This is a genomic window from Acinetobacter gyllenbergii (genome assembly GCF_001682515.1).
Taxonomy (GTDB): domain Bacteria; phylum Pseudomonadota; class Gammaproteobacteria; order Pseudomonadales; family Moraxellaceae; genus Acinetobacter; species Acinetobacter gyllenbergii.
Map to the genome: position 1 here is coordinate 57672 of NZ_KV575268.1, position 57671 is coordinate 115342.

Annotated in this window: 57 protein-coding genes and 1 riboswitch (2 of these 58 cut by a window edge); of the genes, 37 read left to right on the forward strand and 20 right to left on the reverse strand. The window is 40.8% G+C overall.

The features are described from left to right. A protein-coding gene (locus NG55_RS16430) for an aminotransferase-like domain-containing protein (protein ID WP_065343837.1) crosses the window boundary here: on the reverse strand, positions 1-99 show its 5' portion. The gene continues 1299 nt to the left of window position 1, outside the view; 99 of the gene's 1398 nt are visible here — the first part of the coding sequence; it begins with the start codon at positions 97-99; its stop codon lies off the left edge, out of view. Positions 100-223: 124 nt separating this feature from the next. Between NG55_RS16430 and NG55_RS16435 the strand changes: the two genes are divergently transcribed. Next, on the forward strand, positions 224-1087 hold the full coding sequence (locus NG55_RS16435; RefSeq protein ID WP_065343838.1) for a DMT family transporter: 864 nt from the start codon (positions 224-226) through the stop codon (positions 1085-1087). A 10-nt stretch (positions 1088-1097) separates the two neighbouring features. On the opposite strand, the gene NG55_RS16440 is transcribed toward NG55_RS16435, so the two are convergent. From NG55_RS16440 to tusD, 4 genes are read right to left on the reverse strand one after another with little or no spacing between them, the layout of a single operon-like run. Continuing rightward, entirely contained in the window at positions 1098-1409 is a 312-nt protein-coding gene (locus NG55_RS16440; RefSeq protein WP_016540289.1) for a TusE/DsrC/DsvC family sulfur relay protein, read from the reverse strand. Between the two features lie 38 nt (positions 1410-1447). Then, positions 1448-1723, reverse strand: a complete 276-nt coding sequence (locus NG55_RS16445; RefSeq protein ID WP_016540288.1) for a hypothetical protein — start codon at positions 1721-1723, stop codon at positions 1448-1450. An 11-nt stretch (positions 1724-1734) separates the two neighbouring features. Next, entirely contained in the window at positions 1735-2085 is a 351-nt protein-coding gene (locus NG55_RS16450; RefSeq protein ID WP_016660231.1) for a hypothetical protein, read from the reverse strand. 43 nt (positions 2086-2128) lie between these two features. Next, a complete protein-coding gene (gene tusD, locus NG55_RS16455) occupies positions 2129-2497 on the reverse strand; it encodes a sulfurtransferase complex subunit TusD (RefSeq protein ID WP_016660232.1) in 369 nt (122 codons plus the stop codon). A gap of 67 nt (positions 2498-2564) precedes the next feature. Here tusD and NG55_RS16460 point away from each other — a divergent pair, with 67 nt between their 5' ends. From NG55_RS16460 to NG55_RS16480, 5 genes are all read left to right on the forward strand, one after another. Beyond that, positions 2565-3572: an SDR family NAD(P)-dependent oxidoreductase gene (locus NG55_RS16460; RefSeq protein ID WP_065343839.1), complete on the forward strand. Its 1008-nt coding sequence runs from the start codon at positions 2565-2567 to the stop codon at positions 3570-3572. A gap of 115 nt (positions 3573-3687) precedes the next feature. Continuing rightward, entirely contained in the window at positions 3688-5082 is a 1395-nt protein-coding gene (gene fumC, locus NG55_RS16465) for a class II fumarate hydratase (RefSeq protein WP_016540284.1), read from the forward strand. A gap of 159 nt (positions 5083-5241) precedes the next feature. Continuing rightward, a complete protein-coding gene (locus tag NG55_RS16470; protein ID WP_065343840.1) occupies positions 5242-5652 on the forward strand; it encodes a hypothetical protein in 411 nt (136 codons plus the stop codon). A gap of 976 nt (positions 5653-6628) precedes the next feature. Beyond that, positions 6629-7120: a hypothetical protein gene (locus NG55_RS16475; RefSeq protein WP_065343841.1), complete on the forward strand. Its 492-nt coding sequence runs from the start codon at positions 6629-6631 to the stop codon at positions 7118-7120. 137 nt (positions 7121-7257) lie between these two features. Then, positions 7258-7347, forward strand: a riboswitch (glycine riboswitch). 182 nt (positions 7348-7529) lie between these two features. Beyond that, entirely contained in the window at positions 7530-8774 is a 1245-nt protein-coding gene (locus NG55_RS16480) for a D-amino acid dehydrogenase (RefSeq protein ID WP_065343842.1), read from the forward strand. 44 nt (positions 8775-8818) lie between these two features. Here the strand turns inward: NG55_RS16480 and NG55_RS16485 are convergent, their stop codons facing one another. Further along, positions 8819-9466: an A1S_1983 family putative colistin resistance protein gene (locus tag NG55_RS16485; protein WP_065343843.1), complete on the reverse strand. Its 648-nt coding sequence runs from the start codon at positions 9464-9466 to the stop codon at positions 8819-8821. Positions 9467-9564: 98 nt separating this feature from the next. On the opposite strand from NG55_RS16485, the gene ispF reads away from it, so the two are divergent. After that, positions 9565-10056: a 2-C-methyl-D-erythritol 2,4-cyclodiphosphate synthase gene (gene ispF, locus NG55_RS16490; protein WP_016540280.1), complete on the forward strand. Its 492-nt coding sequence runs from the start codon at positions 9565-9567 to the stop codon at positions 10054-10056. Here the strand turns inward: ispF and NG55_RS16495 are convergent. The 5 genes from NG55_RS16495 to glnL form a co-directional block, all read right to left on the reverse strand. After that, on the reverse strand, positions 10044-10568 hold the full coding sequence (locus tag NG55_RS16495; RefSeq protein ID WP_016540279.1) for a protein tyrosine phosphatase family protein: 525 nt from the start codon (positions 10566-10568) through the stop codon (positions 10044-10046). The two genes, ispF and NG55_RS16495, sit on opposite strands and share 13 nt — an antisense overlap. A gap of 145 nt (positions 10569-10713) precedes the next feature. Continuing rightward, positions 10714-11634, reverse strand: a complete 921-nt coding sequence (gene argF / locus NG55_RS16500) for an ornithine carbamoyltransferase (protein ID WP_065343844.1) — start codon at positions 11632-11634, stop codon at positions 10714-10716. A gap of 112 nt (positions 11635-11746) precedes the next feature. Continuing rightward, positions 11747-12388 (reverse strand): TetR/AcrR family transcriptional regulator, encoded by a 642-nt coding sequence (locus NG55_RS16505; protein ID WP_016540277.1) that lies wholly within the window; start codon positions 12386-12388, stop codon positions 11747-11749. A gap of 142 nt (positions 12389-12530) precedes the next feature. Next, positions 12531-14024 carry a nitrogen regulation protein NR(I) gene (glnG, locus tag NG55_RS16510; RefSeq protein WP_016540276.1) on the reverse strand — a complete coding sequence of 498 codons (1494 nt, stop codon included), beginning with the start codon at positions 14022-14024 and terminating at the stop codon, positions 12531-12533. Further along, positions 14011-15120, reverse strand: coding sequence for a nitrogen regulation protein NR(II) (gene glnL / locus NG55_RS16515; protein WP_016540275.1), 1110 nt, complete (start codon positions 15118-15120; stop codon positions 14011-14013). Before glnL ends, glnG begins: the two co-directional genes overlap by 14 nt. A gap of 328 nt (positions 15121-15448) precedes the next feature. Here glnL and rimO point away from each other — a divergent pair, with 328 nt between their 5' ends. The 12 genes from rimO (at position 15449) to lpxA (ending at position 27792) form a co-directional block, all read left to right on the forward strand. Beyond that, positions 15449-16792: a 30S ribosomal protein S12 methylthiotransferase RimO gene (gene rimO, locus NG55_RS16520; protein WP_005270747.1), complete on the forward strand. Its 1344-nt coding sequence runs from the start codon at positions 15449-15451 to the stop codon at positions 16790-16792. Between the two features lie 50 nt (positions 16793-16842). Then, entirely contained in the window at positions 16843-17571 is a 729-nt protein-coding gene (gene pyrH, locus NG55_RS16525) for a UMP kinase (protein WP_004772000.1), read from the forward strand. Between the two features lie 77 nt (positions 17572-17648). Then, entirely contained in the window at positions 17649-18203 is a 555-nt protein-coding gene (gene frr, locus NG55_RS16530) for a ribosome recycling factor (RefSeq protein WP_004653307.1), read from the forward strand. A gap of 7 nt (positions 18204-18210) precedes the next feature. Next, complete coding sequence (gene uppS, locus NG55_RS16535) at positions 18211-18960, forward strand: polyprenyl diphosphate synthase (protein ID WP_016540273.1); 750 nt, start codon at positions 18211-18213, stop codon at positions 18958-18960. Positions 18961-18962: 2 nt separating this feature from the next. Continuing rightward, positions 18963-19787 carry a phosphatidate cytidylyltransferase gene (locus NG55_RS16540; protein WP_004653309.1) on the forward strand — a complete coding sequence of 275 codons (825 nt, stop codon included), beginning with the start codon at positions 18963-18965 and terminating at the stop codon, positions 19785-19787. Next, positions 19788-20984: a 1-deoxy-D-xylulose-5-phosphate reductoisomerase gene (gene ispC / locus NG55_RS16545; protein WP_065343845.1), complete on the forward strand. Its 1197-nt coding sequence runs from the start codon at positions 19788-19790 to the stop codon at positions 20982-20984. It begins immediately after the preceding gene. 5 nt (positions 20985-20989) lie between these two features. Next, positions 20990-22345: an RIP metalloprotease RseP gene (gene rseP, locus NG55_RS16550; protein ID WP_065343846.1), complete on the forward strand. Its 1356-nt coding sequence runs from the start codon at positions 20990-20992 to the stop codon at positions 22343-22345. A gap of 36 nt (positions 22346-22381) precedes the next feature. Next, a complete protein-coding gene (bamA, locus tag NG55_RS16555) occupies positions 22382-24898 on the forward strand; it encodes an outer membrane protein assembly factor BamA (RefSeq protein ID WP_065343847.1) in 2517 nt (838 codons plus the stop codon). A 42-nt stretch (positions 24899-24940) separates the two neighbouring features. After that, complete coding sequence (locus NG55_RS16560) at positions 24941-25441, forward strand: OmpH/Skp family outer membrane protein (protein ID WP_016540269.1); 501 nt, start codon at positions 24941-24943, stop codon at positions 25439-25441. A 3-nt stretch (positions 25442-25444) separates the two neighbouring features. Continuing rightward, positions 25445-26515 (forward strand): UDP-3-O-(3-hydroxymyristoyl)glucosamine N-acyltransferase, encoded by a 1071-nt coding sequence (gene lpxD / locus NG55_RS16565; protein ID WP_065343848.1) that lies wholly within the window; start codon positions 25445-25447, stop codon positions 26513-26515. A gap of 6 nt (positions 26516-26521) precedes the next feature. Further along, complete coding sequence (gene fabZ, locus NG55_RS16570) at positions 26522-27007, forward strand: 3-hydroxyacyl-ACP dehydratase FabZ (RefSeq protein ID WP_004653316.1); 486 nt, start codon at positions 26522-26524, stop codon at positions 27005-27007. Then, entirely contained in the window at positions 27004-27792 is a 789-nt protein-coding gene (lpxA, locus tag NG55_RS16575) for an acyl-ACP--UDP-N-acetylglucosamine O-acyltransferase (RefSeq protein ID WP_016540266.1), read from the forward strand. Before fabZ ends, lpxA begins: the two co-directional genes overlap by 4 nt. A 49-nt stretch (positions 27793-27841) precedes the next feature. On the opposite strand, the gene NG55_RS16580 is transcribed toward lpxA, so the two are convergent. Further along, complete coding sequence (locus NG55_RS16580) at positions 27842-28774, reverse strand: AraC family transcriptional regulator (RefSeq protein ID WP_032860438.1); 933 nt, start codon at positions 28772-28774, stop codon at positions 27842-27844. Between the two features lie 189 nt (positions 28775-28963). On the opposite strand from NG55_RS16580, the gene NG55_RS16585 reads away from it, so the two are divergent. Both NG55_RS16585 and gorA read left to right on the forward strand, forming a co-directional pair. Continuing rightward, complete coding sequence (locus tag NG55_RS16585) at positions 28964-30208, forward strand: alkane 1-monooxygenase (protein ID WP_065343849.1); 1245 nt, start codon at positions 28964-28966, stop codon at positions 30206-30208. Between the two features lie 159 nt (positions 30209-30367). Beyond that, positions 30368-31720: a glutathione-disulfide reductase gene (gorA, locus tag NG55_RS16590; RefSeq protein ID WP_065343850.1), complete on the forward strand. Its 1353-nt coding sequence runs from the start codon at positions 30368-30370 to the stop codon at positions 31718-31720. Positions 31721-31749: 29 nt separating this feature from the next. Here gorA and NG55_RS16595 read toward each other — a convergent pair whose 3' ends face one another. After that, positions 31750-33099: an ATP-binding protein gene (locus tag NG55_RS16595; protein WP_065343851.1), complete on the reverse strand. Its 1350-nt coding sequence runs from the start codon at positions 33097-33099 to the stop codon at positions 31750-31752. Further along, positions 33096-33767 carry a response regulator gene (locus NG55_RS16600; RefSeq protein WP_065343852.1) on the reverse strand — a complete coding sequence of 224 codons (672 nt, stop codon included), beginning with the start codon at positions 33765-33767 and terminating at the stop codon, positions 33096-33098. Before NG55_RS16600 ends, NG55_RS16595 begins: the two co-directional genes overlap by 4 nt. Before the next feature lie 109 nt (positions 33768-33876). On the opposite strand from NG55_RS16600, the gene dsbD reads away from it, so the two are divergent. Genes dsbD through dsbG form a run of 3 tightly spaced genes read left to right on the forward strand, consistent with a single transcriptional unit; the run spans position 33877 to position 37414 of the window. Beyond that, entirely contained in the window at positions 33877-35826 is a 1950-nt protein-coding gene (gene dsbD, locus NG55_RS16605) for a protein-disulfide reductase DsbD (protein ID WP_065343853.1), read from the forward strand. Further along, on the forward strand, positions 35823-36671 hold the full coding sequence (locus NG55_RS16610) for a TlpA disulfide reductase family protein (protein ID WP_065343854.1): 849 nt from the start codon (positions 35823-35825) through the stop codon (positions 36669-36671). The genes dsbD and NG55_RS16610 overlap by 4 nt, the downstream gene beginning before the upstream one ends. Further along, entirely contained in the window at positions 36668-37414 is a 747-nt protein-coding gene (dsbG, locus tag NG55_RS16615) for a thiol:disulfide interchange protein DsbG (protein WP_065343855.1), read from the forward strand. The genes NG55_RS16610 and dsbG overlap by 4 nt, the downstream gene beginning before the upstream one ends. Before the next feature lie 93 nt (positions 37415-37507). Here the strand turns inward: dsbG and NG55_RS16620 are convergent, their stop codons facing one another. The 6 genes from NG55_RS16620 to paaZ form a co-directional block, all read right to left on the reverse strand. After that, complete coding sequence (locus tag NG55_RS16620) at positions 37508-38707, reverse strand: acyl-CoA dehydrogenase family protein (RefSeq protein ID WP_016540256.1); 1200 nt, start codon at positions 38705-38707, stop codon at positions 37508-37510. Positions 38708-38722: 15 nt separating this feature from the next. Beyond that, complete coding sequence (locus NG55_RS16625) at positions 38723-40009, reverse strand: acyl-CoA dehydrogenase family protein (protein ID WP_171258000.1); 1287 nt, start codon at positions 40007-40009, stop codon at positions 38723-38725. A 276-nt stretch (positions 40010-40285) separates the two neighbouring features. Further along, the gene (locus NG55_RS16630; protein WP_065343857.1) at positions 40286-41554 is read right to left on the reverse strand and encodes an OprD family outer membrane porin; all 1269 of its coding nucleotides are present in this window, start codon (positions 41552-41554) and stop codon (positions 40286-40288) included. 103 nt (positions 41555-41657) lie between these two features. Next, positions 41658-43070 (reverse strand): spinster family MFS transporter, encoded by a 1413-nt coding sequence (locus tag NG55_RS16635; protein ID WP_065343858.1) that lies wholly within the window; start codon positions 43068-43070, stop codon positions 41658-41660. 405 nt (positions 43071-43475) lie between these two features. Continuing rightward, positions 43476-43766 (reverse strand): DUF1330 domain-containing protein, encoded by a 291-nt coding sequence (locus tag NG55_RS16640; protein WP_065343859.1) that lies wholly within the window; start codon positions 43764-43766, stop codon positions 43476-43478. A gap of 75 nt (positions 43767-43841) precedes the next feature. Further along, on the reverse strand, positions 43842-45944 hold the full coding sequence (gene paaZ, locus NG55_RS16645) for a phenylacetic acid degradation bifunctional protein PaaZ (RefSeq protein ID WP_065343860.1): 2103 nt from the start codon (positions 45942-45944) through the stop codon (positions 43842-43844). 266 nt (positions 45945-46210) lie between these two features. Here paaZ and paaA point away from each other — a divergent pair, with 266 nt between their 5' ends. The 13 genes from paaA to NG55_RS16710 all read left to right on the forward strand — a co-directional run. Continuing rightward, positions 46211-47149 carry a 1,2-phenylacetyl-CoA epoxidase subunit PaaA gene (gene paaA, locus NG55_RS16650; protein WP_016540251.1) on the forward strand — a complete coding sequence of 313 codons (939 nt, stop codon included), beginning with the start codon at positions 46211-46213 and terminating at the stop codon, positions 47147-47149. A gap of 33 nt (positions 47150-47182) precedes the next feature. Further along, positions 47183-47473, forward strand: coding sequence for a 1,2-phenylacetyl-CoA epoxidase subunit PaaB (gene paaB, locus NG55_RS16655; protein ID WP_004807366.1), 291 nt, complete (start codon positions 47183-47185; stop codon positions 47471-47473). A gap of 12 nt (positions 47474-47485) precedes the next feature. Then, positions 47486-48241: a 1,2-phenylacetyl-CoA epoxidase subunit PaaC gene (gene paaC / locus NG55_RS16660; RefSeq protein ID WP_065343861.1), complete on the forward strand. Its 756-nt coding sequence runs from the start codon at positions 47486-47488 to the stop codon at positions 48239-48241. A gap of 16 nt (positions 48242-48257) precedes the next feature. Further along, a complete protein-coding gene (paaD, locus tag NG55_RS16665; protein WP_065343862.1) occupies positions 48258-48758 on the forward strand; it encodes a 1,2-phenylacetyl-CoA epoxidase subunit PaaD in 501 nt (166 codons plus the stop codon). A gap of 23 nt (positions 48759-48781) precedes the next feature. Next, positions 48782-49843, forward strand: coding sequence for a 2Fe-2S iron-sulfur cluster-binding protein (locus tag NG55_RS16670; RefSeq protein WP_023269883.1), 1062 nt, complete (start codon positions 48782-48784; stop codon positions 49841-49843). A 10-nt stretch (positions 49844-49853) separates the two neighbouring features. Beyond that, a complete protein-coding gene (locus NG55_RS16675) occupies positions 49854-50627 on the forward strand; it encodes an enoyl-CoA hydratase-related protein (RefSeq protein ID WP_065343918.1) in 774 nt (257 codons plus the stop codon). Next, on the forward strand, positions 50627-51418 hold the full coding sequence (gene paaG / locus NG55_RS16680) for a 2-(1,2-epoxy-1,2-dihydrophenyl)acetyl-CoA isomerase PaaG (RefSeq protein ID WP_065343863.1): 792 nt from the start codon (positions 50627-50629) through the stop codon (positions 51416-51418). The genes NG55_RS16675 and paaG overlap by 1 nt, the downstream gene beginning before the upstream one ends. Positions 51419-51420: 2 nt before the next feature. Beyond that, the gene (locus NG55_RS16685) at positions 51421-52959 is read left to right on the forward strand and encodes a 3-hydroxyacyl-CoA dehydrogenase (protein WP_065343864.1); all 1539 of its coding nucleotides are present in this window, start codon (positions 51421-51423) and stop codon (positions 52957-52959) included. A 12-nt stretch (positions 52960-52971) separates the two neighbouring features. After that, on the forward strand, positions 52972-54183 hold the full coding sequence (pcaF, locus tag NG55_RS16690) for a 3-oxoadipyl-CoA thiolase (RefSeq protein WP_065343865.1): 1212 nt from the start codon (positions 52972-52974) through the stop codon (positions 54181-54183). 47 nt (positions 54184-54230) lie between these two features. After that, positions 54231-55520 (forward strand): phenylacetate--CoA ligase PaaK, encoded by a 1290-nt coding sequence (paaK, locus tag NG55_RS16695; RefSeq protein WP_065343866.1) that lies wholly within the window; start codon positions 54231-54233, stop codon positions 55518-55520. A gap of 62 nt (positions 55521-55582) precedes the next feature. After that, positions 55583-56542, forward strand: a complete 960-nt coding sequence (paaX, locus tag NG55_RS16700; RefSeq protein WP_065343867.1) for a phenylacetic acid degradation operon negative regulatory protein PaaX — start codon at positions 55583-55585, stop codon at positions 56540-56542. Continuing rightward, positions 56529-57131 (forward strand): gamma carbonic anhydrase family protein, encoded by a 603-nt coding sequence (locus NG55_RS16705; protein WP_065343868.1) that lies wholly within the window; start codon positions 56529-56531, stop codon positions 57129-57131. The genes paaX and NG55_RS16705 overlap by 14 nt, the downstream gene beginning before the upstream one ends. A gap of 215 nt (positions 57132-57346) precedes the next feature. Beyond that, positions 57347-57671: the start of a benzaldehyde dehydrogenase gene (locus tag NG55_RS16710; RefSeq protein ID WP_065343919.1), read on the forward strand. 1130 nt of this gene lie beyond the right edge of the window; the window shows 325 of its 1455 coding nt (coding positions 1-325); it begins with the start codon at positions 57347-57349; its stop codon lies off the right edge, out of view.

Sequence of the window (57671 nt, forward strand, 5' to 3'; positions counted from 1 at the left end):
AGCACGGACTGAGGGTAGGCGCGAGCCAGGAAGTAAAGAGCGGGCTTTTATTTGTTCATGAATATGCTGGATCACGAATTCAATTTTAGTACTTTTCATAACGATACATCCATAACTGTATGGGTAAATAAACCAATACAGTTATTTAGAATTGTACTGTACTGTGTATGGTGCTTAAACCATATCACAGTTTAAATTCTCCATATAGCTTTGGAGAAAATAAATGAAAACTTTAAGTCGTGGTTGGATGAACGGTCTGATCGGGGTGATTATTTTCGCAGGTTCATTACCTGCAACACGTGTTGCAGTTATGGATTTCAGTCCTACCTTCTTAACGGCTGCACGTGCGGCTATTGCAGGGCTGCTTGGTTTGGCTTTGATTTTACTATCACGCCAGCAATTACCAGAGCGCAAAGATTGGCTGCCACTATTTTATGTTGCGATAGGGGTCGTGATTGGCTTTCCATTATTTACTGCTTTAGCGCTTCAATATGTTAGTGCTGCACATACTATTGTTTTCGTTGGTTTATTACCTTTGGCAACCGCCATTTTTGGTGTGTTAAGAGGTGGAGAAAGACCGAATCTAGTATTTTGGTTGTTTGCCGTTTTAGGTGCTGCGCTAGTTTTTGGTTATATGCTGATTCAAACAGGAAGTTGGGCATTTAACTATGGTGATCTTTTTATGCTGTTGGCAATCATACTCTGTGGCTTTGGTTATGCAGAGGGGGGAAAGCTCTCGAAGCATTTGGGTGGTTGGCAGGTGATCTGCTGGGCATTGATTATTACCTTACCTATCATGCTGCTCATTTCATTTTTGTATATGCCAGCAAGTTTTGCACAAATCTCGATGTCGGCAAAACTGGGTCTAGCCTATGTGTCATTGTTTAGTATGTTGATTGGTTTTTTCTTTTGGTATAAGGGTTTGGCACAAGGCGGGATAGCAACAGTGGGACAGTTACAGTTGTTGCAACCCATTTTTGGTTTGGTCATTGCTGCGGTTTTATTGCATGAACAAGTCAGTGCAGCCATGTTCGCGGTCACGGTTGCGGTAATCGCCTGTGTTGCTTGTGCCAAAAAATTTGCTTAACTGGAAAAAATTATAAGCAATTTGCAGGTTTTGGTATGCCCGCTAACCGACTTAAATGACGGGCAACTAAACCTGTATTAAATCTTTGCTGTAGCACAGCATTATCAATCTCAGGACTAATCGTTTTCATTAAAAATTTTATCAATGGACGTGTTGCTGGTGAATGGCCAAATTGCTGATAAAACTGCCTAACTGCATAAAGAACTTCAAAGTGCCAATCAGTTAATTGTAAATCTAAGGATTTTGCCAACTCCTGAGCAACCTGTTGATTCCAGATACTGTAATCTACTAAATGGCCGTCTTGGTCTAATTCTAACTGCATAAAATAGCCTAAAAAAAATAAAAGGAATTGAAGAGAACTTATTTCAAAGAAATACAGCGCTTGAATTTTAAACTAAGGTCAGCAAATTGAGCATAGTCAATCGCCAGAATTTGCGCGCTTAATTCTTCAATAATCAGGTTGTGTTCATTACTTAAACAATAAATGTTTGGATAGGCAGTTATTATTGAGCTGTTCACTTTAATGGCTGCTTCACCCATTAGTACGATAAAGTCATCAGATTGTGCCATTTTTACTAAGTCAGACCACACCTGATCTGCCGCAGATTGGACTAAAAAGAGCGTTGTTTGTTCCATAATGAGACACCTTACCAGTACAATATATGATCAAAAGACTGGGTAAATTCAGGAGTAAGATCAATAAATTCGATCTCCTGATCCGTATTTTTAACGATGTTAAGTTCTTGATTTTTAGATTCAATCAGAATTGGGGTTAAATCATAAAACTCAAAACTTTCGACCATGTTGGCTGCAATTTTGAACTCATGTTTAAGTTGATCGAATTCTAATTTATTGTCTAATAAGCTAATTGCTGCACACTTTAATAATACTTTGACAGAAATACCAAAGGTTGCTAAAACCATAGTAGCGGACAAGCTTTCATTGACTTGCAAACTTGTTAAGTTAGGTTGCGTTAGGATGACGAGTACAGATTTCACACAATTTACCTTTTCAAAGCAACACTCTAGTAAAGAACTTTAATTAAAATTGAATTAAACGAGAACAGCTTTGTACTGCGTCAGCAAGCTCTCCGAGCCCAACCAGTTCAAAGCCTTTGGCTAAGTTGTGATGTTGGAGTGAATGACGTTTTGCATTGTCCGCATCAGTGATTCCCCGAGCAAGGGCGGCGCTGACACAGACAGGGAGTCGAATGCCAAGCTTTTGCCATTCATGTTTTAGATTGCGTTGATCATCAGGAAACCACTGTAAGTCATTCGCAACCTGAACACCATCTTGGTAAAAGAAGACAAGCAATTCTTCATGCTTATTTTGAAGCGCTTGAGCTAAGCCAAAAGCATGCCAAGCCATAATTGATGTAGGCGCAGAAGTGATTAGCAGTAGTGTACTCATTGAATATTCACTATGGTCGTAGTTGGCAAAATGATGATGGACAGATTTAAAGGAAGGTAAGTATACAATGATTTTGGTGACAGGTGGTTTAGGCTTTATCGGTTCTCATATTGCTTTGAGTCTGTTGGCGCATGGGCAAGAGATCGTTATTGTTGATAACTTAGCCAATTCAACCTTGCAAACCTTAGAACGTCTCGAATATATTTCAGGCATGTATATTCCATTTGCAAAGTTGGATGTACGAAATACCCCAGCACTAAATAAAGTTTTTGAACAATATTCAATTGATACGGTGATTCATACTGCCAGCTTTAAGTCCTTAGAAGAATCCACTTTAAAACCGCTTGAATATTATAATGATAATGTCAGTAGTATTATGAGTCTCTTAAGAGCCATGCAGCGGATGGGGGTGAGACAATTAATCAATCTCTCGAGTTTGGCGGTATATGGTCAATCAGATGAAAAATTATCTGAACTGACTGAATTTAACTACAGCTATCCTAATCCTTATGTTCGATCACAACAAATTGTTGAGGATATTATTGCTGATACCTATAAAGTTGATCCTGAATGGCGCATTGTGAACTTGCGATTATCGAATATCGTAGGGGCATTTGAGCATGGTGTGTTGGGTGAGTTTGTTACGCAATTACCTAAGAATATTGTGCCTTTAGCCTTGCAAGTTGCTGCAATGCAACGAGAGTACATCGAGTTGCAAAATCAGGCAGCTACAGCAGATGGTACGGTTGAACGGAGTTTTCTACATGTATTAGATGCATGTGATGCAATTTTAATGACATTGAATTGGTTGAAGTCGCAGAACAATTGTTTAGAGTCATTCAATATTGCGCATACGCAACTGACCTCGATTCAAAGCTTATTAGATGAAATTGCAAAAGTGACGCAAACTCAAGTCAATGTTCAGCCTGCGGTATTTCAGCATCAAGAGCTCGCTAAATTAGGAGCAACAATAGAAAAAGCAGCAACGAACTTAAACTGGTCACCAAAACGTACTCTAGTCCAGATGATTGAAGATGAATGGCGATTTTATTTAAATACCTTAAAGGGTAATTAAGATAATGATTATTATTTACAATTATAACTGCTTTGATTAGGATAACGGCAACTAGCCAAAGCATCACTTTGCTTCAGCCCGTGAGAACTTTAACCAAATAGAGCAGAGGTTGTTTATGCAAATGCGAATTGAACACGATACCATGGGCGAAATCGAAGTGCCGAATGAGGCCTTATGGGGTGCGCAAACGCAACGAAGTTTACAGAACTTTAAGATTGGCCAGGAACGCTTACCGCGTGCCATGATTCGCGCAATGGGGCTTGTGAAGAAAGCTGCTGCAATCACTAATGCTGAGTTAAAACAACTGCCTGAGGATTTGAGTCAGTATATTGTTGGCGCTGCTGAAGAAGTGATTGCAGGGCAATGGGATTCTCAATTTCCATTGGTGGTTTGGCAAACGGGTTCGGGCACACAAAGTAACATGAACTGTAATGAAGTGATTGCCAATATTGCTAATCAGAAATTAGGTCAAGTTTTGGGTGCGCAGAAACCAGTCCATCCGAATGACCATGTTAACCGTGCGCAATCGACCAATGACTCGTTTCCAACAGCAATTCATGTAGCAGCCAGTATTCAAATTAACGAGTTGTTGATTCCTGCGGTAGAGCAGCTAAAAGCAACTCTACAGCGTAAGTCAGAAGAATTTGATGATATCGTTAAAATTGGTCGTACACATTTGCAGGATGCAACGCCTTTGACTTTAGGTCAAGAGTTTAGTGGTTATGTGTCTCAACTAGAACATGGCTTGAAACGTTTGCAGCAAGCACTTGCAGGCTTATATGAACTACCTTTGGGTGGAACAGCGGTAGGGACAGGTCTGAATGCCCATCCAGATTATGCCGTAAAAGCAGCTGAACAATTGGCCGAACTTACTGGCTTACCATTCGTTACTGCACCAAATAAATTTGAAGCTTTGGCAGGACGTGATGCAGCTGTCTTTGCATCAGGTGCATTAAAAACACTAGCGGCAAGCTTAAATAAAATTGCTAATGATATTCGTTGGTTAGCAAGTGGCCCTCGCTGTGGTTTCGGTGAAATTCGTATTCCAGAGAATGAACCTGGTTCAAGCATCATGCCGGGTAAAGTGAATCCAACGCAAAGCGAAGCGATGACGATGGTCGTCGCTCAAGTCTTAGGTAATGACACCACTATTAATGTGGCAGGTGCTTCAGGTAACTTTGAGCTCAATGTCTTTATGCCCGTGATTGCTTATAACTTGCTGCAATCGATTCAGTTGTTGGGTGATGCATGCAATAGTTTTAATGATCATTGCGCGGTAGGTATAGAACCGAATCGTGAGAAAATTGATTATTTCTTACATAATTCATTGATGTTGGTTACTGCGCTTAACCCCGTGATTGGTTATGAGAACTCTGCCAAAGTTGCTAAAACTGCCTATAAGGAAAATAAAACCTTAAAACAGGTTGCGGTTGAACTTGGTCTGGTGACTGAAGCGCAATTTGATGAAGTGGTGAAGCCCGAAAATATGGTTTCTCCAAATAGCAAATAAGCCAGATAGCTGAATAAAAAAAATCCTTCTTTAATAGAGGGATTTTTTTATGTCTGGTTCTATGGGGGCATCTGATGATTGCTGTAAATGACTAAATTTGAAACTTATTCAGTTCAAGCGTTACAATGATGTGCTTCATAATAGGGTTAGTCGTACACCATGTCTAAGATGTTTATATTTTGTTGCTTGATGGGTTGTCTCGTTGCTTGTAGTACGAGTAATCAGCAAAGTCTAAATCAAAGTAAACTAAAAAATGTTATAGAAAAACAGGTGAGTGAAACGATCAGGGTATCGGTCAAAGACGGGCAAAATAGAGAGAGAAAAATTGATGTAAAAATTAAACCTGAGCGCGATGCAGTTAAAGTACTCAAAGAAGAAGATGTCGTCGCATTAATCAATAAAACAGCTGATCATATTGGAACATTCTTAATTGATAAAACAGCTTATATTCCTGCTTCTTCGGAGATTGAATTATATGACGACTTTTTAGTGGTTTTCATTTCTTATTCAACAGTTGATTATGAGAAGAACAGAGTAACTAGTTCATATAGAATGTCATTTCCATATTAAAAGCCTAATTATTTCGATTAGCGTCTGTTATCTTTATTTAAATAACCTTGTGAAAATTTTCCGTACATTATCAAGCAGTATCTCGTCGGTACTGCTAAGTAAATTGCTACAACCGTTACCAAACTCAAACTAGAGTATATTTCACTTGAATAATTTATGACTTGAAGTTCTATAAAGCTATAAAATAGAACAAGCGGTCAGCAAAAAATGATATTTTATCGACAAGTAGTTCTCATTGCCCTTATTTTTTGTGATAATTGCTGCGTAATTTGGGGGTGGTATGAATATTGTTAAATTTGTAAAGAGCTTCAATACAGTGGGGTTTTATCTAACTTTAGCCAGCGTTCTGCTAGCGACACTTATTTTGTATTTTTACGTTATTAATCCTAATTAAACTGTGGGGGTAAAATTTTCCCTGCGCTTTATTTAAATGATGTTTTAACTGAAGCTTGTGGTAAACATAGATTGATATCACTTATTCTTAATATTGTAAGGGAAATTGGCTCTATGTCTGATACTGGCCCAGTATTAAAATGTTAATCAAAAAAGACCATAACTGAAATGTTATGGTTTTTTTGATGGATTGCACGAAGGTGTAGATGGTTGATAGAACTCTAATCAGTTTTAACCATCATCAGTGGGAGAACTGAACTGTTTTCTTATTTTGATGGGGCTGAGTTTGTCGTTGATGAGGCTTGATTTTTAATGATCTGCTTAACGTCAAGCCTACTATGTTGATTAAGCTTAGGATGTGTCAAAAGTAAAACGTTTGATTTATGAATAGGCCAACGAGGGTCATGAAGGTTTTCAATCTCTTTGTCTGCTTGTGAATAAACCTATTGCAGTAACCGACATTGAATAAATCGTGATAATTGTTAAAATGATCATTCCATTCTGTTTTAATTTTATTTGTGTTTCGTGTTTTGCGAAATTTGAATTAAATATACAAAACAGTGTCTTATTTCAGGATTTTTTAATGCTCAATATCTATTTAACAGATACCAAAACCAACATCCAATTTTCTGATCTTCCAAACGAAAATCCTGTTAAGTTTCTGTTGAATTTAAAGAAAATTTTTCCAAGTACTGCCGATCTATTATTGCCCGTTTTGCCCGAAGACAATAACTTGGAAAATGTGACTTGGGAAGCAACGTCCAAAGACTTTGAAATTTTCAAAAAATTATTAGAAGGTTGGGGTATCATTGAGCTGCGTTTAAGTGCGATAACGACTTATAAAGACAAAAATTTTGCCAATGAGTTGGTGAAAAAGGCGCAACTAAAACGGAAACAGATTGCACAAGCACAGCCACAGTTGTCCATGATTGCATTGGATTATGTATTGATGCATGAGATTCATGCGCTGATTGATGCAGAACTGGTGATGATCGGAGAAAAATTCTATTTGCCAACATTGCGTGAGCTTTGGAAAGGACATTTTTCAGATCAAATTTTGCAATGCAAGTTTTAAGCATTAAAGCAGGCTTTTAGCCTGCTTTTTTATGATATTAACCCTGAGTCAAATAGAACAAATCTTCGTCTACAAACAATTACAAGAATTTAGTGTCTGTATTTTTATGCGGCATATATATTGCTTATAAGGATATAAATATTATTGCGGGAGAGAAGTTCTTCAATGAACTCGCCGAAGGAGCAACGACCCCGGAAACTCTCAGGCAGAAGGACTGTAATAATAGAAATACAATCTGGAGAGCAGTGCTCAACTTGTAGAAATATACAACAACTTTTTTCTTCTACGATTAACACTCACCGAAGGGGAAGGCTTAATGATTAATTGGTAATCATCTGCCGAAACTCTCAGGTACCATGACAGATGGGGCTATGCATTAAGAAATGTTATGCATTTCTAGGAGTTTGCTATGCCACATGTAGTTGTAATTGGTGCGGGGATTACAGGTGTAACGTCTGCGTATGAATTGATTAAACTCGGCTATGAGGTGACCGTAATTGACCGTCATCTTTTTCCGGCGATGGAAACATCTTTTGCCAATGGTGGGCAATTGTCTGCCTGTAATGCTGAGGTTTGGAACCAAAAAGCAACGGTGCTGAAAGGCATCAAATGGATGAGTAAAAAAGATGCACCATTATTGCTCAACCCTTCATTTAGCCTACATAAGTATCGTTGGTTGGTTGAGTTTTTGACCCATATTAAAAACTATAAAGCCAATACGATTGAAACAGTACGTTTAGCACTATTGGCAAGACAACGTTTGTTTGAGGTGGCGGAAAAAGAAAGTATTGCTTTTGATCTGGAAAAACGTGGCATTTTACATATGTACCACACCAAAGAAGACTATCAAATTGCTAAGCAAGTGAATGATGTTTTGGTTGAGGGTAAGTTAGAGCGAAATGCAATTACACCCGCAGAAATGAAAGCAATTGAGCCGACATTAACAGGTGACTACTATGGTGGTTATTACACTGCGGGCGATGCGACAGGTGATATCCATAAATTTTCTGTTGGATTGGCTGAAAGAACACAGCAATACGGGGTGAAATACTGTTTTGGTCTGGATGTAGTGGATATTAAATTTACCCATGATAAAGCGGTTGTTCACTGTAAAAACAGCTCAGAAAATGTCAATCCAAGTGCGGATGGAATCACTGAAATTATTGCTGATCTGGTTTTGGTTTGTGGTGGTGTAGGAAGCTATCAACTCGCTGATATGTTGGGGGATAATGTGAATGTGTATCCTGTAAAAGGCTATTCCATTACTGTGCAGCTTAAAGATGAACGTAGTGTAAACAATGCACCATGGGTAAGTTTATTGGATGAAAGCGCAAAAATTGTGACTTCTCGCTTGGGTGCAGATCGTTTACGTATTGCGGGAACAGCCGAATTTAATGGATATAATCGTGATATTCGTGCTGATCGTATCCAGCCTTTAATTAATTGGGTCAACCAAAACTTTGATATCTCCACCGAGCATGTTGTACCTTGGGCAGGCCTACGACCAATGATGCCGAATATGTTACCTGTCGTTAGACAAGGCAAACAACCACGGGTGTTTTACAATACAGGACATGGGCATTTAGGTTGGACTTTGTCAGCAGCAACAGCAGTATTGATTAGCCAAGAAATTGCACAAAAATACCCAAACTAAATCAAAAAGCCGATGTTAGAACATCGGCTTTTTTCTTATCTTGATTAATCGTATAAACGATAAACCCCTGTAAATCTGTCACAGTCTTTCTGCTTGGATTTAATAATTAATAATGCTTTCTGGAAGTCAAATTGATATTGGCATTTTTTTTCATTATCAATGATTTGATTTCTTTGCTCTGGCGTACTGTAGGCCAGTAACGAAAGTGTTTGGGTTTCTAAGCGGTTATTCGGATTGCGATAAGCAGTCCCTTCAATTTTAAGTTTGTCTTTATCCAGTTGGTGAATTTGTAGATGAACGGGTTGTGAGGCTAACTTACCTTGTTCATATTTTAGATAATGCTGTGTCAATGTTTGGTTCATCGAGGTGTAAAAATTCAAATCGTCCAAACGCGCATCAAATTGCTGCTGATAGCAATTTTTACTTTTGCACTGTTGCACCTGGTTCAGCCACACGTTTTGGGTGTCATGTAATAACTGTAGTGGGGCATCTGTTACTAAATAAGCAGTTAGAAACTTGGCATTCAGCTTTAAACGCTGCTCTTGATATTGTTTAGAGCAGATTTTTTTAGCGTTTAAATCATTGCTGCTGCAGTCAATTGCTTCTGCATAGGCAAATGTTGAGCAAAAACAACTCAATGTGATGATGTAACCAGCTTTCTTTAATTGATTTCTTACAGTGTTAAACAGCATAATCACTTATACTTTCAGTCTAATTTGCTCAACGTACTATAGCGAAATAGAAAGCCTGAATACAAGATTTGTTCAGTATATTGTAAAAGGAAAATCATATGGTTGCTCAAATTCGTATTGGACAAGGGATTGATGTACATGCATTTGAAGAAGGTGAGTTTGTTACCTTAGCTGGTATTCGAATCCCACATACACACGGCTTAAAGGCACATTCAGATGGTGATGTGGTGTTACATGCCTTAAGTGATGCTTTATTGGGCGCTTTGGCACTGGGTGATATTGGACAGCATTTTCCAGATACAGATCCAGAGTACAAAGGCGCTGACAGCCGCCTGTTACTTAAACATGTCTATCAATTGATTTTAGATCGTGGTTATCAACTCAATAATGCTGATATTACCGTCGCTTGTGAGCGCCCTAAGTTGGCAAAACATAACTTAGAGATGCGTCAAAGTATTGCCGATGTATTGGATGTTGATGTAACTCAAATTAGTATTAAAGCCACAACCACTGAAAAGCTTGGTTTTACTGGTCGCCAAGAAGGGATTTTGGCGACCGCAACTGTGTTGGTCTCACATCAAGCGAAATGATTGCTGTTGATCAATGATTGTTCGAGTTCTTGCGTTGCTTTACGACCTTGCAGTTGTAAAGTAATACTATGAATTAAGCCGGTCCATGTTTCATTGGGTTCCCAAATTTGGTGCAATAGCTCTTGGGCTGTTGGTAGATCAATATTCATATAGAATTGACGATAGAGGTACATTAAGCTGCTGACACGCATATTGTCATCGCAGTGTAGCCAAATGATCTCGTTTTGGACTAGATGATCGATCAGATCTAAAACAAACAGGCATTGCTCAGAACAAGGCACATCCCAACCAATTGGAATATGGATATAGTTTAGCCCCAAATCTAAACAGATCTGGTCTTGCTTGGCCAAATGATGATCAGATTGGCTGGTTGCAAGATTAATCACTGTGCTGCAACCATATTCTTTAATGTGTTGTAATTGCTCAGCAGTCGGTTGAGCAGAGCTAAACAGATGCTCATGCACCAAAGCAAAATTTGGTATTTGAGATAAGGCTTGTTCAAGTGAAGTCATAACATCCGCTGTGTATTGAGTGAAGTTCTCACATCGTGAGAAACTTATTCTAAAGGGCTTGTCTTACTATAAGTGTTTTTATTTCAGTGTTCAATTTAAAGCGCACAAATAAAAACAGCATCAAATGATGCTGTTTTTATTCAACTCAATCTTTTTTAAGATTCTCGTTGAGTAAGAATTCCATCAATGCTTTCTGAGCATGCAAGCGGTTTTCTGCTTCATCCCACACGACCGCATTTTTATGATCCAACATATGTTCTGAAATCTCTTCACCACGATGAGCAGGTAAGCAGTGCATAAATAAGCAATCAGGGTGAGCCAAGTCCATGAGTCTTTCATTGACTTGGAAATCGGAAAAAGCTTTTTCGCGGAGTTTCTGTTCTTCTTCTTGCCCCATACTTGCCCAGACATCGGTCACAATCAGATCAGCATTCACAGCTGCATCTTCAGCTTTATTAAAAACTTCTACGCAGTCGGCAAATTCAGCTAAGAATCTTGCTTGAGGTTCATAGCCTTCAGGTGATGCGATTTTCAGTTTAAAACCCATCATGTGTGCGGCTTCAATATATGAATTACACATATTATTGCCATCACCAATCCAAGCTACTGTTTTACCTTCGATGCTGCCACGATGCTCTTGGAAGGTTTGCAAGTCTGCAAGCAATTGGCAGGGATGGTGATCATCAGTCAAACCATTAATCACTGGAACGGTAGAGTAAGATGCAAAACGCTCTACAATATCATGACCGAAAGTACGGATCATGACGATATCTAGCATGCTCGAAATCACACGTGCAGAATCTTCAATCGGTTCACCACGACCTAGCTGCGTATCGCGTGGTGAAAGAAAAATTGCACTACCACCAAACTGGCAAATACCTGCTTCAAAAGAAATACGTGTACGTGTACTCGACTTCTCAAAAATCATTCCCAAAACTTTACCCGCAAAAGGTTGGTATAGCGTATTGCTATGTTGCATGCGTTTAAGTTCTTGTGCACGATCTAAAATGCGTTGCAGTTCTAATGAGGATAGGTCACGTAAAGTTAGGAAATGCCGAAGCGCCATAGCTACTCCCACAATAATTATTGAATAAAAACAATAATTAATTGCTGTTTGATGAGTGGTGAATAAAAAAGAATTGACTACTATACTATACGCTCGGGAAAATGCAAAAGAATTAGACCTTTTGATGAGCTTTTAAAAACAAATCTACGGAATAGTTAATATAATCAATGATTTCTGCATCATTTTCAGAGAGGTCTAAACCCATTAGATTGCGCCACTCAACATCTCTCAAAGTTCCGAAATACATCATGGCGGAGAACTTAGGTTGGGCGCAAAAAATTTCTCCCTTGGTGTGAGCATGCTCTAATGCAAAGGCAATGGTATTTTGAATGTTAAGGGCACATTGATCATAAAAGTAATGTGCAAGCTGGACATCTTTCTGCGTTTGTTCGGTAAACATGCGCATAAAAGCAATGTTTTCTGGCTGGATGATATGTTGATAAAAGCGGTGTAGAGTTTGTGTGAGGTAGTCTCTTAAATTACTTTTTTCTGGAATATACGGGAAACAGACACCTTTGAAAAACACTTCCCTGCGATAATCACAAATGGCGGTAAAAAGTCCTTCTTTATTACCAAAGTATTTATAGATGGATGTTTTTGAACCACCTGCATGATTGACGATGTCATCCAAAGACACGGCTTCATAACCTTTCTCTAAAAACAAATCGGTTGCGCACAGTAATAGGGCAAAACGACGTTCTTCTCCACGACGAGTTTGAGGTTTGGCACAGCTTGGATAGCAAATATCAGTCATTATCTACTTTGGAGTAATGGGATCCTCCTTAGTATAACAAAAACCATATCTCTTGTATGGTAATCACATTGATGTGTGTTTCAAAACATCTCAATTTTAGTAAAAAGCGAATCACTTGGATTCGCTTTTTTATGACTGCTCATTAAGCAGAGCGAACTTCTTCGTCTTCCTCGTCATCGGTCGAGTCCATACCGAGTTCTTTGAGCTTGCGGGTGAGCGTGTTGCGTCCCCAACCTAAAAGTTCGGCAGCATGGCGTTTACGACCGCGGGTTTGTTGTAAAGCAGCATTAATCAAAGTGCGTTCAAACATGGGTGTAGCAATATCCAATATCTTCATTTCGCCATTTTTCAACTTTTGAATTGCCCATTGACCCAATAATTCATCCCAATGGTGTACAGCAATACGTTCAACCAAAGCAGGACTGGTATTTGATGCAGCTTGTGCGTCATTAGTTTTATGTACAGACGCTTGCTTAAGTTCAGCCGGTAAGTCTTCTGGATAAACTTCACGCCCCGTGATCATGACTGTTAACCAGCGGCAGGTATTTTCTAGTTGACGAACATTACCAGGCCAAGGCAGTTGTTGCATATAGTCTGTGGTTTCGGTACGCAAGATTTTAGGGCTGACACCCAATTCCTTGCCTGCACGAGCCAAGAAATGCTGCGCCAGCATTGGAATATCTTCGCTACGATGTGACAGCTTTGGAATGTGAATACGAATCACGTTCAGACGATGATACAAGTCTTCACGGAAACGTCCTTCATTGACCAGCTTTTCCAAATCTTGGTGGGTTGCAGCGACGATACGTACATCGACCTTGACTGGGATATGTCCGCCGACGCGGTAGAATTCACCATCTGCTAAAACACGAAGTAAGCGTGTTTGTGTTTCAAATGGCATGTCACCAATTTCGTCAAGAAACAAAGTACCGCCATTGGCTTGTTCAAAACGGCCTTGATGTTGAGTGTTTGCTCCTGTAAATGCACCTTTTTCATGTCCAAATAACTCAGTTTCGATTAAGTCTTTTGGAATGGCTGCCATATTCAATGCAATAAATGGCTTGGCACGACGTGGTGAGTGTTTGTGTAAGGCGTGAGCAACCAACTCTTTACCTGTACCTGATTCACCATTAATCAACACCGTAATATGGGATTGTGATAAACGACCGATTGCTCGGAAAACTTCCTGCATTGCAGGGGATTCGCCGATAATTTCGGTTGATTGTAGTGGTGAGGCTGTTTTGGTTGCTTCTTGTTGTTGCAATTTATTGATATGCAAGATGGCACGATTGACTAGTGCCAAGGCTTCATCAATATCAAAGGGTTTAGGTAAATATTCAAAAGCACCTGTTTGATAGCTTGATACAGCAGACTCTAAATCGGAGTGCGCGGTCATGATAATCACAGGCAGGTCAGGATGTGTGTTCTTCACCTTAGATAAGAAGGTTAGACCATCAATCCCTGGCATGCGGATGTCGGTTAAAATCACATCGGGTGCATCGTCATGTAGGCGTTCCAATGCAGTTTGTGCTTCTTCAAAGTTGGTGACATCAAAACCTTCTTCTTTGAAGGTTTTTTCAAGTACCCAACGCATGGCACGATCGTCATCAATTACCCAAATTTTATTTCGTGACATGGTTTAACTCCCAAGGTAGATATAGGCTAAATACGGTTTTTCCTGGAACTGATTGACACTCAATCATTCCGTTATGTTGATGCATAATATTTTGAGCAATACTGAGACCCAGTCCTGTGCCTTTGGCACGACCTGTAACAAGGGGGTAAAAAACTGACTCGAGAATGCTTTCTGGAACGCCAGGACCATTGTCTTCGATATCGATACGGACAGCTGAACGATTTAATACACCATTAATCGTAACAAGGCGTTGTATTCGGGTTCTTAAAACCAGTTCAGGCTCTGAATCTGTAAAGAATTCTTTATTTTCGGTCATGGCTTGTACTGCATTGACACTAATGTTGAGCATGACCTGAATCAGTTGGTCACGATCAGCCATGACATCGGGTAAAGACAAGTCATAATCACGGGTAATCTTGATTTTCTTCTTGGTTTGGTTTGCGATGAGTGAGCGAACACGTTCTAAGGGTTCATGCACATTGCTGAGTTCATAACTTGGCAATTGACGAGAACCAAGCATGGTATCTGCCAAATTAGTCAGTCGATCAACTTCGCTAATAATGATGTCAGTAAACTCACGATAGCTATCATCACCTAAACTGCGTGCCAGTAATTGAGTTGCACCACGAATACCCGCCAAAGGATTTTTAATTTCATGTGCCACGCCACGGACCAATTGTCTGGCTACTTGGTGTTGCTGAACGAGGTTTTCTTCCTTAGAGATTTTCAACATCCGATCAATTGGATTAAGTTCGATTAAGAGTAAAGGGTGATAACTTTTACCAGCATTGAGCTGTGAAGCGGTGTAGTCGACATGAATGGGTTTAAAATTCACATTGATCACTGCTTCACGACGCGTATAGTGTTGACCACTTTCTAAGGTATTTAATAAAGCTTCTTGCGTATTGAAGGTATCATCATGTGCATGCAGCAAATTTAATACCGGCTGACCTGATGCGCGTAACAAGCTGATATCAAATAATGCTTCACAAGCAGAATTTAAATAAAAAATATTAAGCTTACTATCGACCAATAAAATGGCAGTTGTCAGATTATCTACTAAGAGTCGATAGTCGATAGTGTTCTGTTGATCCATTTGTGAATCGTCCTGTTTTAAAATGGCGCAATAAATATAAATTTTAATGAAGAGCCATTAACTTCTAAAATGTACTTTATGCAAAATACAAGCCAACTTTGTATTAACTAAATTTCAATCACTTAAATCTGAAAGAATCGATTTATACGGTATTTTTCACATACATCTGCTTATTTCAATATTTTATTATGCTTCAAATTGGTGCGTTGTTAGATTTTGTTTAAAATTTTGGTCGTATTTTGGTGCATTACACAAAGAGATGGCTTTGCTGCTATGCGTAGACAAAGAAAAGTCATACAATACGCCGATTCAAGTGGAGCGCAGATTCATGAAGACCCCCAAAGTCGGTTTTGTATCTTTAGGTTGTCCTAAGGCATTGGTAGATTCTGAACGAATTTTAACTCAGTTAAAGACTGAAGGTTATCAGGTTGCATCAGATTATGACGGTGCAGATTTGGTTGTTGTTAACACCTGTGGTTTTATTGAATCTGCAGTGCAAGAGTCTTTAGATGCCATTGGCGAAGCCATGAGCGAAAATGGACGAGTGATCGTTACCGGTTGCTTAGGTAAAGATGAAGACAAAATTCGCCAAATGCACCCCAATGTACTTAAGGTAACAGGTGCGGCAGCCTATCAAGATGTGATGGAAGCAGTACATGAATATGTGCCTGCACCACCAAAACACAACCCATTTATTGATTTAGTTCCAGAGCAAGGTGTTCGTTTAACGCCGAAGCATTATGCCTATTTAAAAATTTCAGAAGGCTGTAATCACCGCTGTACATTCTGCATTATCCCAAGTATGCGCGGAGATCTCGTGTCTCGCCCTGTAGGTAAGGTGTTGGATGAAGCAGCTGCGCTTAAACGTGCGGGTGTAAAAGAGGTCTTGGTGATTTCTCAGGATACCTCAGCATATGGTGTGGATACCAAGTACAAGTTAGATTTCTGGAACGGTCAGCCAGTTAAAACCAAATTCTATGACATGTGTGAAGCGCTTGGTCAGCTTGGGATTTGGGTGCGTTTGCATTATGTTTATCCATACCCGCATGTAGATGCTGCCATTGATTTGATGGCTCAAGGTAAAATCCTGCCTTATTTAGATATTCCTTTTCAGCACGCCAGTCCGCGCATCTTAAAATTGATGAAGCGACCAGCTCATAGCGAAAACACATTAGAGCGCCTTAAATTGTGGCGTGAAAAATGCCCTGAATTGGTGATTCGTTCAACATTTGTTGTTGGTTTCCCTGGTGAAACAGAAGAAGACTTCCAGATTTTATTGGAATGGCTGAAAGAAGCTCAGCTTGATCGAGTGGGTTGCTTTACGTATTCGCCTGTAGAAGGTGCAACTGCGAATGATTTACCTGATCATGTGCCAGAAGAAATTAAGCAAGATCGTTATGAGCGTTTCATGGAAGTTCAGCAAGCGATTTCTGCGGCAAAATTACAAAAGCGTATCGGTCAGAAAATGACAGTGCTTGTGGATGGCTTGGAAGATGAATTCCCTGTTGCAGTTGCACGTTCATATGCAGATGCGCCAGAAATTGATGGCAATGTTTTTGTTGAAGATATTGATAAGAGTGTGATTAAAGCAGGTGATCTGCTTGAAGTCGAAATTACCGATGCAGATGAATACGATTTATTTGCAAAGTTAATTCAGATTAAATCTGCTTGATGTTGAATTAAATTTAAGAAATTTGAGATTGGTCGGTTTGGAGTAAAAGTATGTCAGCTTCTAAAAATCCACGTTATGCACGAATTTTGCTAAAGCTTTCGGGTGAAGCTTTAGCAGGCAATAAAGATATGGGTATTGATGCCCAAGTTTTAGATCAAATGTCACTTTCAATTGCGCACTTGGTTGGTTTGGGTGTGCAGGTGGGTATTGTTGTTGGTGGTGGTAACTTATACCGCGGCAGCCAGTTACAGAAAGATGGCCTAGTTGGTCGTGTAACAGGCGACCAAATGGGTATGTTGGCAACGGTAATGAATGGCTTAGCAATGCGTGACGCGTTGGTGCGCCGTAATATCAAAACTCGTTTAATGTCAGCATTGTCAATTGGTACAGTGGTTGAGCCATATTCAAGCCGTGATGCGATCCGTCACTTGAGCCAAGGTGAAGTGTGTGTATTTGTTGCGGGTACAGGGAATCCATTCTTTACCACAGATACAGCAGCATGTTTACGTGGTATTGAGATTGAGGCGAACCTGATCTTGAAAGCGACCAAAGTAGATGGTGTTTATAATAAAGATCCAAGCAAATATGATGATGCGGTTAAATATGACAATTTAACTTTTGACCAAGTGCTTGATGAAAAGCTTGGTGTGATGGATCTGACCGCGATTTGTTTATGTCGTGATCACAATGTGCCACTACAAGTTTTTGATATGAACAAATCTGGTGCATTACTTTCTGTTGTAATGGGCGAAAAAGAAGGTACTCACGTCACGAATTAATGTACGTGAGTCATAAAGCTCTTTATACTAATGTCTAAATATTTTGTAATACCTAATGAATAAGTAAGGAAGATCATATGATTAACGATCTCAAACAAGATAGCGAACAGCGTATGCAGAAATCGCTTGACTCTTTAGAGTTGGGCTTTGCCAAAGTTCGTACAGGTCGTGCGCACCCATCTATTTTAAATGGTGTGATGGTTTCTTACTACGGCTCTGATGTTCCATTGAATCAAGTCGCAAATATCGGGCTTGAAGATTCGCGTACCTTGTTGGTTCAACCATTTGAGCGTTCGATGGTTGCTGCGATTGATAAAGCGATTCGTGAAGCAGGTTTGGGATTAAATCCTATCACTGCTGATGCAATCCGTGTACCAATGGCTGCGTTAACAGAAGAAACCCGCCGTGATATGCAAAAAGTTGCGCGTGCTGAAGCTGAAAATGCCAAAGTTGCAATTCGTAATATTCGTCGTGATGTATTGGGTGATCTCAAAGCATTATTGAAAGAAAAAGAAATTTCTGAAGATGATGATCGCCGTGCATCAGATGATATTCAAAAAATTACGGATAAATATGTTGCAGAAGTTGATAAACGTCTTGCAGCGAAAGAAGCAGAATTGATGAAGGTCTGATTTTATTATGACCTTGCAAGAAGAAGCGCTTCTTCCTCAACATGTTGCCATCATTATGGATGGCAACAATCGTTTTGCCAAAAAAAAGCAAATGCAAAAAGGCGATGGACATCGGGAAGGCAAGAATGTCTTGGATCCGATTGTTGAACATTGCAAAAAAGAAGGTGTTCGTGCGTTAACCGTTTTCGCATTTTCAAGTGAAAATTGGAATCGTCCACAATACGAAGTTGATTTGCTAATGAAATTGTTGGAAGAAACAATTCATGAGCAATTGCCTCGTATGGAGCAATTTAATATCGCGCTGCGCTTTATTGGTGATCGTTCTCGGTTGTCAAATGAATTGCGTGATTTAATGCAACTCGCTGAGCAAAAAACGGCCGCTTTTGATTCCATGACCCTAACAATTGCGATTAGTTACGGTGGTATGTGGGATATGGCGCAGGCTGCAAAAAACATTGCTCAAGATGTACTTGCAGGAAAACTTCAAGCAGATCAGATAAATGTTGATTTATTTGATAAATATGTCAGTCTAAATGATCTTCCAGCTGTTGATTTGTTAATTCGTACAGGTGGAGATTACCGTTTGTCTAACTTCCTGTTATGGCAAGCTGCGTATGCCGAATTGTATTTTACCGATACTTTGTGGCCAGAATTTACTGTAAAAGAGTTGGATTACGCATTTCGTGTTTTTTCAGGACGTGAAAGACGCTTTGGTAAAACGTCGGAACAGATTCAACAAGCGAAAATAGAGAATTAATAATGTTAGAGCGGATTATTACCGCATTGGTGTTAGTTGCTGTTGTTTTAAGTTGCATGTTTGCAACGCAATCACATTATCCAATGTTTATGCTTATGATTTTAGCCGCGGGGGTTGCAGGTTATGAGTGGTTTAAGCTTATGCCTCGTGCAACATCACCGGTATCAAAACCTAAAGCTTGGATTTATGGTGGCGCGGTTGCAGCAGTAGCGACACTGGCATTATTTTTTGATGATGTAGCACTTTTACTCTGGGCTGCCTCTATTCTCACTTGGTTGGGCAGTATCTATTGGGTAAAGAATTTTCCCGAATCTGATAGTTGGTATAATGCATCCTTACATATCGTAGGGTTTATTCTGATTTCTGCTGCAGTCACCGCGCTTTATGCTGTTTGGCATAGTTCACCATGGTGGCTGATGTATTTGTTCCTCCTGGTTTGGGGCGCGGATAGTGGTGCATATTTTGTAGGGCGTAAATTCGGTAAGAAAAAACTTGCACCTTTTGTGAGCCCCAATAAATCTGTTGAAGGTTTATATGGTGGTATCGCGACAACCGTGATTATCATGTTGGTTGTGCAGTATACCTATTTAAATTTAACTGCAATACAGCTTATTCTGTTCTTAATTCTTTCAATTATTACTGTGTTTGCTTCGGTATTGGGCGACTTGTTTGAGTCAATGATTAAACGCCGAGCAGGAATCAAGGATTCTGGCCGTGTTCTGCCTGGACATGGTGGTGTGTTAGATCGTATTGACTCCTTACTTGCCGCTGCACCGATTTTTGCAACAGGTATGTATATATTAAAACTTATTGGTGTAGATCTTTAAATGACTCAAGCTGTTTGTATATTGGGTGTTACGGGTTCAATTGGACAAAGTACTTTAAAAGTATTGGAACAACACCCAGACCAATACACTGTATCTGCAGTCTCTGCATATAGTCGTTTAGATGAACTTTTAGAAATTTGTAAAAAATATCATCCAAAAATTGTTGTTGTGCCAAATGATAAAGCACTTGAGTTACAACAACGCTTCGATCAAGAAAATTTAAAACAGATTGAAATCTTAACCGATGAAACCGGCTTAATCTCAATCGCTGCACATGCTGATGTTGATATCGTTATGGCGGCAATTGTTGGGGCTGCTGGCTTACTTCCTACATTGGCAGCAGTAAAAGCGGGTAAGCGGGTTTTGCTTGCCAATAAAGAAGCACTGGTGATGTCGGGTGACATCATGATGCAGGCAGCTAAAGAGCATCAGGCACTGTTGTTACCTGTAGACTCTGAACACAATGCTATTTTTCAGTCTTTACCGCATGATTATTTAAATGCAGAAAGAACGGGACAGCCTCAATTGGGCGTGTCACAGATTCTACTGACTGCATCTGGTGGTCCTTTTCTAAATCATTCCTTGGAACAGTTGCATGATGTAACGCCACAACAGGCATGTAAACATCCAAACTGGTCAATGGGGCAAAAGATCTCAGTCGACTCTGCAACTTTAATGAATAAAGGCTTAGAATTGATCGAAGCTTGTCATTTGTTTTCAATATCAGAACATTTTGTTACAGTTGTTGTTCACCCACAAAGTATTATTCACTCCATGGTGCAATATGTGGATGGATCAACTTTGGCACAAATGGGTAACCCTGATATGTGTACGCCGATTGCACATGCATTGGCATGGCCAAAACGTTTAGCGACGCATGTTCCTGCATTGAATTTGTTTGAGACAGCTCAATTGAATTTCCAATCGCCTGATCTTGTTAAGTTTCCAGCTTTGGATTTAGCGCGTCAGGCCATGCGTGCAGGTGGTTTAGCACCAACGATTTTAAACGCGGCAAATGAAATTGCAGTTGCCGCTTTTTTGCAGCAAAGAATTCGATTTACTCAGATCACTCAAGTGGTCGAAAATACCTTGCAAACTGTACAAAATGCTAAAGCAGAAAACATAGACATCATTTTACAGACTGATATGATCGCAAGACGAATTGCAGAAAAGTATATTGTGGATATAGGAGGCTAAATCGTATGAATGCACTATTTATGATTGTTGCAGCGATTTTGTTGCTTGGTCCTCTGATCGCAATTCACGAATTTGGTCATTATTGGGTTGCACGTAAACTTGGTGTTAAAGTGCTGGTTTATTCCATCGGCTTTGGTCCAACACTACTGAAATGGCAATCTAAAAAGTCTGGTATCCAATATCAACTTTCGGCTTTACCTCTTGGTGGTTATGTCAAGATGTTGGATGAACGTGAGGGCAATGTTGCTGAGCAAGATTTACCTTATGCGTTTAACCGTCAATCTCCATGGAAACGTATTGCGATTGTTGCTGCGGGCCCATTGATTAACCTGATTTTTGCTGTGTTCTTGTTTTGGATTCTGTTTCTGCCAGCGCAAGATCAACTCAATACCCGTATTGGCAAAGTCATGCCAAATACACCAGCAGCGCAGGTTGATTTACATGTTGGCGATAAGGTGTTGATGGTGGATGGGCAAACAACATCAACATGGGAAAAACTAAATTATGCTTTAGTTAATCGTGTGGGCGAAACTGGACAGGTCTCTATTGTTGTTGATCGTGCAGGGACTGAGAAACAGTTTAGTTTACCGATCAAAGAATTTTTAAAAGATCAGAGTCAATCACCTTTAGATGTATTGGGCTTTTTACCTTATCGTCCAGTCATTCCTGCAACGGTGAAAGAGCTGAGTGCAGATGGTGCTGCAATACGCCAAGGCATGAAAGTGGGAGACCAAATTGTTGCAATTGATAATGTTGCAATGAAAGATTGGTTTGATGTGGTGGATGTGGTGCAAAAATCACCAGAGAAACTTTTAAATATTGATGTGATGCGTCAAGGTCAATTGGTTCATTTACAAGTGATGCCTCAAGGGCAACGCGATAATATGGGCAATACGACGGGAATGCTTGGTGTGAAAAGTGATGCTGGTAAAATCACGATCCCGAATGATTATAAACAAACCATACAGTATTCACCTATCGAAGCGCTGGGTGTTGCATTTGAAAAAACCACACAGCTTTCAGGCATGATTTTTAACTCCATCATTAAAATGGTGCGTGGTTTAATCGGTTTGGATAATTTGTCGGGTCCGATCACAATTGCTAAAGTTGCTGGTCAAAGCGCAGAAATGGGATGGCAAACATTTATCTCATTCATGGCTTTGATGAGTGTGAGTTTGGGGATTCTAAATTTACTGCCGATTCCAATGTTGGATGGTGGACATTTAGTTTATTACTTTATCGAAGCAATTCGTGGTAAACCTGTTTCTGAACAAATACAGATGTTTGGTCTAAAAGTTGGTATGGTACTGCTCGGTAGCATGATGCTTTTGGCTTTATTTAACGACTTCATGCGTTTATAAAAAAACGCAAATGGAATTTAACTTACTGGAAAATATATGGGCATGCGTCACACACATTTATTAATGCCTTTGGCACTGGTTAGTGCGATGGCAGTGGTACAACAAGCATACGCAGCAGATGAGTTTCTTGCACGAGATATACGAATTGATGGCTTAGTGCGTTTAACACCTGCAAGTATCTATTCTATGTTACCAATAAATAGTGGCGATAGAGTCAGTGATCCAATGATTGCTGAGGCAATCCGTACGCTATATGCTTCTGGTTTATTCGATGACATTAAAACATATAAAGAAAATGATGTTTTAGTGTTTAGAGTTGTTGAACGTCCAGTGATTTCAAAGTTGGAATTCAAAGGCAATAAGCTCATTCCGAAAGAAGCCTTGGAACAAGGTTTGAAGAAGATGGGCATTGCTGAAGGTGAGGTATTTAAGAAGTCTGCATTACAGACCATTGAAACTGAGCTAGAACAACAATATACCCAGCAAGGCCGTTATGATGCGGATGTGACGGTTGAAACGGTTGCTCGTCCCAATAACCGTGTTGAGTTAAAGCTGAACTTTAATGAAGGTACAGCGGCTAAAGTATTTGATATCAATATTATTGGTAACACTGTTTTCAGTGATAGCGATATCAAACAAGCCTTTGCGGTGAAAGAAAGTGGTTGGGCTTCCGTTGTAACTCGTAATGACCGCTATGCCCGTGAAAAGATGGCTGCAAGTTTAGAAGCATTACGTGCCCTCTATTTAAATAAAGGTTATATCAACTTTAATATCATCAACTCTCAATTGAACATCAGTGAAGATAAAAAGCATATCTTTATTGAGGTTTCAGTCGATGAAGGTAGTCAATTTAAGTTTGGCGAAACAAAATTCTTAGGTGATGCACTATATAAGCCTGAAGAATTACAAATGCTTAAGCTCTATAAAGATGGCGAAACCTATTCTCAAGAAAGAGTCAACGCAGTTAAACAGCTTTTGCTTCGCAAATATGGTAATGCTGGTTATTATTATGCTGAAGTAAATGTGGTACCTGAAATTAATAACCAAACGGGTATCGTTAACCTAAACTATTATATTAATCCAGGCCAACAAGTCACCGTACGTCGTATTAATTTCACGGGTAATAGCAAAACTGCAGATGAAGTGTTACGTCGTGAAATGCGTCAAATGGAAGGTGCGCTGGCAAGCAATGAGAAGATTGACCTTTCTAAAGTTCGTTTAGAGCGTACGGGTTTCTTCAAGACGGTTGATGTTAAGCCAGTTCGTGTGCCGAACTCGCCTGATGAAGTTGACTTAAATGTCAATGTTGAAGAGCAACACTCTGGTACAACCACATTGGCTGTCGGTTACTCGCAAAATGGTGGTGTAACCTTCCAAGCAGGTTTAAGTCAAACCAACTTTATGGGTACAGGTAATCGTGTTGCGATCGACTTGTCGCGTTCTGAAACACAAGATTATTATAACTTAAGTGTTACTGATCCATACTTTACCATTGATGGTGTAAGCCGTGGTTATAACGTTTACTATCGTAAAACCAAGTTAAATGAAAACTATAACGTTAACAACTATGTAACGGATAGTATTGGTGGTAGCTTGAGTTTTGGTTATCCAATCGATGAAAATCAAAGCTTGAGTGCATCTTTAGGGATTGACCAAACTAAAGTCAGAACGGGACCAAGTGTTTCAACTTATATTCGTGATTATTTGTTAGCAAATGGCGGTAAAGCGACTGGAAGCAGTAGCTATTGTCCAACTGAGTTCTTAGAAACTGATCAAACTACAGGTCAATTAACAGGTAAGTGCCAAGAAGGAAAGCTGATCAATTATGATAATGCTTTCGAAGGTACATTCTTGACTTATAATTTAAACTTGGGTTGGTCATATAACACATTAAACCGTCCGATTTTCCCAACTTCAGGTATGTCACACCGAGTTGGTTTGGAAATTGGTTTACCAGGTAGTGATGTCGACTATCAAAAAATGACCTATGACGCGCAAGCCTTTAAATCACTTTGGGGCGGCTTTGTACTTCGTGGCTACGGTAAGTTAGGTTATGGTAATGATTTACCATTCTATAAGAACTTCTACGCGGGTGGTTATGGTTCAGTACGTGGTTACGATAACAGCTCTTTAGGTCCAAGATATCCAAGTGTGATTTTCCAAGAAACTAAGCAAAATGACCTTGATCCCGAAGAAGTGGGCGGTAATGCTTTAGTTCAATTTGGTACAGAATTAGCACTTCCTTTACCATTTAAAGGGGATTGGACTCGTCAGGTACGCCCAGTACTCTTTGCTGAAGGTGCTCAAGTGTTTGATACTCAGTGTGATGTGCCAAAAGGTAATGTCACAATTGATGGTAAAGAAGTTGATATTAAGCAATATTGTAAAGATAACAACAAGTTAGATTTTGGCAATATGCGTTATAGTGTTGGTGTTGGCTTCACATGGATTACCATGATTGGTCCATTATCACTAAGTTATGCATTCCCGCTGAATGATAAAAAAGGCGATGATACTAAATCTATCCAATTCGAAATCGGTCGTACCTTCTAAGGGCGACCTCGTTTAGCGCTGTAAAATATAAAGGATGTAATAATGAAAAAATTAGCAATGTTGATGTTAGGTTTAGGCTTCACGGTTTCTGCTTCAGTAAATGCAGCTGGCCTTGCTGTGGTCGATTTGGCTAAAGTTGTTGAGAGCAGTACTTATCTGAAACAGCAAAATGCAAGCCTCACTCAGTCAGTCAAACCAACTTCAACTCGTCTTGAGCAATTGGGTAAAGAAATCGAGTCTTTACAGCAAAAAGCACAGACTGAAGGCCAAAAAATGAATCAAGCGGATATTCAGAAGCTGACTGCCCAGTATCAATCAAAGCTTAGTGAATTTAATTCGACTCAACAAGGTTTACAGACTAAAGTTCAGTCAAGTTTACAGGCAATGAATACGACTTTTGAGTCTCGTGTGAAGCAAGCTGCTGAACAATTGCGTAAAGAGAACAACTTAGACTTTATTTTGAATAAAAATTCTACGATTGCCTCTGACGCTCAGTATGATTTAACTGATAAAATGATTCAAAAGGTTAATGCTATTAAATAATCAATGAATAGACGTACTTATCGTTTAGAAGAAATTGCTCACCTTGTTCAAGGTGAGCATTTCGGTGAAAAAGACTTTCAAATTTCTAATTTGGCAAGTTTGGAACATGCGCAAAAACAACATATCTGTTTTGTGAATGGTGAGAAATACTTGGCGCAAGCCGAAGCAAGCCATGCTGGTGTGTACATTGTCACCGCGGCTCTCAAACAACAACTTACAAGTAAACAAAATTTTATTGTTGTTGATAATCCTTATCTGGCTTTTGCCACCTTAACCCATGTATTTGAAAAAAAGATAACTCAACGCGGTATTGAACGTACAGCCCAGATTCATCCTTCAGCAATCATTGCTGATGATGCTTATGTCGGGCACTATGTGGTGATCGGTGAAAATTGTGTGGTGGGGAACAATACCATTATTCAAGCGCATGCATTTCTCGATGATCATGTTGAGATTGGTAAAGATTGCTTTATTGATGCACATGTCACCATTACAGGGGCGGCTAAACTAAAAGATCGTGTTCGTATTCATGCGAATACTGTGATTGGGTCAGAAGGTTTTGGTTTTGCGCCTTATCAGGGCAAGTGGCATCGTATTGCTCAATTGGGTTCAGTTCGTATTGGAAATGATGTTCGAATTGGTTCAAATTGTAGTATTGACCGTGGCGCATTGGACGATACGATTTTGGCTGATGGTGTCATTATTGATAACCTTGTGCAAATTGCTCACAATGTCCAAATTGGAGAGAACACTGCGATTGCTGCAAATTGCGGAATTGCAGGAAGTGCGAAAATTGGCAAAAACTGTATCATGGGTGGCGCATCAGGCGTGGTTGGACACCTTGAAATTACTGATAATGTCACACTTACAGCAATGTCAATGGTCACAAAAAATATTTCTGAGCCAGGAACGTATTCTTCTGGGATGGGTTTGTTTGAAAATAGTCATTGGAAAAAGACAATTGTCCGTCTGAGACAATTAGCAGATGTGCCATTGACCCAAATCACTAAAAGGCTTGATCATATGCAAGCTCAATTAGAGTCCCTTGAATCAACCTTTAAGTTACGTAAATAATTTATTATGACTGAGTCTACATCTCCAGCATTTACAATGCCTGAATTACCCATGGATATTCTTACGATTCGTGAATATTTACCGCATCGTTATCCATTTTTATTAGTCGATCGTGTTACAGAAGTAACTGAGAATAGTATTGTCGGTTATAAAAACGTCTCGATTAATGAAGAGTTTTTACAAGGGCATTTTCCAACTTATCCAATTATGCCGGGTGTGCTGATCATTGAAGCCCTAGCACAAGTTTCTGGTATATTGGGTTTTGTACTTACCAATCAAAAGCCAAAAGCAGGTTCTTTGTTCCTTTTTGCGGGTGCTGAGAAAATCAGATTTAAAAAACAAGTTGTTGCGGGTGACCAGCTTATCTTAAAATCTGAACTTGTGATGCAAAAACGTGGCATTTACAAGTACAATTGTACCGCTAGTGTTGATGGCAAGGTTGCCGCGACAGCAGAGATTATTATTTCCCACCAGAAAATAGAGCAGACATGAGTAGTCAAAATTTAATACATCCTACAGCAATTATTGACCCGTCTGCAGAAATCGCTTCTGATGTACAAATTGGTCCTTATTGTATTGTAGGTCCAAATGTAAGTATTGACTCTGGTACAAAATTACATTCACATGTTGTTATTGGTGGTTTTACGCGAATTGGTAAAAATAATGATATTTTCCAATTCTCGAGTATTGGTGAAATTTGCCAAGATTTAAAATATCAAGGCGAAGAAACTTGGCTAGAAATTGGCGATCATAATTCGATTCGTGAGCATTGTACCTTGCATCGCGGTACCGTTCAGGATCATAGTTTGACCAAGATTGGTAGCCATAACTTATTAATGGTGAATACACATATTGCACATGACTGTGTTATTGGGAACCATAATATTTTTGCAAATAATGTCGGTGTGGCTGGGCATGTTCATGTTGGCGACCACGTGATTGTTGGTGGAAATGCTGGTATTCATCAATTCTGTAAGATTGACTCTTATAGCATGATCGGCGGAGCTGCTTTAATTCTTAAAGATGTACCTGCTTATATTATGGCTTCTGGTAATCCTGCACGTGCCTTTGGTATGAATATCGAAGGAATGCGTCGTAAGGGCTGGTCTAGAGATACCATTCAAGGTTTAAGAGAAGCGTATAAGCTGATCTATAAATCTGGTCTAACGACAGAACAGGCAATTGAACAAATTCGTAATGAAATTCTAGTAAAAACACCTGAAGCGCAACTGTTTATTGATTCTTTAGAACAATCAACACGCGGTATTGTGCGTTAATAACTGAACAGAAAAGAAAAAAGACACCGCGGTGTCTTTTTTTATAACTTTAACTTTCTTGTTCAATAAACTGCTGACGATATTGCTTCGGAGAGTGTTCAAAGGTTCGCTTGAATGCCTGACTAAACGCTGTTTCTGAAGAATAGCCAACTTTATTGGCAATTTGCTGTACAGAATAATTACTTTTACGTAGATACTGGCTGGCTAAACGCATACGATGCTGTTGTAAGTAGGCGAGAGGAGACTCACCAATTACTTCATGGAAGAGGCTGGCAAACTTTGAGCGTGACATACAGCATTGTTCTGCCAATGATTCAACTGTCCAAGCATCTTCAGGATGATTATGGATTGCAGCAAGGCTATTACTCAGTTCAGGATGGTTGAGTGCACTGAGCCAACCATGTTGAGTCGAGATCTGTTGGATATGATCTCGAATACATTTGATCAATAAGATATTCACCAGATGATCAATAATAATATCGCGACCTGCTTGGATATTTTGGGTTTCTAGAGCTAAAAAATGCAAGCCGATTTGTAACCATTCAGGTGCATTGGTATCTCCATGTTGAAGATGGATAATAGATGGTAAAGCCTGAATAAAAGGCTTGGCCATAATGGTGTCAATTTGGCAACGTATTGTTAGAATCAGATTTTTTTCGGATGAGTGTGTACCGAACTCAATAGCATCTTCTTTATGACCATTGAAAAACTTTGAAATATCAACAGCATCAACCAGTTTGGTAATCGCATTATCTGCACCTGTATGTGCTTTGCCAGATGGAATAACCACAATTTCACCAGCATGTGCAGTTAAACTATTGTGCGCGTCAATTTGAATAAAAACAGAACCAACTAAAACAATATGAACAATTAAGGCGGTTTGATCTTGGCAGATAAAACTCCATTCTCCTTGAGTTTTCAAGTAGAGATATTCAGTGTGATTTAAATGAATATCAGCAAATATTTTACTTAAAGCATCCATATGATTTTTTAACGATGTATTCATTTAAATTATAGAGAGCTGTGCTAATAACTCAATATGTGTTTTTAGGACAAAAACAGGGTGGATGATGCCAAAGACTTTGACATAGCTTTTTTGGACGCTTGCAACTGTCATGAAAGCCATAATTCTTGAAAATATGTATATATATACAAAGACATGGATATGATGATGAATGCGCCAGTAAATGTTGAACAAGAACTTACGCCAGTAAGCATTCCAAAGTCAAAAACGGAGTTGGATCGTAAACGTTATTTATGGGCCATTAGCCCAGCTTTACCTGTAATCGGAATTGGGATTTTAGCAGGTTATCAATTTGCGCCGCGCCCATTGAAAAAAATCTTCGCTTTAGGTGGCCCAATCGTTTTACACATCGTCATTCCGACGATTGATACCATTATTGGTAAAGATGCCAATAACCCAACCGATGAAGATATTCGACTTCTTGAGAAAGATCCTTACTATTCGCGTTTGGTGAAAAGCTTTATTCCATTGCAATATGCAGCTAATGTGTATGCATGTTATTTAACCAGTCGTAAAGAGACATCGTTTCTTGATAAGATTTTTCTTGGTATCTCAATGGGTGCCATCAACGGAATTGCGATCAACACTGCACATGAGTTGAGTCATAAACATGATCGTATTGACCATATTTTGTCGCATTTAGCCCTCGTGCCAACAGGTTATAATCATTTCCGAATTGAACATCCTTATGGCCACCATAAACGTGCTGCGACACCTGAAGATCCAGCATCTTCACAAATGGGTGAAACATTCTACGAGTTCTGGCCACGTACCGTGATTGGTTCTTTTAAATCAGCCATTGAGATTGAAACCAATCGTTTAAAACGTAAAGGTAAAGAATTTTGGTCAACTGAAAATGAACTCTTGCAAGGTTGGGGCATGAGTGCAGCTTTTCATGCATCGATGGTCGGTTTATTTGGTAAAGGCGTTATTCCTTATTTAGCGACTCAAGCATTCTATGGCATTAGCTTGTTTGAGATTATTAACTATATCGAACACTATGGTTTAAAACGTCAGAAAGATAAGAATGGTAAGTATGAGCGGACCATGCCAGAACATAGCTGGAACAATAATAATATTGTGACTAACTTATTCTTGTATCAATTACAGCGTCACTCTGATCATCACGCTTATCCGACACGTCCGTTCCAAGCATTACGTCATTTTGATGAAGCGCCTGAATTGCCAAGTGGTTATGCCAGTATGTTACTACCTGCTTTGATTCCACCACTATGGTCAAAAATGATGGATAAGCGTGTCTTTGATCACTACAAAGGTGATTTGAATAAAGCCAATATTTTCCCAAAACGTCGTGCAAAACTGTTTAAGAAATTTGGTGTAGTCGATCAATCTTTGCAGCAGGCTCAGATTGAAGCCGTGACTGCCGAATAATTCAAGAAGCCTCCCAAAAGTAAGGCACTGATGAGTCATCATCAGTGCCTTTTTATTTTCTTGTATTAAAACTTTAACCAAGTAAGGATTTTAAATTTTCTTGCTGTATACCTATGTATAACTTAAAAATAATCTTGTAATCAATTTTATGAGGCGATGATGACAAAACATTATGATTATATTGCAATAGGTGGTGGTAGCGGCGGAATTGCATCGGTTAATCGTGCGGCAATGTATGGCAAAAAATGCGCATTGATCGAAAAAGCAGAGATTGGTGGAACATGTGTCAATGTAGGCTGTGTTCCTAAAAAAGTCATGTGGTATGCAGCTCATGTAGCTGAGTCAATTCAAAAGTATGGGCCTGATTATGGCTTTAACAGTAAAGTTGAGTCATTTGATTGGCAGGTTTTGATCAAGAATCGGCAGGCCTATATTGATCGAATTCATCAATCTTATCAAAATAGCCTAAGCAAGAATAATGTTGATCTTATTCAGGGATCTGCTTATTTTATTGATAAAAATACCATTGAAGTCAACGGTGAGCGATTCACAGCGGATCATATCTTAATTGCAACAGGGACACAGCCTTCATTACCTGATATAGAAGGTGTTAAATATGGGATTGACTCAAATGGTTTCTTTGAACTGACTGCTTTACCAAAAACCACAGCCGTGATTGGTTCAGGTTATATTGCGGTTGAGCTAGCGGGTGTGCTGAACGCTTTAGGTTCTCAGGTTGGATTGTTTATTCGTAAAGATTTACCTGTAAGACGTTTTGATTCGTTTTTAAGTGAAACTTTGGTTGAGGTCATGCAAGCCGATGGCATCACTGTACATACCCAAGCCGTACCTGAAAAAGTCACAAAAAATGTGGATGGTTCCGTGGTACTGCATTTAGAAAATGGTGAAAGCCATAGTGTAGATTGTCTGATCTGGGCAACGGGTCGAGAACCCAATACTGCACGTTTAAACTTGGACAAAGCGAATGTTCAGCTTGATGATCGTGGTTATATTCAAGTCGATAAATTCCAGAATACCTCACAAACAGGCATTTATGCTGTCGGGGATATTACAGGGAAAAAGGAGCTGACACCCGTAGCCGTCGCCGCTGGACGTAGACTGTCTGAACGACTCTTCAATCAGAAAGCAGATGAGCATTTAGACTACGACAATATTCCAACCGTTGTGTTTAGCCATCCACCGATTGGAACGGTGGGGATCACTGAGAAAGAGGCAATTGAACAATATGGTCAGCAAGCGGTCAAAGTCTATAACTCCGCATTCACTGCCATGTATAGTGCCATTACCCAACATCGCCAACCGACCAAAATGAAATTGGTTTGTGTCGGTGAGGAGGAAAAAATTGTGGGTATCCATGGCATAGGTTTTGGGATGGATGAAATTTTACAAGGTTTTGCTGTTGCCTTAAAAATGGGGGCAACCAAGAAAGACTTTGATAATACGGTTGCGATCCATCCAACCTCGGCAGAAGAGTTTGTCACCATGCGCTAGTGTCTTATTTGTGTGGTCATTTCGCTCTCTTATAATTGAGAAATGACCACTTTAAGACCATTGGGGGAATTTTGGCTGAACCTGATTGTGAAGCCATGTTTTTCCAATAGCAACTTTACCAATGCTAACCCGAGTCCATGACCGTTGTTGTGTGCAGATTTACGCCAAAATCGTTGTGTAAGTAAACTAAGATCATGGTCATTTAAACCATGACCTGTATCACTAATCACTAAATCATGTGTTTGCATATAGATTTGAATTGGGGCTTGCGCGTGTAAATACGCATTTTCAATTAAATTTTTAAGCACAATCTTGAGAGCTTCATCAGGGAGTTGCAGTAAAGATAAACTGTTCCAGTCAACCTCTAATTGTTGTGGTAGGTCGTGATATTTTTGCTTGAGTTCATTGATCACCTGTTTGAGGCTAATGGTAACATCGACTCTATTCAGCTCTGGTTGAACAAGTGTCTCTGTTTTACTTAACAAGAGTAATTGTTCCAAAAGTTGTTCATATCGCTGGATGCTGAATTCTGCTTGTTCTAAATTATTCAGCAGCTTTTGCTGATCTTGCCGAGATTGCATCAGCATCAATTTACTTAACTGCACATGGGTTTTAATGGCAGTGAGTGGACTACGTAGTTCATGTGCAGCAAATGCACTAAAGCTTTTTTCATTTTCCAGGCTCTGATGCAAGTTGTGTACAAGCGCGAATATGCTGTCTACAAAGGGTTGAATTTCTTTTGGGATATTTTCAGTGTTTAAATCGAGTAGATCGGTTGCCGCTGAGGAATGTTGGTCTTGTTGTTTTCTCAGGCGTTGTGCAATGTGATCCAGTGGCAGAAACTCGACACGAATAATCCATAAGATTAGAAGAATGCATAGAATTAAAGTAATGATTAAAGGCATCAGCACAGATTGTAAAATTTGTTTGAGCAAGGAGTAGCGTAGTTGTAATTTTTCCGCAGTGACGACCCGTATTTGGCCCTTTTGCAGGACATAACTACGCCAATCAATGCCATTTTCCTGCCAAGTACTAAAGCCTGCTTTTCTGCTGGTTAAACTGGGTGAACCTTGGGTTCTTACTAAAACTTGTTGGTCTTCTGCAGGGTCATAACTCGAAAGTGAAACCTCACAGACGATTAAATTTTGCGGATTATGTTTTTGTTGTACGGAATCCAAGCTATTCATGATTTGATCAACGGGGAGTTGTTGAATTAAATGGGCAACCATTAATGCTGAAGCTGAAAGCCGCTCATCTAAGGTCTGTTGTAGGCGTTTTTCCAGATCGACATAAAGCCAATAAAATACCAAAGACCACAGCAGAATAAATACAAAGCAAATCGTGGTGACTAATCGCCATTTTAAACTGTAATTTTTCATATGCTTTGCTCAGGCACTTTGAACAGATAACCTACACCCCGAATGGTTTGAATGATGTCTGGGTGAATTTTTTGCCTTAAATGGTAAATATGGACATTAATTGCATTACTTTCGATACTGTCCTGAAAACCATAAACTTTATCAATGAGATGCTCATTTTTAAGGATCTGGTTTGGGTAGAGCATAAACGTTTCAAGCAAGCTGTATTCACGGCGAGAGAGGTTGAGCAATTGATCTTGGTAATAGGCTTGTTGCGTATCTTGATGCAGTTTTAAATCGCCTATCTGTAAGATGTTTGAGGAATAGCCGCGGTTTCGTCTCGCCAAAGCATGGACTCTGGCAATCAAAATAGGCAAATCAAAAGGTTTGGTCAGATAGTCATCCGCGCCTGTATTGAGGGCTTCAACACATTGCTGCGTTTGATTACGTGCTGTAAGAACAAGGACTGGTACGTGTAAACCCTCTTTTCGCCATGTCTGTAAGAGTTCCAATCCATCTTGGTCGGGTAAGCCCAAATCCAATAAACATAAATCCACCGCGCTGTTTCGAATAAAATAATCCGCAGCTTTGGCAGTATTGACATGTTCAACCGAAATATTTAGATAATCCAGTGCGGCGACAATCCCTTGTGCGATATAGGGATCATCTTCAACAAGTACGACAAACATGGCTTTTCCTCAATCAGTGTACTCATTTTACAAACAAATACAGCTGTTAATGTTCTCTTAATTTTGTCTATTTGATAATGCCTGCATATTGAATTTTAGACCTATTGTTATGCGATTTCATTTTTTAACCGCTCTATTTCTTGGGCTAAGTAGTGGCACATGGGCTGCTTCAGACTTTCTGCCGCCAGATCAAGCATTTAAATTTGAAGCCAGTTCTATTTCTAAAGATACTGCAGAATTAAAATGGGACATTGTCCCCAAATATTATCTCTATCATGATCAATTCAAAGTCATTGCGAATGGGAAAAATATTCACTTAAATTTGCCGAAAGGACAGCAAAAAGATGACCCTACCTTTGGCCTAACCGATGTCCACTACAATAACGTGACTGCGGAATTTAAGGTACAGCCGAATCAACAATACCAGATTCAATGGCAAGGCTGTGCCGATGACGGGCTTTGTTATCCTGTACAACGAATGACGATTCAGACGGACGACACTGGTTTGTTACCACAGACTAAGCCCGTATCTTCTCAAACCAATTTGGCACTTTTAGCGCAAACACTGCAAAAGACCACACCAGATTCAGTTCTGCGCGATGAGCCTGCAAAAACAGCACCAATCGCACCGAAAGCAGTACCAGCCCTTACTGATGCTGAAAATGTTCAGCAAAAGGCTGAGCTGTCGGATGCAGACCAGATTGAAAATGTCATAGAGAATGACAGCAATAACAGCGTTGTTTCAGCAGTGCAATCGAGTTCTCTTGCTCAATCGACATCTGAGCAAAATTTCAAACGGGACTGGAATAATGATCAGTTTTTTCTGCATTTATTGTCTAGCCAAACCGTCTGGATCAATATCATTGTTTTCTTGGGGCTTGGTATCTTATTGGCATTTTTACCGTGTTCCTTGCCTTTAATTCCAATTCTTTCAGGAATTTTAGTTCAGCAGAAGAAAGGACACCGCGCTGCATTAATTGCGATCACTTTCGTAGTCAGTATGGCATTGGTCTATGCGTTGATGGGGTTGGTGGTGGCTCAGCTTGGCTTTAATATTCAGCGCTGGTTTCAAAACCCAGTTTTCATCAGCCTATTTGTACTGATGTTTATTGTGTTTGCATTGAACCTGTTTGGTCTTTATCAACTATCTTTACCTCAGGCCTTATTACAACGTCTAGATCGGCTGCAACAATCACAGAAGGGTGGAACCTTTATTGGTGCGGGTGTGATGGGGGCAGTATCTGCTTTAATCGTGGGCCCATGTATGAGTGCGCCACTTGCAGGCGCTTTACTTTATGTTTCACAACTTGAACATGGCTGGTTAGGTGGGCTTTACTTATTCTTGATGGGTCTGGGAATCGGAATTCCTTTGTTTATTGCCAGTGTATTTGGGGCAAAGTATTTACCTAAACCTGGATTATGGATGGAGCGATTAAAATTTAGCTTTGGTTTTGTAATGCTGGCAATGGCGATTTATTTTGCTCGTCCATTACTGGGAAATGCAATCTATCATTCTGCTTTTGCCATTGTACTGTTTGTCGCTGCAGGATACTTAATCACAATTCTGCGACACATCATGAAATTAACGCATCGACTGTTGATACTTGCTGTGATTGGTGTTGTGGCTGCAACAGGCACATGGCACGCACATCTTGCACTATCATCTTTGAGTCAACAACAGGTGTCCAGCTTACATCAATGGATTGTGGTGAGAAATCAACAAGAGTTACAGCAAGCCTTGTCAGCTCATCCTGATCAGCCAGTTCTAATCGATGTTTATGCAGATTGGTGTGTTGCTTGTCAGCCGATTGAACGTCAAGTGATTCCATCGGTAGAGGTACAAGCCGCCATTGCCAATGTTGTCAGAATTAAATTGGATTTAACCCATTATGAAGCGTCTCAAGACCTAATTTTAAAGCAACGTCAAATTTTAGGGCCGCCAACAGTTTTATTCCTAAATGAACAGCATGAGGAACAGCGAAATTTACGTTTAACCGGCACATTTACTGCCCATCAGTTGGTTCAGAATGTTAAGCAACTGTCTGGAGTGCAACCATGATGATGTCTTCAGAGGCACTACATATCGGTGGGTTTATAGTGCCATGGTCATTACTGAGTATTTTACTGGGATGGTTCGCTGTATATTTATGGGGAATGTACCTCAGTCGAAAGAATCAATGGTCTGAAAATGCTTGGCAGCACTATAAAGATTCGCTTTGGTCAGCTGTATTGATTGGGTTGATTGCGGCAAGAGCCGTTTTCGTACTGATACATGCGGATGCCTACTTTTCACATCCGATTGATATTATCAAGATTCAGGATAAAGGCTTTAGCCCCTTTGCGGGCATGATGGCTGCCGCTGCGTGGTTTATTTGGAAAAATCGCGCTTTAAAGTACAAGATGCTAGGCAGTAGTTTACTGGTCTTTATTGCGGTACAACTTGCAAATCTAGCCTTACTTAAGCCTTTTCAAGTCCAAGCTGAATATCCAGCACTTAGCTTTAATAACTTGCAACAGCAACCACAGGCTTTAACCCAATTTATTGGGCAACCTACTGTGATTAATTTGTGGGCAAGCTGGTGTCCGCCGTGTCATCGAGAAATGCCTGTGTTGTACCAAGCACAACAAGATTATCCAAATATCCATTTTGTCATGCTCAATCAAGGTGAAACCACGGATGTCATTAAAAATTATCTCAGCCAGCACCAGTTCAATTTTAAAAACGTTTTAGCCGATCCAAATGGCGAAATGGCACAACAAATGAAGATGTATGGTATGCCCAGTACTTTATTTTTCAATGCTCAGGGGCAACTCGTGGAGCGGCATATGGGAGAACTTAGTCCTGCAATGCTGAAACAATATCTGCAAAAAATTACTCAACTACGTGAGGTGTCTTCTCAATGAACCTGAATCTTAAACGTTTAGCTGTTGTTGCTCTCGCATGCTCTACAGCTCAAGGATTTGCTGCAGTCCCGACCATCAAACAGAAACTGGAAAAAGACGGATTTAGCTTTGTTAAACAAATTGAAGCACCCGCGCAAATGACAGGCTGGGCTGGGCATATGCAACAAAATCCAATGACGGTTTTTATTTCGAATGACAATAAATATTATATCGTTGGGGATTTGCACAATGCTAAGGGGGATAACTTAACCGTTGATGCGCTGAATACGCATGTCAAACAATCGGTTTTGGATGATGTTTGGAAAAGTCTGGAAAAATCGGCTTGGATTCAGGATGGTAATGTCAAAGCACCACGGATTATTTATGTCTTCTCTGATCCAAATTGTCCATATTGTCATACATTTTGGGAAAAGGCTCGTCCTTATGTCAAAGCAGGCAAGGTGCAACTGCGCCATATCCAAGTCGGGGTGATCCGTGCGGAAAGCCGAGGACAGGCTGCCACGCTTCTGGCTGCATCCAATCCACAGCAGGTTTTTGAAGCATTTAATGCGGCGAAAGGGAAACAAAAATTGAAAGAATTAAAACCGATTCCAGCGCATCTTGCAGAAAAATTGGAATCGAATGAAGAAATGATGAATAAATATGGTTTTTATGCCACACCAGCTTTAGTCTGGAAAAATAGTCAAGGTCAAATGGAAACAGCACAGGGCTTACCTAAGGATTTAAAACATGTTTTTGAATAAAATCGATGAATAGAAATGCCGATTTATATGGCGATACATCAAATAAAAAGGACGTTATGAAAACGTCCTTTTTAGGTTGTTGCCGATTCAAAATTATTTTAGTTCACTTGATGATTTACCCAATTCACGGCGGGCAATGATCAATTGCTGAATCTGTTGCGTACCTTCAAAAATATCCAGAATTTTTGAGTCACGCGCCCATTTTTCCAATAATTCATCTTCAGCATAGCCAACACTTGCTGCTAACTCGACACATTTGAGCGTGATTTCGTTACCCACACGACCCGCTTTGGCTTTTGCAATCGAAGCCTCTTTCGAATTTGGCTTTTTATTGTCTGCCATCCAGGTTGCTTTAATCATTAATAATCGTGCAGCTTCCCACTCAGCTTCCATACGATAGATTTGCGCTGCTAGATTTGAGGTCTGTAAGTAGGGCGTGGTGTAGTCTGGATCAAGCTGATCTTTGAAAATCTCTTTGATGCGTTCTAAGGATGCTTTGGCACAACCAACGGCCATGGCTGCAACCAGTGGACGGGTATTATCAAAGGTTTCCATTACACCTGCGAAGCCTTTAGCCACATCAATTTCAGGGTTTCCCAATAAATTAGCAGCGGGCACACGGCAGTCGATAAAGCTGATTACCGCGGTATCTGAGGCTTTAATGCCCAGTTTGTGTTCAAGACGCTCAACTTTCATGCCTGCTGTGCCTTTTGGTACCACAAAAGACTTGATCGCAGCACGACCTAATTTTTTATCCAAGGTTGCCCAGACCACAACCGAATCAGCACGGTCACCCGAAGTGACAAAGATTTTTTCGCCATTCAGGATATAATCATCGCCATCTTTGGTTGCTGTGGTGCGAATCGCAGCTGAATCTGAACCACAACCTGGCTCGGTAATTGCCATGGCTGCCCAAGTGCCTTTGAAGCGTTCCAGCTGTTCATCATTGGCGACTGCTGCAATCGCAGAGTTGCCCAGACCTTGGCGGGGCATACTCAATAATAGACCCGTATCGCCATAACACATTTCAATGATGCCGAGTGCCGCAGACATATTGCCGCCGTTTACAACAGCGTCCAGATTAGCTGTTCCACGTTTACTGGCATTAGCAGCACCAACACCTTCGCCACTTTCATTCATGCCATCCAGTAAAGCCGCAAGCATATCCAGCTCTTTGGGATAGGCATGTTCAGCTTTATCGTATTTACGTGAAATCGGACGGAGTACATTGAGTGCAGTTTCGTGTGCCTGATCAACCAGCATTTTGAATTTTTTCGGATTTTGTAAATTCATTATTGTTCTCCAAAATTAAGCATGTAAGCCAGAATGCAAGATTGCAGTCGCACGAAGATCACGATACCAGCGCTCAACAGGATGTTCTTTGGTAAAGCCATGACCGCCAAGAATCTGAACGCCATCTGTGCCCATTTTCATTGATTTTTCAGCGCAGAGCAGGCGAGCAAGATAGGCTTCACGATGGAACGGTTTGCCAGCTTCTGCCAAACTTGCTGCGTTAAGAACCAACATACGCATTGCATCAATTTCAATCGCCATATCTGCAATCATGAATGCAACACTTTGACGGTGAGAAATGGGTTCTCCGAAGGCAGTACGTTCATTGGCATACTTGATACAGTAGGTTTTGATTGCTTCACAAGTCCCAATCGCCATCGCACACCACATCAAATTACCTAGATCGACAAAAGCGGTGTAATCAAAATCAGCATCCCCTAAGCGTAAGGCTGGCGTTTGATTAAATTGAAGAGTCGCCGTTTCAGCAGCTTTTAAACCCATTGCAGGGTTGGCTTTGACGGCAATCGTTTCATTGGATTGCACCACGAAAATATCAGGTTGACCGTTAAACTCCGCACTGACCAAGAACACATCGGCAATATCACCTAAAAGCACTAAGCTCTTTTCACCCGTAATATAGAATTGTCCATTGGCTTCAGATGCCGTGGTTTTTAACTGGTATGGGTTAAAAGCAGGGGTTGCCTCCTGAAAGGCAAAAGTCGCCGTAACATCAGTATCTTCTGCAAACACAGGTAAGTACATGGATTGAACTTGAGTTGAGCCCCAACGGGTTATTGCATTGATGACACTAAAGGTACTCAGCAAACCTGCAGTCAGACTGAAATCACCCTTCGCCAAGCTTTCTGCAATCAGAATATTACTCACAATATTCTGTTCTGCTGCCACACCACCCAATGCCTCTGGCAAAGCATAATAGTTGAGCCCCAAATCAACCAAATGTTGCCACAGTTCTTCTGGGAATTGTGCATGATGATCTGCATCATGTGCCAATGTGTAGAGCACTTCTTCAGCAAATTGTGACATAGCATCAACCGTCATTTGCTGTTCTTCAGTCAGACTAAGATCAAACAGATTTTTGTTGCTCTGATTTGGAAGACGCTGTTTATCGATTGGTTGTGGCTTAAATGCTTTTTGTGTTTTATTGAGTACTTTAAAACCTGTTTTTGAACCCTGATATAATGATTTCTCTACAAATTTTCTTAATTTGAGTTGATCAAGCATTTCGCTTCCTGCGAGTTTGGTGATCAAAGATAGCCCAAGACCTTGAGCCTTATTCATCATATTCGACATGATTTTATCCTAGAGGATGGTTGTAAATTTATGCTGACATGCTCCTACTCAAAAAACTATGTCTTGTGTGACATGCCGATTGGAGAAAGATAAAGGGTGAAATAGCCGTTTATTGTTTTTTATCGTATTGTTTTTTAAGTATTAAAAAAAATATGGGCGGAATTGTTTTTTTTAAAATTGACCAAAATGACAGAGCACTGATGTTATTGAGTCGTTGTATGATCACTGGGTCATATCGGAATGGCTGCCAGTGATCATGGTTTCAACTTAGAAGCGTTTACTATAATTCACGAATAAACGGTCCTCACCAAAGTCATTACCGTGTTTAACATCATAGTCAATGCGAATGTATTGCAGTGCAAAGCCTTTGAGATAGGGCTGTTGAAAGGCATAGTTAAGAATGAGATTGGATTCAGTCTCATGATTTTTCTCACCATTGGTTGCTTTAAAATCATGACCATAGACATATTTCACCATCGCATTTAGCCCAGGCACGTAGTCCTTAAAATCATAGCCATACATCAGGTGATAAGACTTTTCATTCTTTTTAAAGAAGCCTGTGGCATTCCAGTTAATAAAATAGGTTTCAGGCAGAAAACCGTCAGGCAGCGGATAAGCAGACTCACCCATAATCTGCTGATAACCTAAACCAAAAGACTGATTTTTAACTTTGAGCATTTCCAGAATTCCAATATTTTGGGCATCAATATCAAAGTTATTGCCATCATTTTTGGCATTGAAATACTTGAACTTGGAGTTAAGGCTGAAATTTGGCTGCTTCCATGTATGGTCTAAGCCTAGATAGTGCTTGTTATACAAGTCCTCTAAATTAGCAAAGTAATATTCTGCTTTAAGGGATGGGGTGAACTGATAGCGTAAATCTAGATAATTTAAACCATCGGAATATTCAGTTTTGCCATTGGCAGTAAAGGAAAACTTGCGAAAATCCTCTTCATTGCGAGGAGATACTTTGGTGACTCGCCCAATTTCGGCATAGAGTTGATCAGAGAGTTGTGACTTTAAGTTGGCTCCCCAATAGGAAGCGAGTAACTGGCGGCTGTTATCAACTGCGGTGACTGGCAGATCAAGCCATAATTCACCAATACTGAACAAGGTTTTGTCATAACCCAGTTTAAGCGCTGCTCCATATTTTAAAAAGTCAGATGCTTGTGATTGGGTTTGTGTGTCAAATGGTAAGACGGTATCGGCTACATGCTTATCTTTACTTAAACGCACTGCATATTGAACAGAAGCATCTGCACCAATTGTGACGGGCTTATCTGCGATTTGTAGGGGTGTATCCTGCATATTTGATTTGTAGAATAAAGACGCTGCTTGTGACCAGCTACCTGTATCTTTGAGGTTTGGGTTGTCATAGTCGCGGTTGATATAGGCATTTTTCAGGGTCAATTTCCACTCTTCCTGTGTAGATTTGCCGTTTTCAGCAGCAACAACTATCGGGCTGGAGAATCCAAGCATGACGAATAAAATTGCTGCTCTTAAGTATAGCGGGTTAAATTTATGTACGTGATTCATCATCCATATCCAATTTTAGTACGCCATCCCTCGGCGCTATTATTTTAAAATTCAGATTGAGCACCTTCCTTCATATAGCTTGAAGGAAGGGAGGTAACAACTTTTAGCCGAGTTGTTCGTGTTTGATGCTTTCACGATAATATTTGCAGCCTTTGTAGAGCAGAAATACACCGAGTAAGCCTGCAACTGCATTTACAATTGAGATGGAGTTACCCACCATCAATGTATTTTGAAAATATTTATCTGTTAATAGCGCAACAGCGGTTGTACCTACACCTAAAGCAATCAAATTTGAAACCAGTAGAAATTTTGCTGAGACCTGAGCACGTAATTGGTTCGGGGTAAGCATTTGAGTTGCAGCAGCCGACGCAGGAATCGGAAAGGTTGAGAAAAACATGGCCACAAAAATTAAGGCAAAGGATAAGTACATATTATCGACTTGGGTAAACAGCACACTTGGGACAATAAGTGCTGCACAGCCGATCATTCCTGCTCGAATCGCTGCATCGCTATACCCCTTTTTAGAGAAATGATCGATGAGCCATCCGCAAAATAGAGCTCCAGCCGTATTTGCAACCAAAATAATACTGCCGAGGATGTAGCCTGTTTGGCTGGCGTCTAGACCAAAGTGTCGCATGTAAAATGCTGGCGCCCATCCAAGTAGCGAGTACAGCATCATGGTATAGAACGAGAAACCAATAAAGTGGCAAAAAAAGGTCTTTCTGTGTGTGCGAATAAAAGCAATTGAGTTTTTAAATGATGCTTGGATTAGCTGCCCGTTTTGATCAACTTTCAAGCCTTTTCGTGTTGGTTCCTTTACCGTTAAAATCATAACTAAAGCGAGTAAAACACCTGGAAGCCCGACGATAAAGAAAGTGAGTTGCCATGTTTTTAATTGTCCAATGACTGGCAGGACGACTGAATCAACATTTTTTAAAAGACTAATCACATAACCGCCAATTAAAAAAGCCAAACCAGAGCCAATAAAAGCACCAATCGCATATAGCCCTAACGCACGTCCTAACTTCTCTTTGGGGAATAAATCGGTGACGATGGAGTAAAAAGCGGGGGATAATGCAGCTTCACCAGCACCTACACCTAATCGTGCGAGAAACATCTGAGCAAAGTTTTTACTTAAGCCACATGCGGCTGTTGCTAAGCTCCAGAATGCAATGCCAATCGAAATAATCTTAATCCGTGATTTCTTATCAGCGAGTGCGGCAATCGGGATGCCCATAAAGGCATAGAACAAAGAAAAAGCCAGACCCTGCAATAGACTAAATTGAGTGTCAGACAGCATTAGGTCATGTTTAATCGGTTCGATCATCAAGGATAAAATTTGACGATCTACGAATGAAAGAATATAAGCCAGCATGCAAATCACGACGACATACCATTGGTAGCCATAACGTTCGGGTTCTAAATGCTGCTCTGGATGTATTTGAATCACTTGTTCAGGCGATAGCTCTGCCTTTTGCTCATTCCTGAGCATGCTTTCTGGGTGGTTATCATTCATTCTGCATCTTCCTATGATGACTGAGGATTAAGTGATACTAAATAATTTTTATTTTTATAATTTAGTGTCATTTTTAGTCTATTTTATTTTATGGATTCGATTCAATAGCTATTCTTAAATAAAGCTTAATTTTTAATTTGACTGAAAAAAATAGAATGATTTTTACAGAGAATAAGAAATCTATATTTGAGGTTGGTTTTATTTTTATTGTTGTTATTATTATATTTATTTTATTGAATTTTCATGTTTTTATAAAGTGTAAATAAACATTGCATTGGCTGTGGGAGATTTTTATTTTAAAAATGTATAGGCGTGGCTATTTATATTATTGTTAAAATAATTTTTAAAGTGATTCTTAAATTATATAATTTAATAAAATATGTAATTAAATCTTAATTAAGATATTTAGTCTAATCCCTCAGTTAGAATTACCATATATTCGCCTGCCAAATCTCTGTGTTTTTTTGCTTCTTGATAGGCATCACTGTGATACCAATTTTGAGCTTCCTGCATACTGCTAAATTTAATGATGGCAACGCCGTCGCTTTCGATATTTTCTAATGCAATAGACTGACCATAAAACACAATCGGTTCAGCATTAAAGCCTTGGCTAGCTTTGCGTGCTAAGGATGTATAGGTTTTCATTTGATCTTTATTTTTGAGTTCTTTACGAATCAAAATGATATATGCACTCATTGGCTTTCCTGATTGATAGAGACTAAGTGTTGATTTGTTGATGGATACGATGTCATATCCATCAACGCACTTAGTTTAAGCTGCGCGGGCAACCAAAGTTAAAATATCATAGGTTGCAACCAGTTCATCACGTTGATTTTTGACTTTGATATCCCAAACTACAACACCGTGTTCGGGTTGAGATGGATCTTTTTGTGGTTTAGGGGTTTTCTGTTTGCAGGTCAATTCAACCCGAATAGAATCACCGATTTTGACAGGCTCAACAAAACGTAAATTATCCATACCATAGTTAGCAATCACAGGGCCTTGAGCGGCATCGACAAATAAACCTGCTGCGGCAGAAACAATGAAATAGCCATGTGCCACACGCTCACCGAAGAAAGAGTCTGCTGCCGCGATTTTATCGGTATGCGCATAGAAATAGTCGCCACTGAGGCAGGCAAAATTAACAATATCGGCTTCAGTCACGGTACGACGTGCAGTCAATAAACGCTCACCAATGACCAGTTCATCGAAATCCTTTTTAAAAGGATGGACTCGGTCTTGATTTATAGTTGAACCCGCTGTCCATGAATGCGTCACTTGAGTAAGGCTATTTGGGGAACCTTGAATCGCCGTCCGTTGCATATAGTGTTTGACTGCACGAATGCCACCCAGTTCTTCACCGCCACCAGCACGACCAGGACCGCCGTGAATAAGGTGTGGGAGTGGAGAGCCATGTCCTGTACTTTCTTTGGCAGATTCTTCATCCAGAATGTGTACACGACCATGCCATGGCGCAATTTTTTGAATGATCAATTCGACATTCTCATCACTATTCTTTACCACAGAGGCGACCAGACTACCTTCACCACGCGCCACAAGATCGGAAAGTTCGTCAATTGATTGATAAGGCATCAAGGTACATACAGGGCCAAAAGCTTCAGTGGTATGTACCAAGTTTGCCTGTAGTGGTTGCTCACACAATAACAAGGTCGGTGGGAAGAATGCACCTTTCTCAGGATGGTCAGCATTGATTTTGAAAGTTGTCTCGTCACCAAATACAATTTTGGCTTCTTTCGCCAGTTCTGCAACTTTCGCAGCTACATCCAGTTTTTGTTTAGGGCTGGCCAATGCGCCCATGGTGGTGTCTTGTTTTTGTGGATCACCTACGACGACTTTTGCTAGTTTAGCACTGAGTTTTTGCTGTACTTGTTCAAGAAGTGCTTGAGGTACAAAGGCACGACGAATCGCGGTACATTTTTGTCCTGCTTTGGTGGTCATTTCACGAAATACTTCGCGTACAAATAAATCTATAGTTGCCTCATTTGCCGATGGACTGAGAATCGCACTGTTTACCGAATCAGCTTCCATACTAAATGGAATTGAATATTTATTCAGATGGGAGTGGTTGCGGAGTTTTTGGCCAGTATAGGCTGAACCCGTAAAGGTGACACAGTCCTGTGGGCCTAAGTGATCAAAAAGATCATCAATTTGTCCGCAAATCAGTTGTAGTGATCCTTTCGGTAGAATTTGCGTATCTTCAATCGCTTTAACAACTGCTTGGGTGAGTTGAGCACCATCAGTGGCGGGTTTGACGATACAAGGCACACCCGCCAATAGCGTTGGCGCAATTTTTTCTAGCATGCCCCAAATCGGGAAGTTAAAGGCATTGATATGTATTGCGACACCTGCTTTAGGACTCAGAATATGCTTGGCACCAAAAGTGCCGTTTTTAGAGAGCTGAATCCAGCTATCCTCTGTAATAATTTTTTCGTCATTGAGTTCGCGGCGTACCAGACTTGAATAGGCAAATAAGGTTTGGATGCCACCCTCGATATCAATCCAAGCATCTTTACGTGTCGCACCAGTGGCGTAGGCAAGCGTATAGAACTGTTCCTTTTGCTCGATTAGCTGTTGGGCAATTTGTTTTAAGGCATTGGCACGTTGATGAAAGGTCCAGTTTGCCAGCTCAGTACCATGCTGTTTGGCATATTGCACGGCTTGATGCATGTCGATGCCATGACTGCTGACGCTATAGATCGGTTCGCCAGTAATGGCATGTACAACAGTACGTCTTTCTTCATGGCTTGAATGCCATGTTCCATAAACATAAGAAGCCAGTTGTGGCAGCTGTTGAGTTGAGTTTTGGTATTCGGTGTCCTGTGCTATTTCTTCACGTTGTGCTTGTTCAAGCATAATCAAACTCCATTTTTATGTGATACATCAATTATAAAAATACTTAAAATATGATTCATAATTTCATCTTGATTCAGCAAAAAGTCAACATTATTTTGTTTTTGTTGAGGGGTTAAATTTTAATTTGTTTTGATATTTTTAAATAAAACAATAATTTGTACGTAATTTTTTGATTGATTTTAATTTGATACAAAAATATTAATTGACTTTGTTTTTTATGTATCGAAAAATAGATTCATGGATGGAGTTCTCAAGAGAATCTACAAATGGAAAATAAGTATCAGAAATTTGAGCACAATATAGCCAATGACATCACCATCGAAGCCAAAGATGAAATGCCTGAGGCGTATCGCAAAACCTTGATTCGTCAGATTGGGCAGCATGGTCATTCAGAAATTGTCGGTATGCTCCCAGAAGGCAACTGGATTACCCGTGCGCCGACCTTGAAACGTAAAGCCGTTTTATTGGCAAAAGTTCAGGATGAGGCAGGGCACGGTCTTTATCTTTACAGTGCTGCAGAAACCTTGGGTGCAGATCGCGATGAGATGATGGAAAAATTGATTGATGGAAAAATGAAATATTCCTCAATCTTTAATTATCCAACCATCAGTTGGGCCGATGTAGCGGCAATTGGTTGGTTGGTTGATGGTGCTGCAATTGTGAATCAGGTGGCCTTATGCCGTACCTCTTATGGTCCTTATGCACGTGCCATGGTACGGATTTGCAAAGAAGAAAGTTTCCATCAACGCCAAGGTTTTGAAGCCATGATGGCATTGGCGGCGGGTTCACCCGAACAAAAACAAATGGCACAAGATGCGGTGAATCGTTTTTGGTGGCCTGCATTGATGATGTTTGGCCCAAGTGATGATCACTCTCCTAATAGTGCGCAAAGCATGGCATGGGGAATCAAGCGTTTTAGTAATGATGAGTTACGTCAAAAATTTGTCGATAACACTGTGCCACAAGTGTTGCAGCTCGGTCTAACGGTGCCAGATGCTGATTTGCAGTGGAATGAAGCAACAGGTCATTACAGCTATGGTGAGATTGATTGGCAAGAGTTCAATGAAGTGATTGCGGGTCGTGGCCCTTGTAATCATGAACGGATCGAAGCACGCCGTAAGGCTTGGGAAAATGGCAAGTGGGTGCGAGATGCGGCCGTGATTTATGCCAAAAAGCAGCAAAACCAAGTGGGCAAAGTTGCTTAAGCAAGATTTAGGGAAAAATTTGAGGATATCGAAATGGAAAATAACAACAATTGGTCGCTCTATGAAGTGTTTGTGCGTAGTAAACAAGGTTTAAGCCACCGTCATGTCGGCAGTCTAAGAGCCCCGGATGATGAAATTGCACTACAACATGCGCGTGATGTCTATACCCGTCGTAATGAGGGAATCAGTATTTGGGTGGTGCGTTCAGAACTAATCAAATCATCACAGCCTGATGAAAAAGCGGAGTTTTTTGAACCTGCATTGGACAAAGTCTATCGTCATCCGACCTTCTATCATATTCCTGATGGCATTGAGCACATGTAAGGGGGTATGCAAATGAATAATATCGCTTTGTCTAAGTTCTTATTACATATCGGTGATAGCCAACTGGTATTGGCGCAACGTTTGGCTGAATGGTGCGGTCATGCGCCAGAGCTGGAAATTGATATTGCTTTGGCCAATATTGGTTTGGATTTACTGGGGCAATCCCGAAATTTTTTGACCTTGGCAGGCCTATACGAAGCTGAAAAACGTGATGAAGACCAATTGGCTTATTTCCGTAATGAACGTGAGTTTTTTAATTTATTGCTATGTGAACAACCGAATAGTGATTTTGCACAGACCATCGTTCGTCAATGGCTGATCGATCATTACCATGTGTTGTTGTTAACGGCTTTAACTCAATCCGCAACAGCAGAAGTCGCTGCATTGGCGGTGAAATCTTTAAAAGAAGCCAAGTACCATATTCGTTTCTCAACCAGCTGGATGGAGCGTTTAAGCCTCAGCACAGCAGAAGCGCATCAACGTGTACAACAGGCATTAGACAATTTGTGGCGTTTTAGTGCGGAACTGTTCGAACTGACTGCGGAAGAAAAAACACTGGTTGAGCAAGGCATCATTGCTGATTTATCCAGCGAAAAAGCACATTGGGATCAGGTCGTAGCTGCCGAATTGAAGCGTTTTGAACTCAGCGTTCCTGTAAATGGTGCCTACCGCCGAGGGGCCAAACAAGGTTTGCATACCGAGCATTTAGGTTATCTGTTGGCTGAAATGCAATCTATTCAACGCAGTTATCCTGAGATGACTTGGTAGCACAAGGAGCGTCAGCATGCAGATGATTCGTCATTGTATTGACCAATGTTGGGATGTTTTACAAAAGGTCAGCGATCCAGAGATTCCAGTGCTGTCGGTGGTAGATTTGGGCATGATTCGTGGCGTGGAAATCAATGAGCAGCAAGAAATTATTGTTCGATTGACCCCGACCTATAGTGGTTGCCCAGCCACTGACTTATTAAAAGCACAAATAGTCGAAGCCTTGGTGGCAGAAGACTTGACCCCTGCAAAAGTCATGATTGATTTATCAGAAGCGTGGACCACGGACTGGATGTCGGATGCAGGTAAGCAGAAGCTGCAAGCCTATGGTATTGCGCCACCAGAAGGGACTGCACAGCTGTGCGGAACACATGTGCATCTGAGTGATGGTGTGGTCTGTCCTCACTGTAAAAGCCGCGACACTCGATTGCTGACAGAGTTTAGTTCGACTGCCTGCAAAGCACTGTACAAATGTCGGGACTGCCTTGAACCCTTTGATTATTTTAAATGTATTTAAAGTCTTGGATAAGGAAATCAGCCATGAGCCAATTTATTCCATTAAAAGTAAAAACAATTACACCTCAGACCGATCAGGCGATCTGTATTGCTTTTGATTTGGTCCCTGAACAACAGCAACAGTTCCAATTTCAGCCGGGCCAGCATCTGACCATTCGCCATTTAACCGAAGCTGGAGAAATTCGCCGTTGCTACTCAATCTGTAGTTATGCGCCTAAAGAAGATATTAGCATTGCAGTCAAAAAGATTGATCAGGGCCAGTTTTCCCATTGGGCCAATGAGCATTTAAAAGTCGGTGATGTACTGGAAGTGATGCCGCCACAAGGGGTGTTTTTTCAGAAGGCAGCACGCACAGGTGGTCAGTCCTATTTGGGTATTGCTGCAGGTAGTGGTATTACCCCAATTCTTTCCATCATCAAACAGGTGCTGTTTGAGCAAGCATCGGCAAATTTCACCTTGTTATATGGCAATCGTTCGTGGAAACAGACCATGTTTTCCGAGCAGATTATGGATTTAAAAGACCAGTTTAAAGAGCGTTTTCAACTGATCAATATTTTCTCACGCGAGTTCAATGACAGTGAGTTATTGAATGGTCGTATTGATGAGAACAAGCTCAAACAGTTATTTGAACATGAAGTGTTAGAACCCAACTTTGACCATGTCTTTGCCTGTGGTCCAGATGAAATGATGGACACCGTTGAAAGCCTCTTTCCTATGTATGGTGTGACCAAAGAGAAGATTCACACGGAACGCTTTAATACGGGGCATGTGCGCAAACGTCCAACTGAAACCGATGCCAACCGTAAAGAAGAAAAAGTCAACATCGTACTCGATGGACGAGAGTTGATCGTTGCTGTGGGGCAAGAGGACGAAAGCATTCTGGATGCAGCATTACGTGCAGGTGCAGATTTGCCTTATGCCTGTAAAGGTGGGGTCTGTGCTACCTGTCGCTGTAAGGTACTTTCAGGTGAAGTGGATATGTTCCTGAATTATAGCCTTGAAGACGATGAAGTGGAAAAAGGCTATGTACTGAGCTGCCAGACTTTGCCGAAAGGCGCGAATGTGCGTTTGAGCTTTGATGAGTAGAGAGAAAGCGATGCAAACATTGATTCAGGTTGAAACACCGCTTGAGGGTGTCATGCTGCTCAGCTTAAACCGTCCACAAAAACGCAATGCTTTGAACAACGCCACCTTACAGTGTTTATGTGATTTGCTAGAACACGCTGAACACGATCCTCAAGTCAAAGTGGTTGTGTTAACGGGCAATCGTAATTGTTTTGCTGCAGGTGCCGATCTGAGTGAATTGGCAGAAATGGATGCAGTGGCTTTACAGCTCGATATTCGCCCAAAGTTATGGCAGAAGATCGACAGTTTTACCAAACCTATCATTGCCGCAGTAAATGGTTATGCCTTGGGTGCAGGCTTTGAACTGGTGTTGCATTCGGATATGGTGATTTGTGGTGAAAATGCCAAATTTGCTTTGCCTGAGATTGGTTTGGGTATGTTACCTGGTGCAGGTGGTACCCAACGTCTTGCGCGTTTAGTGGGGCAGCAATTGACTATGCGCTGGGCAATGACAGGTGAAATGATCTTAGCTAAACAAGCGCAGCAGTATGGGATTTGTAGTGAAGTGGTGCCGACTGTACTCACGGTGGAATATGCCATTCAACTAGCATGCCAGATTGCCAAACAAGCACCTTTGGCAATTCGCGTGATCAAACAATCGATCAAAAGTATTCATGAGACCACCTTAAGTCAGGGACTGAAATCCGAACGGCAAAATTTTGTTTGGTTGGCAGCAACCAAAGATCGAAATGAAGGCATTAATGCATTTTTTGAAAAAAGAAAACCAGTGTTTAGAGGTGAGTGATGGACTATAAAAATATTATCGTGGAAGAAAAAAATGCGGTGGGTTATTTAAGCTTTAATCGTCCCCAAGCATTAAATAGCTTTAACGTCGAGATGCACCGCGAGGTCGCCGAGATTCTGAATCTGTGGGCAAAAAAACCAGAAGTTCGCTGCATCGTGATTAGTGGTGAAGGCCGTGGTTTCTGTGCAGGTCAAGATCTTGGAGACCGTGTGGTTGATCCAAATGCTGCCGCACCGGATTTGGGTTACTCGATTGAAACCTACTATAACCCGTTGATTAGAACCCTCGTGAATATGCCGAAACCTGTGATTTGTGCGGTGAATGGTGTAGCTGCAGGGGCAGGTGCCAATATTGCCTTGGCCTGTGATCTGGTGATTGCCGCCAAATCTGCCAACTTTGTACAAGCATTTTGCCGTTTAGGCTTGGTTCCTGACTCAGGTGGAACTTGGTTCTTGCCACGTGCAGTCGGTCATGCACGTGCTATGGGGCTCGCATTGCTGGGTGACAAATTACCAGCGGAAACTGCCAAAGAATGGGGCATGATCTGGGATGTGGCTGAAGATGGTGAATTGAAAAGCAAGGTCACTGAACTGGCAGAACGTTTAGCCAAGCAGCCGACCTTTGGCTTGTCATTGATTAAAAAGGCCATCCATCAATCCAGTAATCATAGTTTTGATGAACAGATGCACTTGGAACGAGACCTACAGCGTATCGCTGGGCGTTCGGAGGATTATCGTGAAGGGGTTCAAGCCTTTATGAATAAGCGTGAGCCAAACTTTCAGGGGCGTTAAGCATGAATAATCTGGATTTGTCCCATGCCCGTATTGCTGTCATCGGTTCAGGAACCATGGGAATTGGTATTGCTCAGTTAGCAGTCATACACGGTCATTCTACCATTCTCTATGATCTTGATCATGAAAAGACCAAGCAGGCGGTGGATGGATTGCATCAGACTTTTGCTAAATTGGTTGAAAAAGGCAAGATAACGGCAGAACAAGCCCAGCAGGCATGTTCACGTTTAAACATTGCCAATGGTATAGACGATTTAGCCAATGCTGAATTAGTAATTGAGGCTGTAGTGGAAAAACTGCAAGTGAAGCAGTCTTTGTTTCAACAGCTTGCGGCTATCTGTAGTGAACATACTATTTTTGCCAGCAATACCTCTTCAATTTCGGTCACTGCGATTGCAGCAGGGATTCCACATCCTGAACGCGTGGTGGGCTTACATTTCTTTAATCCTGCACCGTTGATGAAACTGGTGGAAATTGTGCAAGGTTTAAAAACACCAGCAGGATTATGTCAGGCTTTAAAAAGTTTGATGCTGGCTTGGAAAAAGATCCCGGTACTGACCAAGTCAACGCCAGGATTTATTGTCAATCGGATTGCCCGTCCTTTTTATGCAGAAGCATTTCGTGCCTTGCAAGAACAGGTCACAACCTATGAGCAACTGGATTACGCCTTAAAGCAGTGTGGTGGTTTTGCGATGGGGCCGTGTGAATTAACGGATTTAATTGGGCAAGATGTCAATTTTTCCGTGACTCAAACTGTGTATGAAGCGTTCTTTTATGAGCCGCGTTATCGTCCAAGTTTGATTCAGAAAGAATTAGTTGATGCTGGTACATGGGGGCGCAAGTCAAAACAAGGTTTCTATCACTACGATGAAAAAAATCAGTATGCGACTTTTCAGCCTCAAACCATTGTCACTCAATCCTTTCATGCTGATGTTCAAGTCAAAGGTACATGGGCTCAATGTCCGCATTTATTAGAACGTCTAGGCTTAAGTCGTGCTTTAGCAAGCAATGAAAATATTATTCAAATTGATGATATTGATCTACGTTTAAGTCAGGGTGAATCTGCCAATTTACAGTATTTAAGTCGAAAAACCATCTTGATGGATTGGCACTATGATTTCGCGCAAGCGCAAGCCGTAGTACTGAGCCATAATCATCTTTGCCAAGCTGAAGATCTGGCAAAAATCGAAGCGTTTTTTGCTCAACAACAGATCAAGGTTCTTTGGATCAGCGATCATCCCGCACTGTTAACTTTACGGACCATTGTTTTATTGATCAATGAAGCCTGTGAAGCCAGTCTGCATGGGATTGCCAGTATGGAAGATATTGATAATGCCATGCGCTATGGCGTCAATTATCCTAAAGGGCCGTTTCAATGGATGATGCAATTGGGTGCGCAATATGTGTTGCAGACTTTAACTAATCTATATGCCATCTACGGCGAAGAAAAATATCGTGCAAGTCTTTATCTTAAGCAATACGTGGCAAAGCAGCAAAGTGTGATTGCTGACTATTCAAAAAATTTAACAGAATGTGCATAAGCAGGAGCGATCATGGAAGACGTTTTAATTTGTGATTTTATTCGTACCCCCATTGGACGTTATGCAGGCTCATTGAGTTCGGTGCGTACTGATGATCTTGCGGCATTGCCAATCAAACATCTAAAAGAAAAGCATACACATTTACCGTGGCAGGATTTAGATGAAGTGTTTTTAGGCTGTGCCAATCAGGCGGGCGAGGATAACCGTAATGTCGCACGTATGGCGACGTTGTTAGCAGGTTTACCTGAGTCGGTTCCTGCAATGACGGTCAACCGTCTCTGTGCTTCAGGACTAGATGCGGTCGGTTTGGCAGCACGTTCAATTAAATCGGGTGAATCACAATTTGTATTGGCGGGTGGTGTCGAATCCATGAGTCGGGCACCTTTTGTACAGGCCAAGCCAACAGAAGCGTTTGGTCGTAGCCCTGAAATATTTGATACCACCATCGGTTGGCGTTTTGTTAATAAAAAGATGAAAGCTGACTATGGCACTGACAGCATGCCTGAAACGGCTGAGAATGTGGCTGAGAAATACCAGATTAGCCGGCAAGACCAAGATACGTTTGCGATTCGTAGTCAACAAAAAGTGGCTGTGGCACAACAAAATGGTTTTTTTAGGGATGAAATCTTGCCCGTTGAACTGGTTGATCGTAAAAAGAACATCACCATTTTTAGCCAAGATGAGCATCCTAGAGCAGAGACCAGTCTGGAAAGCTTGGCGAAATTAAAAGCGCCATTCCGTAAAGAAGGTGGTTCAGTGACTGCTGGTAATGCATCGGGAGTGAATGATGGTTCGGCTTGTGTGTTACTGACCAATCGTCAATTTGCCGATACGCATGGTTTAACACCTTTGGCACGTGTGGTGGGACTTGCCAGTGCTGGGGTTGAACCGAAATATATGGGTATTGGCCCAGTGCCTGCGGTGCAAAAATTGTTGAAACAAACAGGTCTCAGTTTAGAGCAAATGGATGTGATTGAGCTCAACGAAGCTTTTGCTGCACAATCTCTGGCTTGTATGCGGGAGTTAGGGCTTAAGGATGATGATGCACGAGTCAACCCGAATGGTGGTGCAATTGCGTTGGGTCATCCACTGGGTATGAGTGGGACGCGTTTAGTCATGACGGCAACCCGAGAGTTGAAAAGACGCCAAGGAAAATATGCACTATGCACCATGTGTGTCGGTGTCGGGCAAGGTGTCGCCCTAATCTTAGAAAATTTAGCTTAAAGCAATTGAAACGGTTCGAATAATATAACGACATAGGAGAGACGGCAGTGGATAGCCTCATCACAGAAGATGTAGAAAAAATGACGCTTGCGGAGTTACGAGCGTTGCAAACCAAACGATTAAGAGACACCTTGACCTATGTTTATGCGCATAGCCCAGTGTATAAGAAAAAGTTTGATGCAGCAGGTGTGCATCCAGATGATTTTATTAACTTGGATGATCTGGCTAAATTTCCTTTTACCACCAAACAGGATTTAAGAGAGAACTATCCCTTTGGTATGTTCGCAGTACCACAGGAGCAGATTGTACGTTTACATGCCTCTTCAGGCACCACAGGCAAACCCACTGTAGTCGGTTATACCCAAAAAGATATTCATACTTGGTCGGACATCGTGGCGCGTTGTCTGCGTATGGCAGGTCTAAGTGCCAAAGATATGATTCAGGTGGCTTATGGTTATGGTCTGTTTACTGGTGGTTTAGGGGCCCATTATGGTGCTGAACGTTTGGGTGCAACCGTGATTCCGATGTCAGGTGGTCAGACAGAGAAACAGGTGCAACTGATTCAGGACTTTAAACCGACAGCAATTATGGTCACGCCATCGTATTGCGTCAGCATTATTGAAAAACTGGAGCAGCAATTCGGCAGTGCCCGTAATACTTCGTTAAAGGTTGGTATTTTTGGTGCTGAGCCATGGTCAAAAGAGTTACGCCGTGAGATCGAAGAGCGTTTGAATATCAAAGCACTGGATATTTATGGCTTATCGGAGATTATGGGCCCTGGTGTTGCCATGCAATGTCTGAATGAAGGTGAAGGACTGACGATTTGGGAAGATCATTTCTATCCTGAAATTATTAACCCAGAAACAGGTGAAGTGTGTCAGGATGGCGAACTCGGTGAATTGGTCTTTACCACCATCACCAAAGAAGGTTTGCCGATTATCCGCTATCGTACCCGCGATTTAACTCGTTTATTGGCTGGACAGAACCTTGCCATGCGCCGTATGGATAAAATCGTAGGCCGTAGTGATGACATGCTGATCATTCGTGGTGTTAATGTTTTTCCGACTCAAATTGAAGAACAGATTTTACAAGTGCCAAGTCTGGTGCCGAATTATGAAATTTTGGTAGCAAAGAAAGGTCATATGGATACTTTGCATATCCGTACCGAAATGTGCCATAACTGTGACAAGCAGGCGCAGCAGTTGGCTCAGCAGTTGATGCAGCGGATTAAAACCATGATTGGGATCTCAGTCACTGTGGAGGTGGTCAACGAACTGACCTTGCCACGTTCTGAAGGGAAAGCAAAACGCGTCATTGATATGCGTCAGATTGCTTAACATTATGACCATTCAGGGTATAGTATCCTCTATATCCTGAATCTAAATGCCAAGATAAACGTATGAGTGCAAAGTTACAGCAAATTATTGATTCGATTATTCAGAATGAAACCTTAAGCGGAACTTCGCTCATTTCCACTATTTTTGGGGATTCGGTGTTGCATCGTGGCGGTAACATTAGCCTTGCCAGCTTGATTCAGTTACTGGAGCTATTTAATTTTAATGATCGTGCTGTACGAACTTCAGTTTTTCGCCTGGTTAAAAGTGATTGGCTTGGCTCAGAAAAGATCGGCAGAACCAGTTTTTATCGTATTACCGATGCCAGTCGTTCCAAATACTTACAGGCTGAGCAGCGGATTTATAATGATCAAATGAAAGAATGGGATCATTCTTGGGATTTGATTTTGATGTCGAGTCTGGACACCGACAATAAGGCTTTTTTAAAGAAAGAACTGGAATGGTTGGGCTTCGCCAATATTTCGACCAATCTGATGGCGTATCCAGGTTCGAATCGTCTACAACTACAAAAGCTGTTGGTTGACCTCAATATGAGTGAACAGGTGGTGGTGTTTAAGGCCGAGACCTTACAACTGTTTAATAACTCAACCGACACCATTAGCCGTATGTTAGAAACCAATTGGCCGATTGATGAGCTGCGTCAACGCTATCTCCAGTTTCTGGATATGTTTAGAGAGATTGGTACGATCTTGATGCAAGAAGATGAAGTGATTGAACCGATTCAAGCCTTTCAGATTCGGACCTTACTGATCCATTATTACCGTCGGATTTTACTCAAAGACCCTGCATTACCCCTAGAGCTGTTATCTGCGGACTGGCCTGCAATCAATGCCCGTACTTTATCCATGAATATTTATAAGAAAGTTTTTGAAGCGGCAGATGACTACTTCCTGTCAGTCGCTGCAACCTCAGAAGGGCCAATGCCAAATGCAACTGCACATTTTTGGCGTCGTTTTGGTGGCTTAATCCAGAGTAACGAGAGGTTGAGTCATGCCTTGTTATAGCATTGATGGGGTGATTCCTGTGGTTCACCCCAGTGCATTTGTTCACCCTACTGCGGTTTTAATTGGCGATGTGATCATTGAGGCTGGGGTTTATATTGGGCCATTTGCCTCATTGCGTGCTGATTTTGGTCGTATCCAGATCAAGCAGAATGCCAATGTACAGGACAACTGCATCATTCATGGTTTTCCACAAAGTATCACCCTGATTGAAGAAATGGGGCATATTGGTCATGCTGCCACTTTGCATGGATGCCGTATTGGTAAAAATGTGTTGATTGGCATGAATAGTGTGATTCTGGATTATGCAGAGATTGGTGAAAATACCATTATTGGTGCAAACAGTTTGGTCAAAACCAAAGATCAAATTCCTGCTAATGTACTGGCAATGGGAAGCCCTGCAAAAGTTGTGCGAGATTTAACAGAACAAGAACGTGAATGGAAAATCAAAGGAACGCAAGAATATATTCACTTGGCGCAGCGTTGTTTAAATAGCATGACAGAAGTCCTGCCTTTAGTGGAAAATTCACCTGAACGTAAGACCTATCAAGATTTTCAGTCAGATCACCAAATCAAGCCAACAACAGCATAAATAGAACATTTGAGCTGATCAATTTCTTTAGAACATCCGCGATAACAAGACATCAAAAAGCAACAGTTTGTTTTTAAATATTAGTTGATGATGGAGTGTAAATTTTTCTACTTTTTAAGTCAGAAAAATACAGGAAAGCATTTTTCACTACATTTTTGGATATAAATCGGACTAAAAGTGAATACTTTATTTAAGGAAATACAACGAGGTTAATGATGTCTATTTTAACAAAAGAAATTTGGGATCAAAAATTATTTCGTGGTACATGGCAATCCGCCAAAAACGGTTATCAAGTGGTTGAAGTTGCGACTGGTGAGTCCTTAGGGCAGATTGGTTATGCAGATGCATCCGATGTGGTCGAGGCGGCTCAGCAAGCCAAGATTGCACAAAAGCAATGGTGGGCGCTCAGTTATCAAGAACGTCAGGCGGTATTTGAGCGTGCTGTGCAGATTTTAACTGAACATCAGGCTGAAATTATTGAATGGTTGGTGAAAGAAAGTGGTTCGCTACAGTTGAAAGCTGGTTTTGAAGTGAACATTG

Coding starts and splice junctions, on each gene's coding strand:
- fabZ (WP_004653316.1), top strand. CDS start 26,522: ATGACTGAGTCTACATCTCCAGCATTTACAATGCCTGAATTACCCATG.
- NG55_RS16610 (WP_065343854.1), top strand. CDS start 35,823: ATGATGATGTCTTCAGAGGCACTACATATCGGTGGGTTTATAGTGCCA.
- glnG (WP_016540276.1), bottom strand. CDS start 14,024: ATGTCACGAAATAAAATTTGGGTAATTGATGACGATCGTGCCATGCGT.
- ispF (WP_016540280.1), top strand. CDS start 9,565: ATGGTTGCTCAAATTCGTATTGGACAAGGGATTGATGTACATGCATTT.
- NG55_RS16670 (WP_023269883.1), top strand. CDS start 48,782: ATGAGCCAATTTATTCCATTAAAAGTAAAAACAATTACACCTCAGACC.
- NG55_RS16435 (WP_065343838.1), top strand. CDS start 224: ATGAAAACTTTAAGTCGTGGTTGGATGAACGGTCTGATCGGGGTGATT.
- paaZ (WP_065343860.1), bottom strand. CDS start 45,944: ATGCTTGAACAAGCACAACGTGAAGAAATAGCACAGGACACCGAATAC.
- NG55_RS16580 (WP_032860438.1), bottom strand. CDS start 28,774: ATGGATGCTTTAAGTAAAATATTTGCTGATATTCATTTAAATCACACT.
- NG55_RS16635 (WP_065343858.1), bottom strand. CDS start 43,070: ATGAATGATAACCACCCAGAAAGCATGCTCAGGAATGAGCAAAAGGCA.
- frr (WP_004653307.1), top strand. CDS start 17,649: ATGATTAACGATCTCAAACAAGATAGCGAACAGCGTATGCAGAAATCG.
- dsbG (WP_065343855.1), top strand. CDS start 36,668: ATGAACCTGAATCTTAAACGTTTAGCTGTTGTTGCTCTCGCATGCTCT.
- NG55_RS16620 (WP_016540256.1), bottom strand. CDS start 38,707: ATGAATTTACAAAATCCGAAAAAATTCAAAATGCTGGTTGATCAGGCA.
- uppS (WP_016540273.1), top strand. CDS start 18,211: ATGACCTTGCAAGAAGAAGCGCTTCTTCCTCAACATGTTGCCATCATT.
- pcaF (WP_065343865.1), top strand. CDS start 52,972: ATGGAAGACGTTTTAATTTGTGATTTTATTCGTACCCCCATTGGACGT.
- pyrH (WP_004772000.1), top strand. CDS start 16,843: ATGTCAGCTTCTAAAAATCCACGTTATGCACGAATTTTGCTAAAGCTT.
- NG55_RS16485 (WP_065343843.1), bottom strand. CDS start 9,466: ATGCTGTTTAACACTGTAAGAAATCAATTAAAGAAAGCTGGTTACATC.
- gorA (WP_065343850.1), top strand. CDS start 30,368: ATGACAAAACATTATGATTATATTGCAATAGGTGGTGGTAGCGGCGGA.
- rseP (WP_065343846.1), top strand. CDS start 20,990: ATGAATGCACTATTTATGATTGTTGCAGCGATTTTGTTGCTTGGTCCT.
- NG55_RS16505 (WP_016540277.1), bottom strand. CDS start 12,388: ATGACTGATATTTGCTATCCAAGCTGTGCCAAACCTCAAACTCGTCGT.
- bamA (WP_065343847.1), top strand. CDS start 22,382: ATGGGCATGCGTCACACACATTTATTAATGCCTTTGGCACTGGTTAGT.
- paaG (WP_065343863.1), top strand. CDS start 50,627: ATGGACTATAAAAATATTATCGTGGAAGAAAAAAATGCGGTGGGTTAT.
- NG55_RS16600 (WP_065343852.1), bottom strand. CDS start 33,767: ATGTTTGTCGTACTTGTTGAAGATGATCCCTATATCGCACAAGGGATT.
- NG55_RS16595 (WP_065343851.1), bottom strand. CDS start 33,099: ATGAAAAATTACAGTTTAAAATGGCGATTAGTCACCACGATTTGCTTT.
- paaX (WP_065343867.1), top strand. CDS start 55,583: ATGAGTGCAAAGTTACAGCAAATTATTGATTCGATTATTCAGAATGAA.
- paaC (WP_065343861.1), top strand. CDS start 47,486: ATGAATAATATCGCTTTGTCTAAGTTCTTATTACATATCGGTGATAGC.
- rimO (WP_005270747.1), top strand. CDS start 15,449: ATGAAGACCCCCAAAGTCGGTTTTGTATCTTTAGGTTGTCCTAAGGCA.
- glnL (WP_016540275.1), bottom strand. CDS start 15,120: ATGGATCAACAGAACACTATCGACTATCGACTCTTAGTAGATAATCTG.
- NG55_RS16475 (WP_065343841.1), top strand. CDS start 6,629: ATGCTCAATATCTATTTAACAGATACCAAAACCAACATCCAATTTTCT.
- NG55_RS16540 (WP_004653309.1), top strand. CDS start 18,963: ATGTTAGAGCGGATTATTACCGCATTGGTGTTAGTTGCTGTTGTTTTA.
- NG55_RS16445 (WP_016540288.1), bottom strand. CDS start 1,723: ATGGAACAAACAACGCTCTTTTTAGTCCAATCTGCGGCAGATCAGGTG.
- lpxA (WP_016540266.1), top strand. CDS start 27,004: ATGAGTAGTCAAAATTTAATACATCCTACAGCAATTATTGACCCGTCT.
- NG55_RS16705 (WP_065343868.1), top strand. CDS start 56,529: ATGCCTTGTTATAGCATTGATGGGGTGATTCCTGTGGTTCACCCCAGT.
- NG55_RS16685 (WP_065343864.1), top strand. CDS start 51,421: ATGAATAATCTGGATTTGTCCCATGCCCGTATTGCTGTCATCGGTTCA.
- tusD (WP_016660232.1), bottom strand. CDS start 2,497: ATGAGTACACTACTGCTAATCACTTCTGCGCCTACATCAATTATGGCT.
- NG55_RS16640 (WP_065343859.1), bottom strand. CDS start 43,766: ATGAGTGCATATATCATTTTGATTCGTAAAGAACTCAAAAATAAAGAT.
- paaD (WP_065343862.1), top strand. CDS start 48,258: ATGCAGATGATTCGTCATTGTATTGACCAATGTTGGGATGTTTTACAA.
- NG55_RS16440 (WP_016540289.1), bottom strand. CDS start 1,409: ATGCAGTTAGAATTAGACCAAGACGGCCATTTAGTAGATTACAGTATC.
- NG55_RS16470 (WP_065343840.1), top strand. CDS start 5,242: ATGTCTAAGATGTTTATATTTTGTTGCTTGATGGGTTGTCTCGTTGCT.
- NG55_RS16630 (WP_065343857.1), bottom strand. CDS start 41,554: ATGAATCACGTACATAAATTTAACCCGCTATACTTAAGAGCAGCAATT.
- NG55_RS16480 (WP_065343842.1), top strand. CDS start 7,530: ATGCCACATGTAGTTGTAATTGGTGCGGGGATTACAGGTGTAACGTCT.
- fumC (WP_016540284.1), top strand. CDS start 3,688: ATGCAAATGCGAATTGAACACGATACCATGGGCGAAATCGAAGTGCCG.
- NG55_RS16560 (WP_016540269.1), top strand. CDS start 24,941: ATGAAAAAATTAGCAATGTTGATGTTAGGTTTAGGCTTCACGGTTTCT.
- NG55_RS16675 (WP_065343918.1), top strand. CDS start 49,854: ATGCAAACATTGATTCAGGTTGAAACACCGCTTGAGGGTGTCATGCTG.
- paaB (WP_004807366.1), top strand. CDS start 47,183: ATGGAAAATAACAACAATTGGTCGCTCTATGAAGTGTTTGTGCGTAGT.
- lpxD (WP_065343848.1), top strand. CDS start 25,445: ATGAATAGACGTACTTATCGTTTAGAAGAAATTGCTCACCTTGTTCAA.
- NG55_RS16495 (WP_016540279.1), bottom strand. CDS start 10,568: ATGACTTCACTTGAACAAGCCTTATCTCAAATACCAAATTTTGCTTTG.
- paaA (WP_016540251.1), top strand. CDS start 46,211: ATGGAAAATAAGTATCAGAAATTTGAGCACAATATAGCCAATGACATC.
- NG55_RS16460 (WP_065343839.1), top strand. CDS start 2,565: ATGATTTTGGTGACAGGTGGTTTAGGCTTTATCGGTTCTCATATTGCT.
- ispC (WP_065343845.1), top strand. CDS start 19,788: ATGACTCAAGCTGTTTGTATATTGGGTGTTACGGGTTCAATTGGACAA.
- argF (WP_065343844.1), bottom strand. CDS start 11,634: ATGGCGCTTCGGCATTTCCTAACTTTACGTGACCTATCCTCATTAGAA.
- NG55_RS16625 (WP_171258000.1), bottom strand. CDS start 40,009: ATGATGAATAAGGCTCAAGGTCTTGGGCTATCTTTGATCACCAAACTC.
- dsbD (WP_065343853.1), top strand. CDS start 33,877: ATGCGATTTCATTTTTTAACCGCTCTATTTCTTGGGCTAAGTAGTGGC.
- NG55_RS16585 (WP_065343849.1), top strand. CDS start 28,964: ATGAATGCGCCAGTAAATGTTGAACAAGAACTTACGCCAGTAAGCATT.